The following is a 57,671-nucleotide window of genomic DNA, read 5'->3' as shown; positions in this document are numbered from 1 at the left end:
AATTCCGACAGCTATCGGAACAGCATGACGAAAAATTTGAACAAAGTCATTATTAGCATAAAGACGGAAAATTAGATAGCCTAATAAGCTGAACAAAAATAAATTTGAACACTAATAAATCAAACTGAATCTTTGGTTTTGATTAGAAAATTATAATTATCTAATCATCAAATTTTCTAATATACTTTAACAATGAGCACAGATAACACCTCTTTACACTTAGAAAAAAAAGTCCCACAAGCAGAAGATTTCCTGCCATTATTGGGAACAGATTTCGTTGAGCTTTATGTCGGGAATGCCAAGCAAGCAGCCTATTACTATCAGCATGCGTGGGGCTTTCAGCCAGTAGCATATTCAGGATTGGAAACGGGAAAAAAAGATAGCGTTTCCTATGTGTTGCAGCAAGATAAAATTAGAATAGTACTTACCTCTCCTTTGCAGCCAGAAGGGCCAATAAATGAGCATATCAATAAACATGGCGATGGGGTTAAAGTAGTGGCACTTTGGGTAGATGATGCTAAAAAAAGTTATGAAGAAACCACAAAGCGTGGCGCTAAATCTTACTTAGAACCTTATGTAGTGGAAGATGAAAATGGTTCGGTGGTTTTATCTGGGATTCATACCTATGGGGAAACCGTGCATGTTTTTGTTGAGCGAAAAAATTATTCAGGTCCTTTTTTGCCTGGTTATAAAGTATATGCGCCCAAACTTAAAACAGAACCAACCGGCTTGAAATTCATAGATCATATGGTAGGGAATGTAGGCTGGAACGAAATGAACAAATGGTGTGAATTCTATGCGAAAGTGATGGGCTTTGCACAGTTGGTTTCTTTTGACGACAAAGACATCTCCACAGACTATACGGCTCTAATGAGCAAGGTAATGAGCAACGGAAATGGACGAATAAAATTCCCTATCAACGAGCCGGCAGAAGGAAAGAAAAAATCACAAATAGAAGAATATATAGATTTCTATAATGGGGCAGGGGTGCAACATATTGCCTTGGCAACAGATAATATTATAGACACGGTAACAAAACTTAGAAACAGGGGGGTGGAATTCCTTTATGTTCCAGCATCTTACTACGATACCGTTTTGGACAGGGTAGGGGAAATAGATGAAGACCTTGAGCCACTAAAAGAGCTTGGGGTTTTAATAGATCGGGATGACGAAGGATATCTTTTACAGATCTTCACGAAGCCCGTTTTGGACCGCCCAACGATGTTTTTTGAGATCATTCAACGAAAAGGCGCACAATCTTTTGGAAAAGGAAATTTTAAAGCCTTATTTGAGGCTATAGAGAGGGAGCAGGAATTGCGGGGAACGCTATAAAAACGATAGATAAATTAACAAGTCAATTAAATAAGAAGTATATAATTGCCAACTTGCTAAATTTTGGGTTAAAGTTTATTTTAAGGTTGCAAAACAGGATAAATCTCTGGACTTTTGCACCGCATTTTTGGAGTGGTTACCAAGAATGAATTAATTTTTTTTCATAATTTAAGTTTTAGTTGGTTAATAAGATAAAAACCCCATCATTAATTTGATGGGGTTTTTTAGTTTTATACATTTGGAATAGAAATTGTAATTCTTCATTATCAATATAAATTAAAAAAAGTTCATCCGGTTTTAATTAAAGCCCCAATACATGAAAAATAGATTTACAATTTTTTGCCTACTTGTATTATTGTTGCCGTTAAGTTCATTTTCCCAGAAAGCTTTTCAAGATGGGGAATGGTTCAAGTTCAGGATTCATTATGGCCCTTTTAATGCCAGTTATGCTACCATTAGCGTAAATGAAACCAATCTAAACAATAAAAAAGTATACCATATAGTAGGCAAGGGGAAATCTACTGGCTTGTTACATTTGTTTTTTAAGGTAGATGATAATTATGAATCCTATTTCGATAAGAGAACGGGGTTACCATACAGGTTCATTCGAAAAATAGATGAAGGAGGGCATACTAAAGACATTGAAATTGAGTTTGACCAAGAAAACAACAAGGCTGAAGTATTTGACAAAAAACACGGAGAAAACAATACCTATACTACACAGGAAAATGTGCACGATATGTTATCTGCATTTTATTTTATTCGAAACAACATTAATTCAAACAGCTTAAGAGCAGGGGATGAGATCAATTTAAATATGTTTTTTGATAAGGAAAACCATGATTTTAAATTAAAGTTCCTGGGAAAGGAAGTTTTGATCACAAAATTCGGTAAAATTGCCACTTTAAAATTCCGGCCGTATGTTATGGCAGGAAGAGTTTTTAAAGAGAAAGAAAGCCTTACTTTTTGGATAAGCGATGATAAAAACAAGATTCCGATAAAAATTGAAGCAGATCTTGCGGTGGGCTCACTCGCGGCAGATTTAGATGAATTTAAGGGATTAAAGCATCAATTAAAAATTATAATGAATTAATAGAATGAACGAAATCAAGCCCGGGATTGCTGAGAGAATTTTATTGCTTGAAGAAAAATTCAAGAATTCTGGTCAGGATATGGGTTCTTATCTAGATGGGCTTTTATATGATAATTACCTTACCTACTGGGACTATATCAGCCTAGATACTTTGTTGAGCCTACAAAATCCTAAAACCCATTTCCCAGATGAGGAAATATTTGTCACTTATCACCAAATTACAGAGTTGTATTTTAAGTTGATTTTGCATGAGCAAAAGCAAATAATTGCTGAAGCGAATTTGACCGCTTCCTATTTTATTGAAAAAGTAACCCGCCTTAACAGGTATGTTCGAATCCTTATAAATTCTTTCGATGTAATGATCAAGGGGATGGAACGAGGACAATTCCTTAAATTTAGAATGGCATTATTGCCAGCCAGCGGATTCCAATCGGCACAATTTCGAATGATCGAGATCAATGCAACGCCACTACAGCATTTAATTCCTTTTAAAGAGCGGCATAATTTTTCTTCAGAAAGTAATATCGAAGAGCTTTACAAGAATATTTATTGGAAAAAAGGTGGAATAGATCTTACTACCGGAGAAAAAACCCTCACCCTTAAACAATTTGAACTTCGGTACACCCCAAGATTTTTGAGAATTGCCAAAGATGTAAGAGGAAAAACATTGTACCATCAATATCTGCAACTTCCGGAGGATGAAAAAAACAACCCTGTTTTAATAGAAGGCTTGCGAAATTTCGACACCAATATTAATATTAATTGGTTGTTAATGCACATGGGGGCAGCGCACAGGTATCTCAATAAGGACAATAAAACCATTTCTGCTACGGGGGGAACCAATTGGAAAGAATTTTTACCGCCAAGTTTTCAGAAAAACAGTTTTTTTCCTAATCTTTGGAGTCCAGAAGAATTTGATAATTGGGGCAAAGAATGGGTGGAACACAATTTTAATACACAAAAACAGCATTGAATTTGAAGAATATAAAATACTTGCTATTATTGTCAGTTGCATTATCTGCTTGCAATAATGACGAAGAGGCTAAAAATGAAATAACCGAAGTTAAAGTAGAAGAGGCTGTTCCCGTGATTGAGGAATATGGATTTGTACTTCATGATTTTGAAGTTGTGCGGGACACGATACAATCTGGAGATAGTTTTGGTGAAATATTGGATGCACATGGGGTAAGCAGATCTAAAGTTTTTGAAATTACCGAACAGGTAAGTGAAACCTTTAATCCAAAAAGATTAGTAGTGGGGAAGCCTTATATTATCCTGAAAGCAAAAGACGCTGCTCAAACTCCCGAATATTTTATTTATGAGAACGACAGAATTGACTACACCGTTGTTAATATTGGAAAAAACATAGCGGCATTCAAATCCCAGAAGCCGGTTACCATCAAAAGGAAAACCGTTTCGGGGGTGATTGTTAGCAATCTATCTGAAGCTATGTCCAACCAGGGCTTGAGCGTATTGTTGTCTCATGAGCTAAGCAGTATCTATCAATGGAGCATCGATTTCTGGAAGCTTCAAAAAGGAGATCAGTTTAAAATGGTGTATAATGAACGCTATATAAATGATAGCATATATGCCGGAATAGAAAATATTGAAGGCGCTGTTTTTGTACACCAAGGCAAACCATATTATGCCTTCGATTATATGGCAGATCCGGAAAAAGGCGAATCCGACTTTTATGATGAAGAGGCTAGGCCTTTACAGAGTTTCTTTTTAAAAGCGCCATTGAATTTCAGTAGAATTTCTTCAAGATTTTCGGGAAATAGATACCATCCTGTTCAAAAAAGATGGAAAGCCCATAAAGGAACAGATTATGCCGCCCCACACGGAACACCTATCTGGTCTACCGCCAACGGAACCGTAATTGCGGCCAGTTATACGGGCGGGAATGGAAATTATGTAAAAGTAAAACACAACGATACCTATACCACACAGTATTTACATATGTCCAAACGAAATGTTAGGGTTGGCCAACGGGTAAAACAAGGAGATATTATTGGATATGTGGGAAGTACGGGGCTTGCCACGGGACCTCATGTTTGTTACAGGTTTTGGGTACGAGGGAAACAAGTAGATCCTTTTCGCCAGAACTTACCGGCAGCAGAACCTATAGCAGATAATATAAAAGAAGATTATTTTGCCGCTATTAAACCGGTGAGAACAAAATTAGATAAAATTCCATTCAAAGAAATTTAGCAATGCAAAATATAGATCCTACTACCACCCTCGCTTGGGGGAAACTGCAACAACATTTCGAAGAGATAAAAGAGATTAAAATGCAGCAGCTTTTTTCTGAAGAACCGCAACGTTTCAACGATTTCAGCATCCATTGGGAAGATTTTTTAGTCGATTTCAGCAAAAATAGAATCACTCGAAAAACGCAAGAACTTTTGTTGGAACTTGCAGAAGAATGTGGTTTGGAAGAAGCGATCAATTCATATTTTGGAGGAGAAAGCATCAATAGAACCGAGAACAGACCTGTGCTACATACTGCTCTACGAGCGAAGGACTCAGAGTGCGTACGTGTTGATGGAGAAAACGTGATTCCTGAAGTTTTTGAGGTGAAAGCCAAGATGGAAGCATTTTCCAATGCTATTATCTCCGGAAACACAAAAGGGTATTCTGGCAAGAAATTTACAGATATAGTTAATATTGGAATTGGCGGTTCAGATCTTGGTCCTGCCATGGTTACCGAAGCACTTGGATTTTACAAAAACCATTTGAACATTCATTATATCTCCAATGTAGATGGGGACCATGTTCATGAAATATTAAAGCCACTAAATCCAGAAACCACCCTATTTGTAATTGTTTCCAAAACTTTTACTACTCAGGAAACCTTGAGCAATGCAATCACCTCTAGAAAGTGGTTTTTGGACTCGGCACCTCAAGAAGCTGTTCAAAAGCATTTTGTTGCTGTTTCCTCGAATGTCGAAAAAGTGCAAGATTTTGGAATTTCTAAAGGAAACATATTCCCAATGTGGGAATGGGTTGGAGGGAGGTTTTCGTTGTGGAGTGCTGTAGGTTTATCTGTAAGCCTGGCAGTAGGATTCACTAAATTCAATGAACTTCTGGAAGGTGCACATAAAATGGATGTGCACTTTAAGAAAGAACCTTTTATTAAAAACATCCCTGTTCAGCTGGCTTTGTTGAGTGTTTGGTACAACAATTTCTTTAAGGCAGAGAGCGAAGTGGTCATCCCTTATTCTCAATATTTACAAAAACTGCCGAGTTACCTTCAGCAAGCAATTATGGAGAGCAATGGTAAAAGTATAGATAGAAATGGGAATCCTGTTGGTTATGAAACCGGTAACATCATCTGGGGAGAGCCTGGCACCAATTCCCAACACGCATTTTTTCAACTAATTCATCAAGGCACAAAATTGATCCCAGCCGATTTCATTGGTTTTAAAAAATCCTTATTTGGTGATAAAGGGCATCATGATAAATTAATGGCCAATTATTTTGCGCAAACAGAAGCACTCTTAAAGGGGAAATCCCAAGATGAGGTAAAAAAGGAATTGAGCAAACAAGGCCTGAAATTAGAACAAATTGAAACTTTACTTCCATTTAAAGTCTTTGAAGGGAACAAGCCCACAACGTCGCTTTTGATCGAGAAGTTGACTCCGGGGAGTATAGGAAAATTGATCGCCATGTATGAGCACAAGATATTCGTTCAAGGAGTGATCTGGAATATATTTAGTTACGATCAATGGGGAGTTGAGTTGGGAAAACAATTGGCTTCAAAAATTTTGAAAGAAATTAATGCCTCTGATGTTTCAAACCATGATGATTCTACAAACAATTTGTTAAATTCCTACTTAAAAAAGTAGTGTTTTTTATTGTTAATAAATTCTTAATAGCTTTAATGACTTCAGCGATAATCCTTTGTGTAAAATATGTATGTTTGTTGGGGCGAAATGTTAAAGTCTGAAATCTTTACATTAAGTTAAAGTTTGTTTTTCAGAAAATGACGTTTTTTGCCGTGAATTATAAACAATAACTAATCACTAACAATGAAAAAGATTACAAGTTTATTTGTCGTTATTTTTTTAATGATGACAGCCGTTACTTTTGCTCAAGGAGTTACAACCTCAGCAATTAATGGAAGGGTGCTGGACACCAATGGAGAGCCGCTTCCGGGAGCTAATATCGTGGCAGTACATCAGCCCTCTGGTACTACATATGGTGCTATTTCAGATTTTGATGGTTTCTACCGTATCTCTAATATGAGGGTAGGTGGACCTTACATAATCACTATTAGTTTTGTGGGTTTTGAAAACTTTTCAGCTAACGACATTAATTTAAAATTAGGGGATTCAAGGAATATTAGTGCAGAAATAGGTGAATCTCAAAATGCATTAGATGAAGTGGTAATAACAGGAGAAAGAAATAGTGTTTTCGATTCAGGTAAAACAGGGGCTGAGACAAGCGTAAGCCAAAGACAGGTTAATACCTTGCCTTCTATATCTAGAAATATTGCAGATTTTGCAAGATTAACTCCTCAAGCACAAGTTAGTGGTGATGATGTTATTTCCATTAGTGGTCAAAACAATCGTTACAATGCATTATATATTGATGGTGCTGTGAATAATGACGTTTTCGGACTGGCAGCAAGTGGAACAAATGGAGGTCAAACCGGAGTTAGTCCAATTTCTCTTGATGCAATTGAATCATTTCAGATTAACGTTGCTCCTTTTGATGTTAGACAATCTGGATTTGCTGGGGGTAGTATTAACGCAATCACAAAATCTGGTACCAACCAATTTGAAGGTTCTCTTTACAGTTTCTTGAGAAATGAAGATTTTGCAGGAAAAACTCCAGTAGATTTAATAGGAGATGATGGAAAAAGAGAAAAACTTGAAGAGTTTACCGCAGTTACTTCTGGTATAAGAGTTGGAGGACCAATAGTAAAGGACAAATTATTCTTTTTTGTAAACTATGAGCGTCAAGATAATGAAACTCCTCAACCCTTTGATATTACAACATTTAGAGGTGATGCGACTTTAGCTGATATCAATGGTCTTTCTGATTTTTTGAACAACGAATACGGTTATAATCCAGGTGGATTTGCAAACAATCAATCTTCTCTTGTAAGCGATAAGTTAATTGGAAAAATAGATTGGAACATTAATGAAAATCATAAATTATCGTTGAAACATAGTTATGTTAAAGCGATACAGTTAAATGCTCCAAGATCAAATCAAGGTGCCATAAATTTTTCTAATTCCGCTATTAATTTTGAATCTATAACCAACTCAACAGCCCTGGAATTAAGCTCAAGAATTGGAAATAGCATGGCAAATAATTTAATTATAGGATGGACCACCGTAAATGATGATAGAGATCCTGAAGGTGGAGAATTTCCAAATGTGCAGATTTTTGATGCTGCTGGGAGCTCTATAAATTTTGGATCTGAAGCATTCTCTACAGCAAACCTATTAGAACAAAGTACACTTACCATAACCGATAATTTTGATATTTACGCTGGTAGACACAATATTACTATTGGTACTAACAATGAATTTTCTTCTTCAAAAAACGTGTTTTTCAGACAAAATTTTGGAGATTACAGATATAATAATCTCGACGATTTTATTAACGGTAATTTAGCAAACAGGTATCGTTATGGATATTCACTAATTGGTGGGTTTGGAGATGATTCTCAGGGTGCAGCAGAATTTGATATCTTTCAATTTGGATTGTATGCTCAAGATGTGTTTAGTGTTACAGATAATTTAAAACTTACTTTAGGTGCAAGAATAGATGTTCCATTTTGGGAGGATTATCTAATTAATGATGATTTCAATAATAGAACAATTCCTTTATTGGAAGCTGCAGGAAAAGATCTAAGAGGAGCAAGAACAGGTAAAGGTATTGATGCACAGGTTCATTTTTCTCCTAGATTTGGATTTAATTGGGATGTTAAGGGAGATCGTACTACCCAAATTCGAGGTGGTACAGGGATCTTTACTTCAAGGTTACCATTGGTTTGGCCTGGAGGAGTTTATAACAACAATGGTTTAACTGCAGGTTTTATTCAATTAACTGGAGACGATGTTCCTCAATTTGAGCCAGATCCAAGAAATCAATTTCAAGATCCTCCTCAAGGTTCTGGATCTGTAGGAGGTGAAGTAAATTTATTTGAGAAAAATTTCAAATTGCCACAAGTTTGGAAAACCAATATTGCAGTAGATCAAAAATTACCTGGTAACTGGGTTATTTCTGCAGACTTTATCTACAACGATGATGTAAATGCTGTAGCCTATGAGAATATTAATCTTGAAGGACCTCAATTTATAACTACAGCTGCTGGTTCAAGACCAAATTATGGATTTGAAAATATAGATAATACCTACAGTGCTATTTATATGGGGTATAATACATCTGAAGGAAATTCCTATAATGTTTCTGGAACCTTAGCAAAGAATTTCTATAGCTCTTTTATAGATGTTAATTCTCAAGTATCCTATTCTTACGGAGAGTCCAATGTGCTTTTTGATGCAACTTCTTCTCAAAACAGTTCTCAATGGAGATATCTTGAAACTGTAAGAGGCTCTAACATGCCATCTGTTTCAAGATCTGATTTTGCTCCGGGACATAGGATAATAGCCAATTCAACTATTGAATTAAAATGGACTGAAAATTTAAGGACTAGAATAGGTTTATTCTATGAAGGAGCTCAAGGTCAGCCTTTTAGTTATGTTTATAATGGAAGTGGACTATTAAGTGATACAGGATCATTCTCTGCATTGGCATATATACCTTCAAATGAGGCTGAAGCTAATTTAGTTGATATTGTAGATACTAGAAATCCTCAAAATAATAGAACAGCTGGTGAGCAATGGGATCTTTTAAATGCTGCAATTAATGGAGATGAATATTTAAGTAGCCGAAGAGGTCAATTTGCTGAAAGAAACGGCGATAGAATAGATTGGTCACATATTATTGATCTAAAATTTGCTCAAGAATTTAGGGTTAAGATCAATGAAACAGATCATAAAATTGAATTAACTGCAGATATTTTCAACTTCACAAACTTCTTAAACAAAGAGTGGGGTAAGAGAACATTTGCAAATTTTGGTCAAGTTCAACTTGCTTCCTTCAGAGGATTTGCTGAAAATGGTACAACACCTACATTTACATTTGATCCAAGGTCGCTTGAAACAAAAAATATCGTTGATGATGCAGGTTTACAATCTTCAAGATGGCAAATGCAGGTTGGTTTGAGATATTCTTTCAATTAAACCTAAATTTAAAATTCTTTATAAGCCGCTTCAATTCCTGAAGCGGTTTTTTATTGAAAAAACCTATATTTGCCTAAAACTTAGAAAAAATGTACGAAACTATTCAATTTATACATTCTTATTGGGCATATTTGGTGCTTATTGTTTTAATTGTAGCCGCTGCAAATGCTATCGTAGGTTTTGCCAGCAATAAAGAATATGGCGCCACCAATTTTAGGATTGCATTGTTTACCCTTATAGTTTCGCATTTACAATTGCTAATTGGGATTATCTTGTACTTTACTACTCCTTATTTTAAAATGTTCAGTGAAGTTGGAATGGGTGGGGTTATGAAAGATCCTATTCTAAGGTTATATAACGTGGAGCATCCAATAATCATGATACTTGCCATTGTTTTTATAACAATAGGTTATTCTAAACACAAGAAAAAACTTACTTCCAAGCCAAAATTTAAGACATTGGCAATATTTTATACGCTTGCTTTAATTCTAGTTCTTTCAAGAATTCCGTGGAATGCTTGGTTGTAGATAATTCATGCTTTAAATGAATTGTCAGGTTGAGCCTGAAACCTGGAATTCGAAAGTGAAAAACGTCATTCCAACGGAGGAAGAACCCCTTTACTATCTTGAGATTCTTCACTTCATTTCATTGCGTTCAGAATGACATTAATAATTTATTGTTATAAGAAATAAATTAAAAGACCTTACTGGAAAGCAAGGTTTTTCTATGTTATGCTTTCCCGTGCCATTCTGCATAGAACTGCTCTAAAAACCCTTGCATATACGTATGTCGCTGTTCTGCAATTGCTTTTCCGGTTTCTGTGTTCATTCTGTCTTTCAGCAATAGTAGTTTCTCGTAGAAGTGGTTGATTGTTGGTGCAGTTGATGCTTTGTATTCTTCTTTGCTCATTTTAAGGTTCGGTTGGAGCTCTGGATCAAACAAAGTTCTTCCTTTAAACCCACCATAATTAAAAGCTCTTGCAATACCTATTGCTCCAAGTGCATCCAGCCTGTCGGCATCTTGAACAACCGCTAGTTCTTTAGAGTTAAAAGATTGGTTGGTATTTCCGCCTTTAAAGGAGATGTTTTCAATGATCTTTATCACATGGCCAATTACCTTTTCGCCTACATTTAAATCGCTTAAAAAGGCCTTGGCAACCTTTGGGCCAACAGTTTCATCGCCATTATGGAATTTGGAGTCGGCTATATCATGTAGCAATGCTCCCAATGCCACAATTAAAGGATCTACATCTTCAGAAGAAGCTATCAATCTAGAGTTGTTGTACACTCTTTCTATATGAAACCAATCATGCCCGCCTTCTGCATCTTTCAAGGTTTCTTTAACAAATGAAATGGTGTTTTCTATGATCTTTTCTGAAGTCATATGGTTCAAATATGGATAAATACAATGGGCTTATTTTAAATAATGTCGGCAATAATCGTGCGTTCCACTTTGGCAATCATGCTATTTGCATCGTCTGAATTTGCGAGAATTGGTTGGTGTACCTTCATCTTAATATTATGGCCAATCCCTAAAGGAAAACTCCCATATTCGAACAACTTCCATGAATTATTAATGGTAATTGGAACCACGAGGGCATTGGGCATTTTCTTCAGCATTATTTGCAGACCTGTTTCAGCAAACTTTTTTGGCTTACCGTCCCTGCTTCTAGTGCCTTCAGGAAATATTACTGCCGAGTAATTGTTTTTATTAAGGTAATTTGCAAATTTCGAAATGGTAACAACAGCTTGCTTGGGATCCTTGCGATCTATCAGAGCAGATCCCCCATGTCTAAGGTTGTAGGAGATCCCTGGAATCCCTCTGCCCAATTCTTTTTTACTGATAAACTTAGGATAATGCTTTCTAAGGTACCAAATGATAGGCGGAATGTCATAGAGACCTTGATGATTGGAAACAAAAATACATGGCACATCGGTTGGGATTTTATGAGGATTGTCTACCGTAAAGGTGGTACCCAAAATATTGAGGCATCGCATTAAGGTGAGATTAAAAACATCTACCGAAGTTTTATGAGCTTCTTTTCCAATAAAATTGAAGCAGATCCATTGAATCCCGTGAAAAACCACTAAGGTTAAAAAGAAAAAAAAATATGAAATTATGGAAAGGGGATAGGCAAGTAGTTTCTTCATCTTAAAATGTGCTTGCTGCAAAAATACATTTTTATGGGAAAAATGAGTTTATGAAGTGGTTAATCTACAGCGATACATTTCCCATCGCTACATTTAATACTTTGGGGTGGTGCAGGAATGCTGCAATCGCTTATGATGCCATTTTGCTTGTTGTAAGTAGCTTCGGCTTTAGAATATTTTGCAACCATTACCTTGAGTTGGTCCATATCTACATTGGTTGAAAACACAAGATATCCTTTGGGACCCCCGCAGGCTTTTGTTCCGTAGGCGATATAACTACATTGGGAATTTTGGGTGCAGTTGCTTTGGTCCACGAATGCTTGGAGTGCTTCAAGTTGCTGTTCCAGATCCTGAAGGGATACATTTTGTGCTTCATCTGTATTTTGGCAGCTTGCTGCACTAACAATAAAAAATAGGAAAACGAAGGAAAACGACAAATACTTTCATCAAGTATAATTTGATATTGGAAGAAGAAAGGTACTAATTATTTATTAGGTATATCCGCTTTTTATAGTTCTTTCGTCACCCTGAGACCAGTGATAAAAAAATTATCCAGCATAGGAAATTGACATGTTTTTTATATAAGCTGATGGGATGCTGAAACAAGTTCAGCATGACGACAATTCCCCATCGTCACCCTGAACTGGTTTCAGGGTCTTGGATTCACAAATAAATAAAAATACGTCAATGGTAGACCAGTGATAAAAAAATCTATCTAACGTAGGGAATTGACGTGTTTTACTTAAATATATCAATAACAAATTTTTTTTTTCAGGAATTCAATCCAAAGCGTCACCCTGAATTAATTTCAGGGTCTATTAGAGTTGTAAAGCTCATTCACATGTTAGAACCTGAAACAAGTTCAGCTTGACGTGAAGTCGATACCTGAACTCGTTTCAATTTCTGTTTGTGATAGAAAAAATACCTCAATGTTAATATACCAGCCCGTAGCGGTCGGTCGGGTTTCAGGGTCTCAATATTGCATTGATCTACATTGAAATGAGATTCTGAAACTCCCGAACGGTCGGGAAAGAATGACGTCCTTTTTCAATTTATGATACTTTACGAACAAACAAATTATTTCAACATAAAGCAAAAAAAGCCGATCTTAAATAGATCGGCTTGATATATTTTTAAATCAAGGACCTTGAAGCAAGCCCACAAGGTGTGTCCCGATGCTTCGGGAGGAAAATACTTTAAAAAATTTAATGCATCCCAAGAGCTCTCGGGACGAAAAATTAAGCCCTCAATGAGGGATTAACAAAACTCGTTGTAAGCACTTGTTAAATTATCTGCGATCATCTCTGCGGGACGCCCTTCGATATGATGGCGTTCCAACATATGAACTAATTCCCCATCTTTAAACAATGCCATGCACGGTGAAGAAGGAGGAAAAGGGACCATATAACCACGAGCCTTAGCCGTGGCCTCCGTATCTACTCCTGCAAAAACAGTTACCAGATTATCCGGCGTTTTGTTGTTTTGTAAAGAGATACGAGCTCCCGGGCGTGCATTAGCAGCGGCACATCCACAAACGGAATTCACAACTACCAACGTAGTTCCCTTCTTTTCCATGGCAGCATCTACCTCTGCAACGGTATGTAATTCTTGAAAACCTATATTTGTAAGGTCTTCTCTCATTGGTTTAACTAAATCTGCTGGATACATATATAGAATTTTTATTATAATTTATAAAGGGCAAAGATACAAATTAACTTTTGCTCTTCATATCTCAATTTCCTATATGCTCATAGTTTCAACTTATAGACAGGAAGCACAAGTTTATGGGATAGGGTCTGTTTAATACCTATTCAAAATAGTATATTTGCCTCTTATCAAGTAGAAATTTATGTTTAAGTGGATATTGGCCTTTGCAGGCTATATGTTTTTCAGGTACCCGGGAGCAGTACTGGGGTTTATATTAGGAACTGTTATAGATAATTGGAATCGGTCTTCAGGTGGATTTAATTCGGTTTTTACAAGTCAAAGTCAAACGGTAACACCAGGGGATTTTGAGCTCAATCTACTTTCGTTGGCCTCTTTGGTTATAAAAGCAGATGGGCAAGTATCTCAATCTGAAATGGATTATGTACGATCTTATTTTGTACAGGCCTACGGGAAAGAGCGTGCAAATGCCACTTTTCGCACTTTTAATGAGGTGATAAAGAACAGGGAGATCTCCGCGCAACGAATTGGTTTGTATCTTCAGCAACGCACCAAATATGAAGTGCGATTACAAATCTTGCATTTCTTGTTCAGCATTGCCCAAGCAGATGGAAATATTTCTAATTCTGAATTGTCCCAACTTCAATCTATCGCGGGATTTTTAGCACTGAACAACAGGGATTTTGAAAGTATTAAAGCGATGTTCTTTAAGAGTGCCGATAATTCGTACAAGATCCTGGAGATCGAAAAATCTGCCACAGATGCCGAAGTAAAAAAGGCATTTAGGACCATGGCCAAAAAATACCATCCGGACAAACTGCAACATATGGATGAGGCCTATAGAAAAGGTGCTGAAGATAAATTTAGAATGGTGCAGGAAGCTTACGAAAAAATCCAGAAGGAAAGAGGGATCTAGAGTCCATCTCTCCCTGAGAGATTTATATCTTCTTTAAACCTGTTAGTTCCTAATATCGGGATAGTTCTAGGTCTATAGCTATCGAGACGATAGGACACGATTGTTATCCTGAACATAGTGAAGAATCTCTAAGAAACATTATCCATTGAAATGTAAATAGATCCTTCCTTCGTCAGGATGACAAAAGGGAGTATGAATGTCACTTCGAGATCCGTGATAAAAAAATTATCCAGCGTAGGAAGTTGACGTATGATGGTTCTTAGCATATTTGGAAACACCTACAAAAAAGTGTCCTTTTTTTGGTCCGTTTTTTTGGACGAACAAAAAAATGAACAATCATTAAAATTAATCAAAGCTTTATAGACCAAAGGAAGTGTTTTCCAAATTCTTGAAATTACCGTAATGAGAACAAAAAGCGTATTAAAAATGGCTAAGGCATTAGATACTATAATTATCTATAAATAAGCAACTTATAAAAATACGGCAATGGTAACTGGTTTCAGGGTCTTGGATTCACAAATAAATAAAAACACTTCAATGGTAGCGGAGCCGAGAAGCTTTCTATTGCTTCTCCACCATAACTTGGTATTTAAATCAATGATTATCAAGATCTAATTGTCATACTGAAAGCAGTGTAACGCATTCAAGAATCTTAGGTGAAAGTTTATTAATCATAGATCCCTCCTAGCGTCGGGATGACAATAGAATATGTTTGTCCTTCATAAGAAAACTTAGCACTCGGAAGAGCCTATAGGTAAAAAAAAGATTTCTCGACTACGCTCGAAAAGAAAAAGAATAGAACATGTTCGACATGTTTTCAGTTGAGCTATAAGTATTCTTTAGATTAACCTAAAAAATTGATTTATTTAAATTAAAAATGTAATTTAGCAGCTCTTAAAACAAAATGTATGTTCAGTTTATCCGAAGAGAATTATTTAAAAGCCATTTTTCATCTGGAACGTTCTTTTCCAACAGGCGTGAGCACCAATGCCTTGGCCGAAGAAATGAATACAAAAGCCTCCTCTGTAACAGATATGGTCAAGCGATTGGCTGAAAAGGAATTGGTGGACTATAAGAAATATCAGGGTGTCAAACTCAGTAATTCTGGTAAGGAAACTGCCATTGAAATAGTTAGAAAGCACCGGCTTTGGGAAGTTTTTTTGGTAGATAAACTCAATTTTTCTTGGGATGAAGTTCATGAAGTTGCAGAACAGTTGGAACATATAAAATCTGAAAAACTTATAAGGGAACTAGATAAATTTCTAGGATTTCCTAAAAAAGATCCACATGGAGATCCTATCCCCGATGCTAAGGGAAATATCCTAATTGCAGATAAAGTTTTACTTTCTGAACTGAATATTGGAGAATCTGGTATTTGTGTTGGGGTAAAAGACTCCTCTACAGAATTTCTTCGATATTTGGATAAAAATGACATTGCTTTAGGGGAAGTAATTCACATTTTAGAAAAAGAATCATTCGATCAATCCATACTTATCAAATTAAATGATAAGGAACTTAAGATCTCCAGCTTAATCTCAAGTAATTTATATATTAAAACACCTTAAATTATGATGAACGATATAATTGCCTATCTGGAAGGGATAGATCCCATCTTGGCTGCCCTATATGCTACATTATTTACCTGGGGGGTGACCGCTCTTGGAGCTTCTCTTGTATTTTTCTTTAAGAAAATGAACCGCGCCGTATTCGATGGAATGTTAGGATTTACTGGAGGAGTAATGGTTGCTGCGAGTTTTTGGAGTTTATTGGCACCAGGTATAGAAATGAGCCCAGGAGAAGGATTTGAAAAAGTAATACCAGCAGGGGTAGGTTTTTTTCTAGGAGCCATATTTATCTTCGGACTGGATAAAGTCTTACCTCACCTTCATGTGAATTTTAAAATGGATGAAAAAGAGGGAATAAAAACCCCTTGGCATAAATCTGTGCTTTTAACCCTGGCGATAACCTTGCATAATATTCCGGAAGGTTTGGCGATCGGGGTGCTGTTTGGTGGAGTGGCAGCAGGTTTTGATGGTGCAACTATTGGCGGGGCAGTAGCTTTGGCAATTGGAATAGGATTACAGAATTTTCCTGAAGGTTTTGCGGTAGCAATGCCATTAAGGGGACAAGGCCTAAGTAGATGGAAAAGTTTTAACTATGGGCAGCTTTCTGCTGCGGTAGAACCAATTGCTGCTGTTTTGGGCGCATGGGCCGTTATGACTTTCCAGCCAATCTTGCCATACGCATTGGCTTTTGCTGCAGGAGCTATGATTTTTGTGGTGGTAGAAGAGGTAGTGCCAGAATCGCAGCGAGATAAATATACAGATATTTCCACTATGGGCTTTATAGGAGGATTTATACTTATGATGACCTTAGATGTAGGTTTGGGCTAATAGTTGCAACACCCAATTTTAATTATAGTCTTTAAAGTAAAATTGGTTATGAAAGTTTGTTTAGCTCTTGTTTTTGCCTTATTTATGGGTTCATCTTCTGCTCAAGAAAATGATTCGATAGTTAATTTTAGTGCTGAATTGGACTTTGGAGAGCTGTTTACTTTTGAAAACAAATCCATTCAATTCAAAAAAGTGATCTCAGATTCAAGATGTCCCAAGGATGTTGCTTGTATTTGGCCAGGGGAAGCGAAAGTGTTGGTTGCTGTGAGGGAGGATGGGAAACAAGTGGAGGAAAAGATCATTACGTTAACAAATGGAAAAGATTTTACTTCATTAAAAAACGGAGAGAATTTTATTCTTAATTTTTCAGACTCAAAAGGCGTTTATTCTATGGATGCCCTCAACCTCTATCCCTATCCAGTTTCAACTCATAAAACAGAGATTCAGAATATTGTCTTTTCATTCAGTTGAGTAAAACCAATTAGCTACAACCACATCCAGAAACTCCGCAAGCTTTCTCAGATTCTTTCTTAGACTTTAAAAAATCTGGCTTCCAAATAAATTTCGTGATCACATATGCTACCGCGAGCAAAAAGGTGATAAAAACCAATATGTTTTGTAATACGTCCATGATACTTGTTTAAGGCGGTTTAAATTTATATTATTACACTACTTTAAAACTTGAAAAGCTGTTAATGCTACAAGGTAGGCAAAGCTACTCATAATCACTAATTGCAACATAGGCCATTTCCAGGTGTTCGTTTCTTTTTTTACTATTGCCAAGGTACTCATGCACTGCATTGCAAAAGCATAGAACAACAGTAAACTTATTCCGCTGGCAAATGTGAACAAAGGACCGCCCAATACTGGGTTCACCTCTGCGGCCATTCTATTTTTAATGGTTTCTTCTTCATCACTGCCCACGCTATAAATCGTTGCCAATGTCCCAACAAAAACCTCACGGGCGGCAAAAGAACTTACAATTGCAATTCCAATCTTCCAGTCATAGCCCAAAGGTGTTACAGCCGGTTCGATCCCTCTTCCAATAATTCCTATATAAGAATGCTTCAGTTTATAAGCTGCTATTTCTTCTTCTAGGCTTGAAGTTGAATTCTCTCCATTCCCATATTCCAAAGTTACAATTTCTTCAGCATTATTAAAAGTGTCGCCAGGACCATAACTTGCGAGAACCCATAGAATAATAGAGATAGCAAGTATTATTTTTCCTGCCCCCAACACAAAGGACTTTGTTTTTTCAACTACATTGATCGCTACATTCTTGACCATTGGTAATTTGTAATTGGGCATTTCAATCACGAAATAACTCTTGTTTTTTATTTTCAAGATCCTGTTGAGAAGCCATGCAGATGCAAGTGCGGTCCCAAACCCTAAAAGGTATAAAAGCATTAATGTTAAGCCCTGTAAATTGAAGCCTAAAAAGCTTTGATCTGGTATTACCAATGCTATTATTATAAGGTACACTGGTAATCGTGCTGAACATGTGGTAAATGGCACCACTAAAATAGTGATAAGCCGTTCTTTCCAGTTTTCTATATTTCTTGCGGCCATAACGGCAGGAATGGCACAGGCAGTACCAGAAACCAAGGGCACCACGCTTTTTCCGCTTAGTCCAAACCTTCGCATGATCCTGTCCATCAAGAAAACCACCCTACTCATATAGCCGCTCTCTTCTAAAATGGAGATAAAAAAGAATAAAAATGCGATCTGCGGAATAAAGATTACAATTCCGCCAAGCCCGGGAATAATCCCTTCAGAAATAAGATTGGTGAAAGGACCATCGGGCATCATGTCTTTCATCCATTCGCTTAACGAGGCAAAGGTGGAATCTATAAAATCCATCGGATAGCTGGACCAATTATAGATCGCTTGAAAAATGAGGAGAAGGATCATAAAAAAGATCACATATCCCCAAACACGATGGGTTAAGATCCTGTCGAACCGTATTCTAAGATCTGTGGCCGAGTTCAGGTCTACTTTTAGACCTTCTTTTAACAATCCATTTATGAACTGGTACCTTAAAATAGTTTCTTTTTGCTGAAGTCGTTTAAGGTCACTTTTGCTTTTGGTATGAAAATTAGCTTCGTCCTGAAGTTCGTGCCTGTTCATATTGCCAAAATTTACATCTTGGGTAATAACCAACCATAATTTATAAAGGGACTGATTTGGGAATGCCTTTCTTAACCTCCCAAAATACTCTGGGTCTATGATAGAGGCGTGCAGGCAAGGTTCTGTTGAAATTTGGCGGTAATTAAGGATCATTTCCTTTAATTCTTCAATTCCGGTATTTTTTCGGGCACTTACCAGTGCGATCTTTGTGTTTAATTTGGCTTCTAAAATTTCTATATCCAGGGATATTCCTTTACGCACCATCCTATCTGCCATATTAACAACAAGGATAGTAGGAATTTCAAGGTCTTTTATTTGCGTAAAAAGGAGAAGATTTCTTTTTAGGTTTTCCACATCGCTAACAACCACTGCGACATCTGGGAAGTCCCTGTCGTTTTTATTCAGCAGTAATTCAATTACCACATTTTCATCCAGGGAAGAAGCGTTTAAGCTATAGGTGCCGGGGAGATCTAAAATATGGGCTTTTAGGCCCCGCGACAGTTTACAGATGCCTATCTTTTTTTCTACCGTAATCCCGGGATAATTGCCTACTTGTTGATTGAGGCCGGTAAGCTGATTGAAAACAGAAGTTTTACCGGTATTAGGGTTCCCAATTAACGAAACATTAATCTGTTTCCCCATAGTATTAAATTAATTCTATTTCTATGAGCAATGCCGTCTCTTTGCGAATTGCCAAATGGCTCCCGTTTATATTCAAATACATAGGATCTCTAAAAGGTGCGGTTTGCACCAGCTCTACTAGATTTCCCGGCAAACAGCCCATTTCCAATAGTTTAAGAGGGATTTTATCTGCAATAAATTCTTTGATTATCCCTCGCTGGCCACGCTTTAAATGAGCAACGGTTAGCTTCATTGTTATTTAGATTGATTTTAAACAAGGCAAAAATAGTTTAAAAAAAGGTCTTATAAAAAGTTTAGCAAAGAAAAGTATAATTGCTAGTATTCGGCTTTTAGGATTTGGATGTCCTCCATTAAATCTTCAATGGCTTCGGCATTTGTGCCATCGTAAAACCCTCGAATCCTTTTTTCTTTGTCCACCAAAATAAAATTTTCGGTATGGATCATATCATAAGGCCCGCCATCGCCATCGGTTTTGGTTGCCAGATATGATTTTCGGGCTAGTTCGTAGATCTGTTTTTTGTCCCCGGTAACCAAATTCCATTTTGCATCATTTACCCCTTTTTCCAATGCATATTTTTTAAGCTGCGGAACACTGTCTGCAACAGGAATCACCGTGTGGGAGAGTAGCAGCACTTCTGGATCCTCCTTTAATCGCTCCTGAATTTTCAGCATATGCCCGGTCATTATTGGGCAAATGGTGAGACAGGTGGTAAAGAAAAAATCTGCAACATAGATCTTGTCCTTATAGGTATCTTGCGTGATGGTTTCCCCGTTTTGATTCAATAGCTCAAAATCTGCTATTTTATGATATTTTCTAACATATTGAACAGTGGTGTCCACCAACTCGGCATTCACCATATCTGGTTGAAAAATGGGTAATTTCTCTTTAGGCTTCAGTAGATTATAAATGCTGAAAATTATTATAATAGATAAAATACCAAGTACTATGGCAAGAGGTTTGTATTTAGAAAAAAACCGGAGCATCAATTATGATTTGATGCAAAATTAAAGTCTTCTAACTAATTACAGGCAATGGAAGCCCTAAAATTTCTGAAGGGGAGATTTCCGCGGGAATTTATACTTTTTTAGGAGTTATTAAAAGGTTACTTTTGTGCGATTTAAAATTTGAAGCAGAGAGAATGGATCCATTTTTAATAAAAGCAATACAGCTAATCCTTAGTTTGTCCTTACTAATCGTTTTGCACGAGTTCGGACACTTTATACCGGCCAAGTTATTTAAGACAAGGGTAGAGAAATTCTACTTGTTTTTCGACGTTAAATTCGCCCTTTTCAAGAAAAAAATCGGGGGAACAGAGTATGGTCTTGGATGGTTGCCTTTGGGAGGTTATGTAAAAATAGCCGGGATGATAGATGAGAGTATGGACAAGGAGCAAATGGCGCTTCCTCCAAAACCTTGGGAGTTTAGAAGTAAGCCCGCATGGCAACGTCTTATCATTATGTTGGGAGGGGTGACCGTGAACTTGGTTTTAGGTTTTCTTATCTACATGATGGTGCTGTTTGTTTGGGGAAGTTCTTTTGTGGGACCTGAGGATATGCCTCGTGGATTTGCTGTTGCTGAAGAGTTTAAGGCATTTGGTTTTGAAGATGGCGACAGGATCTTAAAAGTGAACGGGGAGGAATTTGAAAATAGCATAGATGTTAACCGTTTCCTATTTATGAGGGATATAAAAAATATTACGGTGATCCACCAAAATGGAGAAACCGAAACTATTGCGATCCCAGAGGATATTGGTTCAAAAATGTTTGAAGAAGGGGTTATGCAGCCTTTTGTGCCCATCCAGAATGCGGTTATAGATACGGTAGTAGCCGATTTAGCGGCAGGAAAAGCGGGTCTTAAAAAGGGAGATAGTTTGATCTCAATAAACAAACAAGAAATAGGCTATTGGCATGAATTAGCACCAATAACTGCTGAAAACAAAGAAAAAGAAGTAGAAATCGTCTTTAAAAGGGATGGTGAAATTAGGAGCGCTTTGGTTACACCAGATGAAGATGGGATCCTTGGGGTTTCCAGCAAAAGGGATTTTGATGTGCAAACTAGGGAATATGGATTTTCAGAAAGTATCAAAGAAGGTTTTAGTTATGGATACTGGACCTTGCACGATTATGTCGCGCAATTCAAATATATTTTTACCGCGAAAGGCGCAACCCAAGTAGGTGGTTTTGGTGCTATTGGAGGTCTTTTTCCAGATGCATGGGACTGGCAAGGGTTTTGGTTGGCTACAGCTTTAATTTCCATTATCCTAGCATTTATGAATATCCTACCAATTCCAGCATTGGACGGTGGACACGTAATGTTTTTGTTATATGAAATTATTACAGGGAGGACCCCAAATGAAAAAGTCATGGAATTTGCACAATTGATAGGCTTCTTTATTATAATTGCCTTAGTGCTTTTTGCAAATGGAAACGATTTATACCGCTGGTTATTTGACTAATTGGGATGCACTAAAAATGGCTGACCACAATTAACCAGATATTCGAAAAAAAAAGTGGTTTTTTGTTTTGTGGGCGTTCAAAAATTGATTTATATTTGCAACCGCAAAAGAGAAATATTAAGTCTCGAATGCAGGTCCAGATTAAGAATTGGGATCTTTGAAAATGCAACTACGTTCTTAAAGAAGCATAAAAATATAGTTTCCTCCTTAGCTCAGTTGGTTAGAGCATCTGACTGTTAATCAGAGGGTCCTTGGTTCGAGCCCAAGAGGAGGAGCACAAAGCCTGACATAACTGTCGGGCTTTTTTGTTTTATATTCTTTTCTGCTTTAAAAGTTTTAATAAGTATTTCCAGCTATAATTGTTAACCTTATTCACTTTTTTAGTTTTACACCTCACACCTCACACCTCACACCTCACACCTCACACCTCACACCTCACACCTCACACCTCACACCTCACAACTGTCCCCATAATTTCGTAATTTCCCTTCCCTTAAACATAGTATTCCAAAAATGATCAATTTTACCGCTACCTATACCGATCAATATCAACTTGCAATGGCGCAGGTTTATTTTGAAAATGGACAAAAAGAACATTCAGCAGTTTTCGACTACTATTTTAGAAAGTTGCCTTTTGAAGGTGGCTATGCTATCTTTGCCGGATTGGAAGATCTTTTGGAAATCCTTGAGAACCTTAGATTTAGTAAGGAGGATCTGGCTTATTTAAAAAAGCAAAACTATTCCAAGAAATTTCTGGAATACCTTAAAAACTTTAAATTTTCCGGGAATATCATGGCTGCAAAAGAGGGCGATATTTTATTTCCGAATATGCCCATACTGCAGGTAGAAGCCAATATTATAGAAGCACAAATTATAGAAACCATGCTCCTTAACCTTTTAAATTTTCAAACCTTGATCGCCACGAAAGCAAGTAGGGTACGATTGGTAGCAAAAGATAAAACTTTGCTTGAATTCGGTTTGCGCAGGGCACATGGCCCTGGTGGATATTATGCAAGTAGGGCAGCCATTGTGGGCGGATTTGATGGCACAAGCAATGTGGTAGCAGGTAAAAATTTCGATATTCCGGTTTCTGGGACCATGGCACATTCCTTTGTTCAAAGCTATGATGATGAAATAACGGCTTTTAGGGCCTTTTCCCAAGGGAGGCCAAAAGATTGTGTGCTCCTTGTGGATACTTATAATACACTTAAGAGTGGTCTTCCCAATGCTATTAAGATTGGAAAAGAAATGAAAGAGCAGGGAGAACAATTAATGGGTATTAGATTGGACAGTGGGGATTTGGCTTATTTGGCAAGAGAAAGCAGAAAAATACTTGATGAAGCGGGCCTTGAGTATGTGAAAATAGCAGCTTCCAATCAGTTGGATGAATATGTGATTAAGAGTTTACTGGAACAAAAAGCCCCGATAGATATTTTTGGAGTGGGGACCAATTTGGTGACTGGAGATCCTGATGGGGCTCTAGATGGCGTTTATAAACTGGCTGTTTCCAACGGCATTCCCCGGTTGAAGATTTCTGAAAGCCTTTCCAAAGTTACTATTCCGCATAAAAAGCAGGTTTTTAGATTGATGAATGCAAAAGGAGAACTTATAGGAGCCGATGCAATTACGATGAGGGAGGAAGAGGAGGTTTCAAGGATTTATGATCCGCAGGAAATATTGAAATCATTGCCTGTAAAAAATTGTAGGATTGAAGCATTGTTGCATTTAGTGATGAAAAATGGCAAAAAAACGCAAGAGCCTAGAAGCCTAAAAGAAATTGCGGAATATTCCCGTGAACGATTGGAGGGTTTACCAACAGAATACAAACGCTTTGATAACCCTCACAAATATAAAGTTGGGATTAGCAAGATGCTGAAGAAAGAGCGGGAAGCGCTATTAAAAAAATATAAAAGGTAAAATGAAGGCACTGGTAATTATAGACATGCAAAACGATTTTATTCCCGGCGGATCATTGGCTGTGCCCGGGGGGGATGAAATTGTTCCTATCATAAATGAACTTCAAAATAAATTCGATTTGGTGATCGCAACCCAAGATTGGCATCCAAAGGATCATTCCAGTTTTGCTGAAAACCATCCGGAAAAGAAGGAGTTTGAAAGTATCAAGCTGCATGGAATGGATCAGAAACTATGGCCGGTTCACTGCGTTCAGAATTCGAAAGGGGCCGAATTTCATCCTAAATTGCATACGGAAAGAATAGAAGCCATTTTTAGAAAAGGAACCGATAAAAATATAGATAGTTACAGTGGATTTTACGATAATGCGCATTTAAAATCTACAGGGCTTGCAGGGTATTTCAAAGAAAAAGGAGTGACCACTTTATACTTTTGTGGCCTGGCGGCAGATTATTGTGTGTATTTCTCGGTTATGGATGCTCTAAATGAAGGTTTTGAAGCCATCTTGCTGGAGGATGCCACCAGAGCCATTTCCGAAGTAGATTTTGAAAAGGCAAAAAAAGCAATCCTACACGCAGGAGGTAACATAATTGCAACTTCAGAAGTAAAATAAAGAGTTTTTGTACCAGCCTGCCGCGGGTATCTGGGGTTGTTTAGGTTAAAAGACATTTTTAAAAACGGCAATTAATTTTTGTACCTCTTCCAGCGTATTATAATGCACCAAACTCACCCGCACCACCCCTTCATATTGTTCCAGATCCAGATCTTTAATAAGCTGTTTTGCATAAAAATCCCCAAACCGAATCCCAATATGTTTTTTATCTACTAGCTCAACAATTTGAGAACTTTTGAATTCTGGATGAATAAAGGAGATGGTAGGAACCCGAACAGTGGAACCTGCTTTGGAGCTTCCAATAATTTTAACCCTTTCAACAGATTTTAAATAGCTTAAAAGTTCTTGCGCCAATTGAGCTTCGTAATTTGCGATCAATTCAAAACTGGCCTCAAATTTTTCATTGTTACTGAATTTATTGTTGGGAAAATGATGATCATAGAAATTTATCAAATACGCAGGAATAGCCTTTAAACCATAAGTGAGTTCAAAATTATAATTCCCGGGCTGAAATTTATAGGGAACATCTTCAGCTTTAAAAAAGTTATGATTAATGCCGGGCATATTGATCAAAAGTGGCAATTTTCCATACATCACAGCTTGGTGGGGGCCATATACCTTATACCAGCTAAACACATAAAAATCTACATCCAAATCCTGAACATCTACTCGTCTATGGGGTGCAAAAGCAACCCCATCCACACAAATGAGCGCACCGGCTTCATGAACGATCTTCGCTATTTCCTTGATAGGGTTTATAGTTCCCAAAACATTGGAACAATGCGTTAGCGCTACCAGCTTTGTTTTACTGGACAATAAATTAGAAAGATCATTTAGCTCCAGTTCAAAAGATTCTGGGTTCACCTTCCAAACCCTGATTTTTATTCCTTTTTTTTCAAGGTCTTTCCAGCAAGAAATATTTGCTTCATGATCGGTGTTTGTTATAATCACTTCGTCCCCAGCTTGCCAATTATGGCCGATACAAATACTTAAGATCCTTAATAGCATTGTGGAAGACGGTCCAATAATGATCTCTTTGGAGTTAGCTGCATTTAAAAACCCAGAAACTTCTTCGGTCACATTTTTTAGTGCTTTCCCGGCATTGGCAGAAATTTCATAAGAAGCACCTAATTGCACATTATAGTTTAAGAAATATTCAGAAATATAATTAATACTGCTGCCCAATATTTGTGAGCCTCCGGCATTGTCCATAAACGTATAGCCCCTTTTTAGGGACGGAAATTTATCTCTTACAAACTCGATATCCATAAAATTTTCTTTAAGAATCCAATTGCAAGATCGTAACAAAAAGATAGAGTTTATAGAAGGATCTATAATTTTTTTTGGATTTCCAATTATTTGGAAAACACTCCCTCACTAAAACCTTTGGAACGGCATTACAATTTTATTCATATGTCATCCCGACCTTAGGAGGGATCTCTAGTTATATTAATTCTGTTTTATTGAGATTCTTCAGTCCACTACGTTTCCTTCAGAATGACAATTCTGATTTGTAGTTATTCCAAGCTAGATGATTTTTTTATCACTGGCCTTAGCAAGACGAAAAATATGAGTATAGCGAGTAACCAATTTAAATTTTTTTGAGTTGGGAACAAGGGAAACATGTTATGTTAAAAAAAGATTGTTTGTCCGTAAAGTATTCTAAACTGAAAAATGACGTCATTCTGTCCCGACCGTTCGGTAGTTTCAGAATCTCATTTCAATGTACATCAATGCAATATTGAGACCCTGAAAAAAATTCAGGGTGACGAAAGAACTTTAAGAACAGAAAACGGATATACATAAAAAAAGATATATTTGAAGAACATAATTTAACTCAAACCCTTTTTTATGAAAAATAAGTTTTTACTCATCCTCTCACTCTGTTTTTCGGCCGTTCTCTTCGCGCAAGACCAAGGTGTAGTTATTGAAAATATTATAAAAGAAGCATCAGAGAATTCCCAACTAGAAAGACTGGGACATGAACTATTGGATGTGGTTGGGCCACGTTTAGTTGGAACTCCAGAGATGAAACAAGCACACGATTGGGCGGTAAACAAATATAAAACCTGGGGTATCTCTGCGGAAAATCAGCAGTGGGGAGAATGGAAAGGCTGGAAACGCGGAATTACACATATCGATTTAATAGAACCAAGAGTAAGATCCTTATCTGGAATGCAATTGGCGTGGAGCCCAAGTTCTGGTAAAAAACCAATCCTTGCCGAGGTAGTTATTCTTCCAGATGCAAAAGATTCAGCAGAATTTGCAAAAATGTTAGCTGGGGTAAAAGGGAAACTGGTAATGATCTCTATGCCTCAAAAAACTGGGAGACCAGATTATAACTGGGAAGAGTTTGCTACAGATGTATCTTTTGAAAAAATGAAAGAAGATCGAAAAACACAATCTGACGCTTGGGGATTAAGAATGATAAATTCTGGATATACCAATAGAAGTATTGCCGAAGCACTTGAAAATGCTGGTGCAGCAGGAATTATCACATTAAACTGGTCACGAGGTTTTGGAGCAAATAAGATTTTTTCTGCACGAACTAAAAAAATACCAACAGTAGAACTTTCCCTGGAAGACTACGGAATGGTGTACAGATTGGCAGAATATGGAAATAAACCAAAACTGCGAATAGTTGCAGAGTCTGAAGAATTGGGAGCTGTTCCTACTTTTAATACGATAGCAACCATTAAAGGATCTGAAAAGCCAGAAGAATATGTAATTCTTTCGGCCCATTTCGATTCTTGGGATGGGGCAACTGGTGCCACAGATAATGGGACTGGGACCATAGTGATGATGGAAGCGATGAGAATATTAAAGAAAATGTACCCTAATCCAAAGCGAACAATTATTGCAGGACATTGGGGCAGTGAGGAGCAAGGGCTAAACGGGTCCAGAGCCTTTGTGAAGGATCATCCAGAAATTGTAAATAATGTCCAGGCATTATTCAATCAGGATAATGGAACTGGAAGAGTGGTTAAGCTTTCTGGGGGAGGATTTTTAAATTCCTACGATTATTTAGGCAGCTGGCTAGAAGCAGTGCCAGAAGAGATCTCTGGTGAAATTGAAACCACTTTCCCTGGAATTCCAGGTGGAGGAGGATCAGATTATGCTTCTTTCCTCGCAGCGGGCGTTCCTGCATTTAGCTTAAGTTCATTAAGCTGGTCTTATTGGAATTATACATGGCACACTAATTTGGACACTTATGATAAGATTGTTTTTGATGATGTGAGAAGTAATGTAATCCTTACTGCAATAATGGCCTATATGGCAAGTGAAGATCCGGAGAGAACGTCAAGAGAAAAAAGGGTGTTACCAATTAGCAAACGTACCGGAGAACAAATGACTTGGCCAGAGGCAAGGGATGCCACCAGAAAAGGTGGATTGGATTAAGATTTTATTTTTTATTTCATTGAGATCCTTCACGTTGTTCAGGATGACATGGAGTAAATGTGGTCATTCCGAAGTATTGAGGAATCTCCATTCATTCAGTATTTAAATTCATTGAGATTCTTTACTATGTGAAAAATGACAGTTTTGAATATTAACTAAAATTCAACCAAGGTAAACCCAAAGATGCTATGTGGATGTGAAATTTTAAAAATAGCATATAACTTAAGTAAACCAAGTAGGGAACTATTTGTTTTTTAATTGGTTTGCTGCTTTTGTATAACCACCTCCCGCACCATCTACAAAATGGATATGGTCATTTTTCGTCATATCCCGCACATAACAGGACATTACACTTTGTTCACTAACATGAAGCCCATATTTGATCTTTCCTTTTTCTTCCAAGTGATCTAAGTAAGAAGATAAAGATTTTCGTTGTTGTGGGGTGCCGGTAATAACCGTATTTATCCTACCGTCTATGGTAAGCGTATCTGTAAGCTCCACCAATTTCTGAAGATAGTTTTTTCCAGATGCGGTATTTTTTAAATAGTATTTTCCGAAGGTCATTGTAAACCAATTTTTCAACAAATAGAAGCCATCATATTTTCCTAGTTTGGTTCTCATCTCATCATTCATCTTTCGCCCTGTCTTCAGCGTTGCAACACCCTAGAAATTTTTCTCGATGATTTGATATAATTCTGCCTGCTGATCATCCATTTTCAGGAGCTTTGATTTAGTGTGTTTAGAATCAGGAAGGGTATAAGTTATTTGATATATATTATGTGTGAGTTCTGCTGCTTTTCTTAGTGATATAGTAGAGTTTTCTGTGTGCAGCAACCTTTCCAATTCCTTATAGATACTGTAAGCCGTAAATGAGATGCAGATATGGGCTTCGATCCGGTGACGTAATCTGTGGTAAATGGGCCGTATTCGTAAATCGGTCTTTGACATTCTGAAGGCCTTTTCAATATGCCATAAATTTTTGTAATTTTCGACTACGAGTTTATCTGATAGTTCTGTATTGGTTACATAGCCTTTCAATCCATCCCAGGCGTTGTCTTTCCAGAATTTTTCATAATCAATTTCAATGGTCACATCCCCCTGCATTTTTAAATATTTATTGTAACCCTTATTGTTGATGTTGGATTTGGTGAGCTTTCCAGACTTTATCCGCTTTTCCAGGCGCTGCAATCCTCTTTTTCGGTTGTGCTCATCTTTTGCCGCTCGATTGTTGGCATAGGTAACAATCAGACGGGTTTTTTCAGCCTTTGGTATTTTGATCATCTGGCCATCGATAAGCTTTTTTGCCAGTATCTGTTTCTTTATTTTTTCTGGTTCGTTTTTTAACCTTGCCCCAATGATATATTGGTAACCTTTTTCTTCAAGGGCCAAGATGTTGGAATTTGACAATAAGCCAGCATCGGCAACAATCACAGGTTTTTCCAAATTAAATTTTGCTGTTGTTTTTTCTATGAATGGAATCAAAGTATGCCCTTCATAAATATTGCCTTCGAAAATATCATAGCTAATAGCATAGCCTCCAAGCCCCACCAACAAACCAAGAAAGATCTGGGGGTTCTGATGCTTCCCATCCTTACTGAAGCCTGCTTTTCTAAGATCATCCTCATCGCTGGCCTCAAAATAAAGTGTGGTCATATCATAGAAGACAATACTGATCTTACCTCCAAGAACTTTTAAAGTATGTGCAAAAGAAATCTGCTCAACCTGTGTTTTTAAACGGTCATTGAGCTTGTCCAGGAAACGATATACAGCATCTATATCCAGCCTTACACCTTGAAACCGGTACAGGTATTCAATAGTCTTTAATTTGCTCAAAGGAAAGGCCAATCTGGCAATCACCAAATGGCGAAACAGATCTTCATTGATCTCATTAAAACCGATGCCGTCATATATTTTTCCAAAAATAATTTCCGGGCCCGCGGTTTTAATACTGGCATTGCCCAAAGCTTCAAATAACTGCTCAACAACAATGTCATTTTCTGAAACAAACAATTTTCCCTGAGCCTCCAGTCTTTCTATTTCCTGCTTTCCCAGAAAAACAAGTTTTTGGATCTCCTGCTCATTGCTACTGCTGCCAATAGACTTAACAACCTTGTATTTCCCTCTTTCTTTGGAAATAATTTGTACCGATATACTACCAGAACGATTCTTTAATTTTCTTAAAAACATCCTCAAAAATAGGCTTGCAACACCCATTTTCAAAATTCATTCCAGTAAAATCAATGCATCCCAAGCTGATTTTTAAAAAGTGCGGAAGACAGGAAGATAAAGATTTTCGTTGTTGTGGGGTGCCGGTAATAACCGTATTTATCCTACCGTCTATGGTAAGCGTATCTGTAAGCTCCACCAATTTCTGAAGATAGTTTTTTCCAGATGCGGTATTTTTTAAATAGTATTTTCCGAAGGTCATTGTAAACCAATTTTTCAACAAATAGAAGCCATCATATTTTCCTAGTTTGGTTCTCATCTCATCATTCATCTTTCGCAGACTCGCTTTCAGTTTTAATCGTTTTACTGAAATAGGTTTTCTGCTGTCCAGAGAACCATAAATAGTATCGATGTTTTTTAGAACTTTGGAAAATATTTCTGAAGGCTCTTCCCCTTTGCATGCTACTACAATAAGGCTTACCACTTCTTGATGGGTCTCTGGCGGATTTATTTTATCCCATTTACATTCCATGCCCTCTAAATTGAGGAGTTCAGGAATTTTTAAAGTGTTGTTATTTGCGTCGTTGAAATTTGCCTTTATGTGCTTTTCAGCATATTGAAGTCCTTCCCCTAATACAATAGGGATAGTTAAAACATCACTTATTTTAACTTTTGCTATATCTAAAGAAACTTTATTGTCATGGATTTCCTTTAATGAAAGAGAACCTATTTTGAGTTCGAAGCCAAAATTCACTAGCGTATTTATTCTATGCTGATTTAGAGCTGTCATAGCAGCTCCTAGCAATTCTGAGGGTATAAGCATCGTAGCGCCATCGCCTCCAAAGAAAAAAGGGATGCTGATGTTTTTTGAGTAAGCAAGGTTTAAAATAGCAATAACACTTCCGGTTGCTACTAGATTAACCTGATCGTGATTTCCCTTTCCAATTGCTTCCGTAGAATTATTTATATCGGCAACAATAGCATGCCAGTCTTCAGGAACTTTGGAAAAAAGGGATTTATTGCCAACCAGATCGCTAATAGAAATCGTTTGTAGGCTTAGATCAGAAAAAAAGTTGGGATTGGTTGATATCGCCATTTTTAATCCCTCATTGAGGGTTTAATTTCCCGAGGCTTGCCCCGAAGTTCTTGTTTCTACTTTTTATTATGTCCCCCTGAGTCCTTCGACTGCCGCCTAGGATCAACTAAAGCAGGAGGGTTATTAAAACATCTCGACTCCGCTCGATGTGACATTTTAAAACAATACCGGTAAAAAAGCGGATATGCACTTAAAAATTTTAGTCGAGTCTTTGACCGAAAAATTTCCCTCTCATTATTTCTATCGAATCCAATATAAAAATGGCTTTTTTAAACCTTTTCTTCAAATTAATTTAAATCTGCTCCCACAGGTTTAGCACAATCATGTCCAGGTTGCCCATGAGGAGGGTTCTTGGCAGGCGTATCTGCGCCTTGAACCCGCACTGGGGAAACATTGGGATTAAGAGTGGTCGTGTTACTTTGTTGAAGGTTTGTAGTAGCTGCTTGATCTAATGGAGTCCCAACAGGAATATCACAGCGATGTCCCGGCTCACCGTGAACAGGGTTCAATGCTGCAGTGGTTCTAGGGTTTTTGTTAGTTTCCACTTTAGAGTTTGCAGGTGTCGCTTCAGCCTCTTTCTTTTCGTCCTTGCAAGCAACCATTGCACTTAAACTTAGGGCAAGAATTGCAATATTTAAAATTCTGGTTTTCATAATAAATTTTTTTAAATTTCTGGATGATCAATTTAATCCCTCATTGAGGGTGTGTTTCCCCGAGCTTCTTGATGCTTAATTCACAATCTTATCCAATTCGGATTCGGTTAAATTCAGTAGGCCAGAATCAGGTAATCTCAAGGTCATTGTTCTCCAGTTTTCATCTTTTTCAAATATCGACTTAAAAACTGGGATTGCTTCCTCAAATCGTTTACTATTTGCTAGGGCTACCGCTTTCCAATATTTCATCTCCAAATTCTCTGGGAATAATTTTTCAGCACTACCATATAGTCTTAGAGCTTCATCTACATCTCCTGCTTCCATAGCAAGATCTCCTTTATTCATAAATTCATAGGCACGGGCAAGGGTAAGTAACCTGTCCAATTCCTTGAGTGGTGCAGGATTATCATCTACCCTAAGATCTATCTTTTTATCTTCCCAAGAATTCTTGACCTTGTTGGCGCCTACTACAATAAGCGCTGCAGATTGTTTTCCGCGAATATCACCACCCGCATCTTGGGCTGCCTGAAGCACTTTTACAATGCGTTCTGCCAATGGAAAATCTGAATTTTCTAAAAATGCTGCCTTCATGGCAGGAACAACTTTATCATTTAGCATCATATTTGCCTGCACCGAAAAGTTTTTTCCCACATGATGATAAGCAGATTCCACACATTTGTCTCCAGTGTGGGCTGCAGCTCTTCCTTTGGCATCTAAAAATGCAACTTGTCTATAAGCTTCCCCATCATCATCTGCAATTAGTTCCTCTAAAGCTTGCTTGGCAGATTTTCCTTCTTCCATTAATTTCAATCCATTTGGGCCATAAGCAGGGTTCACAAAAGATTGGGTTGCTACCACCCCAACTCCGGATTTTCCCCAAGCCACCAAAGGCCCCACCGAAAACCAATGGCTCTGTACCCCCACGGCCATTTCTCCGGTTACAGAGTCCCGGGCTACTATAGAAAAGGTGTGTGCAAAAGGATCTTTCATAATTGGATGATTTTGGGCGATCATAGTTCCTGAAAACATAAGAGCTATTAAGAATATAATGGGGTATTTATGCTTTGGGATCATAATGCGAATTTTAATTAAAAATAGGAAAAATCTAGCTATCTACCAGTATCTCCAGTTTTGGATTGAAAATTTGGTTCCTTCGAAATTTATGAGAAGAATGTTGTAATAAGTTCATAAATTTACGGCAATTATTAAAAGGCCTCGTAGTTCAACGGATAGAATAGAAGTTTCCTAAACTTTAGATCCAAGTTCGATTCTTGGCGAGGTCACTAAGCCGATTAAATCATTTAATCGGCTATTTTGCTACTTGAACAATACAGAATGTAATTTAAAACTAGGTTAAACTGGATTAAGTTCTCTAAATTTAATTTTTCAGTAAATAAAAATTAGGATGCGATCTAAAATCACTTTAAAAGAACTGGCTAAATTGTTGAATGTTTCCGTGTCTACAGTCTCCAAATCCTTGAACGGAAGCCCAGAGATTAGTGAGAATACTGTAAAAAGGGTTAAAGAATTGGCAGAACTCCATAATTATAGTCCCAATCTTACCGCAATAAATTTAAAACGCCAGAGCACTGGAAACATCGCAGTGATTGTTCCCAATATTTCCAATACTTTTTTCGCAAAAGTGTTGGGCGGAATACAAGCAGAGGCCAGAAAACTCGGATATCAAGTAATTACCTATATTTCCAATGAATCCTTGACTGTAGAAAAACAGATTATGGATCTCGTTTCGAACGGTATAGCCGATGGCATATTGATTTCGCTGTCTGCCGAAACCCAAACCACCAAAAATTACGATCACATTTATAGATTGACCGAATATGAGATCCCAGTGGTTTTATTCGACCGAATTAATGTAGCACTAGTATTGGATAAAGTTGGGGTAGACGATATGCAAAGCATCTATAATGCAGTACAGTATTTGAAATCTAAAGGACTTTCTAAAATTGGGTTGGTTTGTAGCATTGGCGATCTGGGCTTGGCTCAAGCAAGGATAGAGGGGTATAGGGCCGCGATGGGCGATCTCCATGTACCCTTGAAAGAGGAATTTTTAATAGTATCCAAAGATTCCCGGGTTTTAACAAAACAACTCGACCTTCTGCTGGAGAATCATAAGATGGAAGCTTTTGTTACCTTGGATTATTTGAGCACCCTTTTAACATCCAGAGTGGTACAAGAAAAAGACCTCAAAATCCCCCAGGACATCAAAATCATTGGATATGTTAATGAAGATTTCGCACCCTTCCTTTGGCCTTCCATCTCCTATATAGATCAGCATCCCATAAAAATAGGAGAAGAAGCTACGCAATTGCTAATGGAAAGGATAAAAAAACCACAACCTAAAAATGTGGAGGAAAAAGTTTTAAAAACCGAAATCATACATTTGGATTCTACAGATTTTTAGGCCATTCATAACGTTGAGGCTATGGCAAGTAGGGCAGGTGATAAGCACATACCTTTCCGTTTAAGGACTTAGCCAAAGCTTTTCGTTTTGTAATTATTTCTTTTTTCAATTGCCAAATCCTAAAGATTTGGCGGACTTAGTAAATACGCCCAAGCCAATGGGTACGGCACTTACCGCCCTATTTGTTATAGCCATTAGCATTTGTTGTTTCCGCCCGAGTGTGCCGTCTCCGTTGCGTTCCGCTTTATTTTTTTTACTCCGTGCGAGTGAAAATTCCGCACGTTTTTTTCCTACTTCTCTAAAATATCAAAAAAAATAGACCGCACGGCGGTCGATTTTTAATTTCGTCCGAGTTGGTTTTTCCTCCGCAAACCTGCTCAAAAGTCCATTTGCGATTCCATTCCGCCCGAGTAAGAATTCCCGCTCTGATTTTTCAATTCCCGTCAGAGTAAAAATTCCCCTAATTCATTTCATTTTTTCCTCAATTCATTGCATAGCTATTTCAAAAACAGCATTCTCAAAATACTTTTGGAGTATTATTAATTTTAAAATACTATTATTATGAAAACCATAACAACACTTTTAATGGCTTTTATTTGTTCGATCAGTTTCGGACAAGACTTCACAGGAAAAATAATTGATAAACAAAATCTACCTATTTCATTTGCTAACATTATAGCAAAAGACAAAGCGGATAATTCACTGATTACAGGTGTAATTTCTGATGAAAACGGTGATTTTTCTATCGATTTAAACAATGAAAATTTTTATTTAGAAATTAGTTTTGTAGGATTTGCCACAAAAAAAATATATCCTATTGAACCTACTATCGGAAACATCGTTTTAGAGGAAGAAGGACAACAACTACAAGGGGTAATGATTACTGCTCGTAAAAAACTTATTCAACAAAAAGTGGATAGATTGGTTTTTAACGTAGAAAATACAGTTGCAGGCACTGGTGGAACCGCGCTTGATGCACTAAAAGCTACACCAAGTGTAAATGTAGATACTGACAATTTAGCCATTGTAGGGAAAGGAAGTGTACGGGTAATGGTCAATGATAGAATTGTACAATTATCAGGAAATGAATTAAGTGCATATCTGAGTACTATCGCATCCGATGACATTAAAAGTATTGAAGTTATTACAACGCCACCATCAAAATATGATGCTGAGGGCAATAGTGGACTTATTAATATTGTCCTGAAAAAATCAAAGGAAAATAGCTGGAATAACCAATTAAGAACTTCTTACACCCAAGCAACATATCCGTTATTTAATTTTGGAAACACATTTAACTATAATAAAGACAAAGTTAATTTAATTGCTTCGTTGAATGGGACTAAAGGAAACACTGCACGATTTGATCAATATGATATTGTGTATCCATCTGCCTCGACCGAAACAAATCTTGATGTAAAAAATAAAGAGAATATGATCTCAGGTAGGTTGGGTTTAGATTACAATGTGACGGATAATGCTACTGTAGGAATTTTATATACAGGGTCGTTTGAAAATAAAAGTATTAACGATGATGGAAGAACATTAATAAATGATGGTAATGGAACGTTTACAATTAATCAAGGTAACGCCGAGAGAACAAACAAAAACCACTCAATAAATGCGCATTACATTCAAAAATTAGATACACTTGGCAGAAAACTATCTATTGATATTGATTATTTTAATTTTAACAATTCTTTTGATAGAAACTTTAGCAATGAACAATTTATTACAAATCCTAGTTTTTTTGAAGCGGAAAATAACACCAATCAAGATATTAAAAATTACAGTGGTAAAATAGATATGGAACACCCAAGTGAGTGGGCAAATTTTTCTTACGGAGTAAAAACTACACTAACAAAAACAGATAGTGACGTAAATTTTCTCAATATGACAACAGGCATACCAGTTTTTGACCCAACTCAAAGTAATGAGTTTATCTATTCTGAAAACATTAATGCAATATATGCAGATATGTCTAAGCCATTAGGTGAAAAATGGCAAACAAAAATCGGGCTTCGTTTTGAAAATACGCAAACCAAAGGCGTTTCAAAAACAAACGATCAAACCGATACCAACTCATACAATAAACTATTTCCATCGGTATTTGTAGGATATAATCCAAATAGTGAAAATATGTTCAATCTGAGTTATAGCAAAAGAATTCAACGCCCCAGTTTTGAGCGTTTAAATCCGTTTCGTTTTTACATAAGTCCAATTTCGTATCAAGAAGGAAATCCTTTTTTACAGCCACAAATTTCTGATAATTTAGAAGTTACACATACGTATAAAGGAAAACTCATCAGTAAAGCATTTGTAAGTTATGTAGATGATGGATCTTTCAACATTATCGAAGCGGAAGATGGAGACCAACAAAGAATAGTAATAACATTTGACAATTTTTATACAGCTTATAATTACGGGTTAACCGAAACTTTCATATATAACCCAACCAAATGGTGGAATACCATGACCCAGGCAACATTATCAAAAATGGACACACGCTACAAAGATGGATTTGATTTAGACGCCAAATTGTTAAGTGGCTGGAACTTCCAGTTATATAACAGAAACACATTCCATTTGAACAAAGCAAAAACCGTACAAGCGGAAACAACACTTATTTACGCTTCGCCACAAAAATTGATGTATTTTTCAGTATCAGAAATGGTTAGTCTTGATTTAGGTTTAAAGTTTTCGTTACTGGATAAAAAACTAAATTGCACAGTAGCTGTGAACGATATATTAAAGCGCAAAGCAACTAGTGTTAATACCAAGACCAACGGCATAGACCAAACATACCTTAACTATTTTGATACTCAAAATGTAAAAATTAGCTTAAACTATAGCTTTGGTAACAAAAAAATAAAAGTTGAGCAACGTAATTCTGGAAACGAAGAAGAACAAAATAGAGCAAAAAATAACTAATCTAAAATATGTTTTGTTGATCTAAAATTATAAAGAGGTGAAGGTGTTAAATCGAAAAATAAACGTAAAGCAAATTTTAATAGTACTTGTATTATTGTTAACAGGTAACGGGGTTAAAATATATTTTTTTTATAAACTACGCACCGCTGCTAGCACTAGTGATATTGATTTTTACAACTATTTTGATCACCTCTCTATTTTAATATTTTCTCTACTTGCATTACTGTCGGTGTTGGTTTCTTGGAAATTCATTAATAAGATGGATATCACAAACACAATCCTAAAATTCGTGAAGGTTTATATTTTATCTTTTTTTATATTTACTCTTATAGGTCTAATTGTCGATTATGCTGTTTTACGTGTTCTGTTAGGTAATAAACTAGAATATGATATCATAACTAGATTAAGAAATACGCTCTCAGTTGCATTTATACTTGTTGATGTTTTTGCGCTTACTTCAGCATTTTTATATTTCAGGCAATCCCAAAAAACCGCATTAGAATTAGAACAAACCGAAAAAGAAAAAGCGACTTTACAATCGCAAATGCTCCAAAAGAATCTAGAGCCTCATTTTCTATTCAATAATTTGAGTATTTTATCAGGATTGGCAAAAAATAGGCCTGAACAAATTGAAAGCTTTATCGACGATTTTTCGGATGTATATCGGTACTATTTAAAACACGGAAAAAAGCAACTGGCCGAGTTGAAGGATGAACTTTCATTCTTGAAAAATTATATGAATTTGATAGAAAAACGATTTGGAAATACGTATCAAATTGAAAATAGTATCGAAAATACAGATGGTTTTATCATTCCTTGTTCGTTACAATTATGCGTAGAAAATGCAATAAAACACAATAGAGGGAGTAATAAAATTCCGCTGGTGATTTCACTTTCACGAAAGGAGGATACTATTGTGGTCAAGAACAAACTTAACAAAGTGGATTTTACGCTCGGAACAGGAACGGGAAATGATTATTTAAAACGCCAATATCAACTCAATTTTAACAAAGACGTTATTTTTACAGAAACTAATAATGAATTTATTGTTGAAATCCCCTTAGTTTTAGAAATATGAAAGTACTGATCATAGAAGACGAAGCCATAAATATTGAAATCATTTCAGACCTTATTCTTCGATATAACGACAAAATAGAAATTGTAGCTTCGTTACAAAGCAAGGAAGAAGTCGAAAAATGGTATCAAACCAATGAACAAGTAGATGTAGTGTTTTCTGATATTGAACTGTTGGACGGAAATGTATTTTCGCTATTGAAAACCAATATTATAAAATCCCCGATTATATTTACAACTGCCTATAACACTTTTTACCAAGATGCTTTCGATGTAAACGGAATAGCGTATATACTAAAACCCATAAGCTATAACAAGTTTTATAAAGCAATGGAAAAGTTTGAAAGCCTCCAAAATAAAGAGGTTGATTGGAATAAAATAGCGGAAACCATAGACGGATTAAACAACAATTACAAAGAACGCATCATTTTAAAGACCAAGACGGAAATAAAAATTTTAAGCACAAATTATACTGGAGCAATTTTATCCAATTCAGGAAAATGCATCGCGATTGACGAAAATGGAAAAGAGAATGAATTTCGCTACAAGTTATCCGATTTAATAAAAGAGTTAAACCCAAAAGAATTTTTTAAAATTAATCGTGGTGAAATCGTAAATATCAAGTTCATCGAAAAAATTGAGCCTTACTTTGGAGACAGATTGGCAATTTCAATCAAAAACTACAAACAGCATTTAATTACAAGCGCATCTGCAACAAGCGAATTTAGAAAATGGATTGAGTAAAAAATACTTCTTTAATTCCTGCGTATAGTTTTTCAATTCCGTCCGAGCTGCAGTTCCGACTGCAATTTTACCGACTCCTAAAAAGTCCATTTTGCGTAATTTTGAAATCCTGCGGAATGCTTTTTTACAATAAATGCTAACATAGGATATTTCCAGTAACAATAGTTTTATCCAGCAAGGACTTCACGATTTTTCCTTCTAAAACCCTTTTTTAAAAAATTATCCAGTCTTAGTACATTAACGTTCTATAAATATTAATTCCCTGTTCATTACAACTTTGGTTCGACCTAACTTAATTGAAGTTCAAAGACCGTCAGTTCGTAATTTTTCATGTAAAAATTGTATCGAGAAAAGGTTTTGGAACGAAAACCGCTGTCTATATAGAAAAATTCTTTCAGAATTTCACTCGAACTGACGCGATTTTCTTGGGTCGGACCCAAGTTAACTTCTAATTTCAAAAGTATTTTCTTCTCGGTCTTTCCAGGCATATATCTCTTGGTATTGTTCCCGAGATCCTTAAACAGATAGATTTATTTTCTTAATTAATTAACACTAAGGCAAAACGTTTCCTAAAGAAAAGTGAAATAACAAGCGATTAACACTAGTGGTTATTTAGCTTATCTATATTTGATTTATTAACCAAAAAAACAAACATGAAAGTATTAAAAACAAGTTTAGTTGCCTTAATGGTAATTACGATGGCAAGTTGTGGGACTAGTAAGAATACCGCCGCCGATATCATGGCAGATTCTAGAGATGCCAAAGCTAGTGTTTCAGCAAATAATCCTGAAATTGCTGCATTGTTCAACAATTCTGTAGGATATGCAATTTTCCCCAATGTTGGTAAAGGTGCCTATATTATAGGTGCTGCCTCAGGTAATGGAACCGTTTATGAAAAAGGAAATTTAGTAGGATATGCAAGCCTTAAACAAGTAGATATTGGATTACAAGCTGGGGGAAAAGCTTTTATTGAAGTGATTTTTTTCCAAACTCAACAAGCTTTAGATGATTTTAAGAAAGGGAATTATGAGTTATCTGCGAATGCTTCAGCAGTTCTATTAGAAGAGGGAGTATCCAGAGATGTTGAATTTAGAAATGGAGTTGGGATTGTAACCAAAGCAAAAGCAGGTGCCATGGCAGGAATATCTGTTGGTGGACAAAAATTTGATTTTGATCCTATATAATAACAACCTATAATTACAATAGTTGGAACCGATCTCTTAATGGAGGTCGGTTTTTTTAATAACTTATTATTTTTAAAGAAAGGAAGATGACCACAAAACCTAAATTATTGATTTTCGATGTAAATGAAACCTTATTGGATATGTCTCCCTTAGAGCAGTCCATTAACCAAGCTCTCAAAAATGAATGGGCTTTCGATATTTGGTTTCCGACCTTGCTTCACTATTCATTGGTGGAGACCCTCACAGAAAATTATAGGGACTTTTCAGAGATCGCTGCTGCAACCTTAAAAATGGTTGCTCATAAACTAGATGTACAACTTTCAGAAGAGAAAGTAAAGAAGGTGTTAAGTCCGATAACTAAATTATCTGCTTATCCAGAGGTTGCTAAATCCTTGGACATCTTAAGCAACAATGGTTTTAAATTAGTTGCGTTATCCAATGGGAAACCACAGGTAGTACAGGATCAATTAAAATATGCCAAGATTCATCATTTTTTTGATAAAGTATTGAGTGTAGAGGAAGTAAAGAATTACAAACCTCATGTTTCTACCTACCACTGTGCATATTCCTTAATGAATATTTTACCCGAAGACAGTATGCTTATTGCAGCTCACGGATGGGATATAGCTGGAGCGAAGCGGGCAGGGCTAAAGGCGGGATTTATTGAAAGATCCGGAAAATCCCTATACCCACTTGCTATAGAGCCGGAAATTACTGGAGCCTCATTAGCGGAGATCACTAATTTCCTATTGAGTATTTAAAATTTAATTTATAGGTTTTGGATTCTCCAGCATGGTAGGGATCAATTCGCTTACAGTTGGGTGAATATGGACAGCATCCCTAATTACGGTATAAGGGGCATCCGCATACATTAGGTCTATGATGCTATGGATATACTCATCGGCTCCGGTTCCTAGAAAAGTTGCGCCCAATATTTTCTCGGTTTTTTCTTCAATAAAGATCTTCAGCTTTCCTTGAGTTTCACCCATTTCTTTAGCCCGAGCTATTTTAGACATGGCTCTGGTTGCTACTTTAGCTTTTAGACCTTTTTCTTTGATCTCTTTTTCGTTAAGACCAACTCTTGCAATGGGTGGATCTATAAATGCAGCATAGCACATAAACCTATCTGATAACATTCTTTTATTCTCCTGAAAAAGATGAGAATTTACGATTTGAAAATCGTTGTAAGCCGTATGCGTAAAGGCTCCTTGGCCGTTGCAATCTCCAAGAGCCCAAATATGTGGAAGGTTGGATTGAAGTTCATTATTCACTTTAATATAGCCTCTTTTATCCATTTTCACTCCAATCTTCTCGAGATTAAGGCTATCTGTATTTGGAATTCTTCCAGTAGCGATTAATAAATGGGAACCGATAATAGAAGGAGATCCTTCAGTACAATTAATATTAACTTCAATTTGATCTCCTACATTTTTTGCACTTATGCATTCGGCATTTAACCTGATGTCTATATCTTCATTTTTAAAGATCTCGGCAATCCCTTCAGCAATATCATTATCCTCGCGTTTCAGTAATTGATCTCCGCTTTCCAAAATTGTGACTTTACTCCCAAAACGGCGAAACATTTGTCCAAATTCGAGCCCGATATAGCCGCCACCAACAATAATAAGATGTTCGGGAATTTCTTCCAATTCCAGAATACTGGTATTGGTAAGACAGTTCACTTCCTTGAAGCCTTCAGGAATTCTGGCTCTCCCACCAACATTGATATAGAATTTATCTGCAGTAAAGGTTTTGCCATCTACTTCCACTGTATTTGCGTCTTTAAATTTTGCAGTTCCTTTTAATAATGTGATACCCTCAGTTTCTGTCAGCATCTTGTTCAAGCCATCTCTGGAATCTTGAATAATTTTATCTTTCCTAGCCTTGATCGTTTTGAGGTTTACTTCAACTTTCCCTTCAATTTCAATACCTAAATTAGAACTATTTTTTGCGATAAAGGCCCTTCTCGCACTTGCTACATAAGCTTTCGTAGGCGTACACCCTACATTTACACAAGTACCACCAAGATGAGCTTTTTCAATAATCAATGTGCTTAAGCCATTTTTTGCAAGACTGGCAGCCAAAGGAGGCCCGGCTTGTCCTGTTCCTATAATTATTGCATCGAATTTTTTAATGTCCATATTTAGTATTTATAATTTTTTCCTTCATCTTCTTCCAATTCCACTCCAAGTGTTAGTACCATTCTATTCACAAAATTGAAATAAGAAACCACCAAGGTAGCATCTAAAATGGCAGCATCGCTCCAACCAGTATTCCTTAAGTTTTCGGTAAGATCGGTTTTGTTATTGGCTTCTGGGTGTAAAGTAAGAAGGTGTGCAAAATCGCATAACGCCATTTCTTTTTCAGAAATAGCCAGAACCTGATAATTTGTTTTTAGTATTTTTAATTTCTCTTCATCTTTCCAATAATGATATAGTGCATTCCCATGATGAGTTGCACAATAAATGCATTTATTGGCTATAGATACAATTACAGCAATCATTTCTCTTTGCGCTCGCGAAAGTTCAGACCTTGTGAACATGATCTCCATATAAAGATCTACGTGTTTCACAATGCTCTCTGGGCGCAAACTTTGGATTTTTAGAACTTCGGCCAACTGACCACGACTTTCTACAATTCCGTCATAGATCTCTTTCAATTTACCTTCGGCATCTTCATGCTGGATAACTTTAATTCTGCTCATGGATTCTGGTCTAATTTTATCAGAAAAGTGAAGATAAGAAAATATCTAAAAGCTGTTTCAGGCTTATATAGTCGAAATAAAAGGAAGTACTTATCAGAAAAAACGATGCCTGAACTATTGGATCAGGCATCGCTTTAAATTTATAGTTAAAAAGTATGCTCTAAAATTTAAAACCAAAAGTAAATACCACTCTATCATCTTCATCACTGGTATAATATCCAACATTTGCAGTAAAGGCGCTAAACCCGTTTATAAAAATAGAACCTCCATAACTGGTATGCCAGTCTTTGGAATCTTCATTATTTAACCAAACCCTACCGTAATCGAATCCCCCGGTTACCCCAAAACGCAACGGAATAAAGTTTGTCTGGATTTTTCCAAGACCAATTCTCAAATCGGTACTTTGGTAAAAACTGCTTTTCCCATTGAAACGCTGATTTCTATAACCTCTTAGGCTTTCATTTCCGCCCAACATCGCACCGTGATAAAATTCATAGTTATCACTAATAATAACTTCTCCACCAATTTTGGTAGCAAGAACAATTATACCACTATTGTGTAAAGGATAATCTATAGAAATAGAGGGTTTTAAATACCCTAGCTCATTGTCATGATCGTCTATATTCGTTTTATACCCAGCAGTAAGATCTATTTGGGTTCCCAGGGTTGGATACGCAGGGTTTTTTCTTTTATTTAGATATTGATAAATTACCTCTGCTCCAGCGTAAAGCTGATCTTCAAAAATATCGTTGGATGCTTGGAAAGTATCGGCTATAAACCTATCGGTGTCTCTAGAAACCTCTAAAGATTCTATGGTAGGCCCAAATTGAAATCTACTACCCCTGTTATTGGACCAAATTAAGGTAGGGGAGAAACGCCATTGCTCAATATTCACTCGGTTATAATCTAAATCTATATCATTATCGTAAACGGTTTCATTTCCTTTTCCGAAGTAATTCAACGTAAAGTTGGGACTTGTGTAATAAGCATCTATTCCCAAATTCCAGTTATAAAAAACATGTGCGAATTCTCCGAAATAACTTAATTCCAAACCTTCGGTATCAAAATAATAATTTGCTCCTACAGTATGTTGCGTTGTAAAAGGGTTTTTCGCTAATCCATACGTAGTATAAGTATCGGAAATTCCAACATTCACCCCAGCATCTGAACTGTATCCTAAAGCTGGAAAAGCGCTATTTTGGGAGGTCTTTCTTTTTGTGAAATCAAAATTATTGATGTCGTAAGAATCTACCAGCCATTTTTTACCAGCTTTTTCAATTGTATTCTTTTTGCTCTTGTAATCGTACAATTTTGCTCTCCTGGAATTTTCGAAATTGTAAATATCATTTTCCTCGCCCCCTAAAACTTTTAGTTTTATTAGGTTTGTTCCTTTTCCTTCAATTTTAAATTCATCGTCCCCATCCAATCCGTAAACCCAAATTTCTTTGGTGTCTTTTGCATTGTAGTTATTTTGGAAAACAACGGTATCTTTTCTTAAAATTTGAATTTCTGTAACCCCCTCATTTTTTCGGGTTATAAGAAATTTATCATCCTTATCTGTTCCCGTAACAACATGGAACTTATTTAAATATTCATAATAGTCGCGGGTCACTTCCATTAAATTATCCCGCCGGATCTTTAAATTTTTCTGAATATTGGCAATGCTTTCATCTTTTATATCTTCGGGCAAATTAGCGAACGCACGTTCAATTTTAGCGTTGGTAAGATTGGACTGAATGAATTTCACTTGCTTTTCCCAATCTTCCCAAGTAGAATTCTGGATAATCATATTATCCATTGGATAGCCCGCAGTGTTGAACCACTTTACATTCTTGATAGAAGAATTAAAAGATTGCATTGCTCTAAATGGAGGGAATCCTAATTTCAATAAAGAAATAATTGGACCGTCATATTTAGAAAAAGCCTGATCTCTATCTCTTGGGATTACTTTGTAGATTTTTTTATCATCCCCTTCTTTAAATTCTGCCCAACGAAACTGGTCGTCATGTCGATCCCAATCTCCAACAAGCATATCAAAAATTCGTGCTTTTAAATACTCGTCTTCATCTACATTGGCATCTTTTGACTCTAACAGCTCATCCCTAAGATCTGAAGAGCTCAAAATATCATCTGGTGAACCAAAGATCTCCATGTCTTTATTTTCGTCTCCCACATGTTCTTCCAACATATAAAGTTCATCTCCATACTCATCATTAAAAACCCCTAAAGCTTCTTGTTTTGGAACAAAATATATTTTCGGACTTACATGAAGAATGTTTACATCGTCCATTAGGTCATTTAATGCAAAAGGAGCATAAGGATGTGCCGTGGTGTAATAATCCATCACAATTCTTTCAGCAACAGTATTGTCTACAATATCTGCCACATAATGTTCCCTCATATTCTTTTGAATAAAACGGATAGCGCTTTTTCTTAAAGCTCTTAACGTGTATTCATTTTCGTTATCATTTATAAGCCTTAAAGATCTGGATTGATTCCCTCCACCTTCTGTAATTGGCTTTACATTTCCAGGCAGATCATCCAAAAACAATATGGGAGCACTTATTTGTTTGCTATAAATATCACGGTAGTGGTCACCCCAAGCCCATTTATACAATCCGCTTTTATCTGTTTCCTTCATGGTGTATATAGAAGAAACTGCAGTATTGCCATACGTGTCTTTAGGTTTATAGGAAACTTCATCTAAAGAAGTCCTTTTTCTTTGAATCTCCTTTTCGAACAAGAATTTGGAATCGGTAGCCGTGGTTTCGTAAAAACGAACCAATGAGCTTCCATCTTTAAATAGGATAAGTTTTGCATACCCATTTTTATTCGATGCAAAATGTCCTTTCTTCGCTGCGCTAGCTTTTTGAGTTTTAGCCGCCGCCCCACTTATAATTTGTGGTACTTCATGATGATCTAAGTATTGAAGGTTCCTATCGTTCCCGGATACAAAGATCACATCTTCAAATTCACGTGCAGTTGCCTCCAGTATATTATGAAGCCTGCTCTGTTCTGGATTTTGGTAGGTTTGGTCTGAAAACCCAGCTACTTTATCTATAAAGCCATATTTGGTGCTGCTTAAAATTGGATGGTGCACAGCAACAATAACGGTTTTGCCAAAATTGTCTTTTAATTCATCCCGGAACTCTTCAAAGAATTGCGCCCTGGTTTTAATATCACATTTATTGTTGATGTAAGGATATTCATCCCAATCTTCTAGATACCATTGAGAATCTATCATAATTAATGCAACATCCTCATTTATTTCTTCACTTTCAATTGGGCAACCATCATTTGGCCAAAATTTCGCTTTGCTGTTATCCTGTAAAAAAGATTCCAGATCGTCTATACTCTTGTGCCCTTTTTTGTTCCATTCGTTCACGCCTGGAGTGAAGATTACTTTCCCATTGAATTTTTCGATGGGAGCTAAAAGTGAATTTTTTAAATAGGTTTCTGTTTTTCCCTGAGCCTTGCCTTTGGATGGATATCCCTTTTCTTTGGTTATGTTTCCAACAATTAACAAGGTTGCATCTTTGTCTTCTTGCGAAGACTTTACAATTTCGCTTAAAACCTCTTGAGAGATCTTATTGCTTTCATCCAAACCGGTATTAGCGGTAATATAAAAAGTATGGGCAACTTCTTTTCCTTGAGTAGCACTTTTATCTTGTGCAAAACCGGAAGAGCAAATAGTGAAAAATAATAGAAGACTGAAATTCGGGAAGTTAAAAATTCGTCGGTAGTCCAGGGTAGACGTAGATTTGTGCATATTCTAATAGTTATTAAGAGCTTATTTTAGTGTGATTTGTAAGGTAAAAACCTCTAAAAACAGGCAAGATTCAAAAAAAATCACATACCTGTATGAATTTTAACGTACTATAACATTTTTAGATGCTTAAAGAATAAGCCTAACACGGGGGGTATTTCAAATTTTGGGCCAGCTTTTCAGAATTCTCTCACTTATTCATAGAATAAAAATTAAATTAGCTTCAAAACTATTCTCTTGAGATTACTAATTTTCTTTTTAACTGTTTTAAGCACATTTTTAAGTCTTTCACAGGAATTGCCTCCTGTAGTAAATTATGGGCCTAACGAATATGGTGCGGGAAATCAAAACTGGATGATTTCTCAGGGTTCTGAAGGTGATTTTTATTTTGCAAACGGAGCCGGTCTTTTGGAATATAATGGGGAGAAATGGAAGCTATATCCTGTTCCTAATAATTCTATAGTTAGGTCTGTTCGGACAGTGAAAAATAGAATTTATACAGGAGCTTACATGGAAGCGGGTTTTTGGGAGCGTGATGAAAATGGTACTCTCGATTATACCAGTATTATTGATGAATTTCCCGAAGGAATACATGACGGGGAATTGTTCTGGGACATTAGTTTACTAGAAGGGATGGTAATATTTCGAAGTTTTGCTGGAATTTACTTTTATAATCCTGAAAGCGAGAAAGTATTGGAATTGGAATTACCAGAGAATTTACCAGTTTCGGGAATATTCAAACTAAATGATAATCTTTATTTCCAGTTGGTAGGTGGCGGATTGTATTCTATCAAAAAAGGTGAACCACAATTAGAAATACCCTATTCAAATCTTAAAGACGTAACCATTAAATATCTTTATAGGAGTATGGGTGAACTTCGGTTTCTAACTGGAAATTCTGGATTTTTTAGCTGGAATGGGCAAAGGTTGACGGAGTATAATAAGAATCTAAGTAAAAAAATTAAGTATACCAACATTTTTGCAGCTACCGCTTTGAGTGATGGAGGAATGGTTCTGGGCACGGTAGGAAAAGGCATTATCCAAATAGATCATGATGGAAACATAATTTACGATTATAACCAAGAAAATATTTTATTAAATAATACCATACTTTCATTGTTTGTTGATCGTAAAGGTAATATTTGGGCAGGACTGGATTTTGGTATTAGCATGATTAACCCCAATTCATCTTTTCGCTCATTTCAGGATAATAAAGGAAAGATAGGCTCTGTATATACTTCGGTTTTGAAAAGCGAAAATTTATATCTGGGAACAAATCAGGGTTTATATTTAAAAGAAAAGGGCACCAAAGATTTCAGTTTAATTCCCGGCACAAATGGTCAGGTTTGGAGCATTAATGAGATTGACGGAGATCTTTTTTGCGGTCATGATACAGGGACTTTTTTGATTAAAGGAAATACTGCTACAAAAATATGTGATCAATTGGGAACCTGGTTCATCAAAAAAATTAAGGACAATCTATATGCGCAGGGTCATTATTACGGATTCAGTTTTCTGAAGAAAGAAAACGGAAAATTTATTTCATCACCTTTAGTTGAAGGTTTTCCACATTCCTCAAGGTATATAGAGGTAGAAAGCGATAGTGTTCTTTGGATTAATAATGAACATAAAGGCGTTTTCAAGGTAAAGTATAATGAGAGTCTGAATGAGATTGAGAAACTCCAAAATTTTAAATTTTCAGATAGTATTTGGGCCACTTCCAGTATGTTTCTATTTGCAGATTCACTTTACTACAGTACTAAAACAAAAATCTACCAATATAATCCGGAAACGAATAAATTTTCTGATCACAACAAACTTAATTCCAAGGTTTCTGAAGGACATAGAATTTCTGGAAAGATGATTAATAACAACAACGAAAAATTATGGGGTTTTGCGGGCAACTATATTTTTTATATACGTCCTTCTGCAATTTCCGGAGATTATGAAAAAAAAATGTTTTATATAGATGAAACATTTCGAAATATTGCTGACGGGTATGAAAATATCTCGGCTATAGGGGAGGATGAATATTTACTGGGTATTGCGAACGGATATTTAAAATTTAAGGATAAAAGAACTAACCCAAAACAATACAAAGTTCAAATTAGTCAGATAACTAATAGTGCACTGGAATCTCAATCAGAAAAGTCAATTCTTGCAAAACGCGGAAAATTTGATTCCTATCATAACAATTTCTCCTTTCAGTTTACAGCTCCTGTTTATAACAAATATACCAAAGCGCTTTATAGTTATCGTTTGGTAGGGCTTAGTTCCAAATGGTCTGAATGGAATCAATCTTCGGAAGCTATATTTAAAAATCTCGGTTTTGGAGATTATTCCTTTGAAGTAAGGTCGAAAGTCGCTAATGAGATAACTGAACCCGTATCCTATAAATTCAGTATTGGACGACCATTTTATTTGAGCAATCTTGCAATTGGATTGTATATCCTAGTGTTTATTGGAATCATTTTACTTACACATTTTCTCTATAGACGCTATCATAAAAAACAGATTGCTGAAAATGAGAGAGCTTTAAAGCTTCAAAATCTCGAAGCGGAAAAAAAGATTATTAAATTGCAAAATGAACAATTGGAAAAGGATATGACGAATAAAAATAAAGAACTCGCAGTTTCTACAATGAGCTTGATTAAAAAGAACGAATTCCTTACAAATATCAAAGACCAATTAAAAGAATCTGAATCATCCAAAGTTAAATCGGTTATTAAAACTATAGATAAGGATATAAATGAAGAATATAATTGGAACCTGTTTAAAGATGCTTTTAATAATGCAGATAAGGAATTCTTCAAAAAGATAAAATCCAAGCACCCAGATCTTACTTCCAACGATCTTAAGTTATGCGCCTATTTAAGGCTGAATCTTTCATCGAAAGAAATCGCCCCTCTTCTTAATATCTCGGTAAAAAGTGTCGAAATTAAACGATATCGATTGCGAAAAAAGATGGTTTTGGAAAGAAATACGAATCTAGCAGATTATATTTTAGAAATCTAAACTTAACAAAGGTTTAAATTAACTCTACATCACCTTTACATTAACTAATTTCGCTGGTCTTGCGAGATTTTTTATTTATTATCGATTCTCTTCTCAGCCCATTGTTTAATTGTGATTATGATAATTTATATCATATGTTTTTATGATTTTCCTCATTGTATGCTTTTTGTAAAGGTGTATTTATCAGGTTCTTAACATTCTATTAATACATTGCTTGTATAATTTTAACAATTAATCAAATGAAGAGATTTACTATTATTTTTATTTTTTTCTTGGGCGGTATCTTTTCGGCATTGGCTCAAAACTATTCTGTGCAGGGTACTGTTACAGGTACAGATGGAATTCCATTATTGGGAGTTAATGTTCTAGTGAAAAACGCAAGTATAGGAACCACCACAGATTTCGATGGAAATTATAATATCGAAGTTTCTGCAGATGATATACTAACTTTTTCTTATGTGGGTTTTTTAACTAAAGAATTTACAATTACTAGTGCTCAAACCCTAGATGTTACATTGGAATTAGATCAAAACAATCTGGATGAGGTTGTTGTGATAGGGTATGGTACACAAAAGAAAAGCGTGGTAACAGGTGCTATTTCCAGTATAAAGGCTTCAGACTTGGAAAGTCTCCCCCTAACACGAGTAGAAGAATCTCTACAGGGTAGAGCTTCAGGCTTAACGATTGCAGCAAATTCTGGACAACCAGGATCTTCATCAACTATCAGGGTAAGGGGAATTACCAGTTTCGGCAATAATGAACCCCTCTGGGTCGTGGATGGGGTAATTGTAGATTCTGGGGGTATAGGTTACCTTAATCAATCAGATATTGAATCCATCGAAGTTTTAAAAGATGCAGCATCCCAAGCTATTTATGGCGCAAGAGCTGCTGCCGGGGTAATTCTTGTGACAACTAAAACGGGTAAATCTGGAAAGCTAGTCGTAAATTATAATGGGTATTCTGGATTTTCGGGCGCGGCTAAAAAGCTTGATTTGTTAAATGCTACAGAATATGCTGCAATTTCCAACGAAAAATATGCAAATGATTACTCAGGGTCCGCAGGTGATTTTTCCCTTCCTTTTCCTAATCTCTCAAGTCTTGGAGCTGGAACAGATTGGCAGGATATCATTTTTAATGATAATGCTAAACGTGAAAATCATGAGATAAGTTTAAGCGGAGGTAATGAAACATCTACTTTTTACCTTTCTTTTGGTTTATTAGACCAGGAAGGGATTGTAACAAGCGATATTTCCCATTATACCAGAAAAAATATTCGTATAAATTCGACACATAAAATAAATCCCGTAATTACCGTAGGAGAAACTATTGGTTATTCAAATGAAAAAAGTACAGGTCTTGGAAATACAAATAGTGAATATGGTGGGCCTTTAAGTTCTGCTATTAACCTTGACCCTATAACTCAGGCAGTTATTACAGATCCTGCCGTGGCCAAAGCCGCTCCGTATTCTACAAATGAGGGTATAATTAGGGACGAAAACGGGAATCCGTATGGAATATCCAGCCTTGTTCTTCAGGAAATGTCTAACCCTTTAGCATATATTCAAACTCGATTGGGAAATTATGGATGGTCAGATAATTTTGTAGGCAATGTATATGTAAATTTAGAACTTATACCAGGTCTTAACCTAAAAAGCACCTTAGGTGGTAAGCTTGCTTATTGGGGCAACGAAAGCTTTACTCCGGTTTCTTATTTAAACAGCTCCACAGTTACTTCCCAAAACAATATTTCTCGTGGTACTAATAAAGGTTTTGGATGGAATATCGAGAATACCATTTCTTATGCCAAACAATTAAACAATCATAGTTTTAGTGTGCTTTTGGGACAGGGTACTTATATAGACAATATTACCAAAGGGGAGACTGTTACATATAACAATATTCCGGTTACAAGTCGGGAAGATGCGGCCTTTTTCGCGGTTCCGGATGACCAAATAATTGCTAACGCATATATCGGAACAGAACACCGGGTAACTTCATTATTTTCTAGACTTACTTATAATTATGGTGAAAAATATTTATTTACGGGTATTATAAGAAGAGATGGGTCATCACGCTTTGGTTCCAACAATAAATTTGGTTGGTTTCCATCTTTTTCCTTAGGATGGGTTCCTAGTAAGGAAAATTTCTGGAAAGAGAATGATATAGTAAATCAATTAAAATTCCGCGGAGGCTATGGAGTAGTTGGTAGTGACGCTATTGGGGATTTTAAATATCTATCAACTATAGGTGATGGTAGAAATTATACTTTTGGCAATGTTGCTGCGGTTGTAATAGGAAACAGTCCAAATGCACCAGCGAACCCGGATTTGAGGTGGGAGGAAACTACACAAACAAACATAGGATTTGATACGAGGTTATTTGATAACTTAACCTTGTCTTTTGATTATTATAATAAAAAGACAGAAGGGATTTTACAAGATCTTCGTCTTCCGGGTTATGTGGGAACTACAGGAAATCCTGCTGCCAATATAGCCGATATGGTTAACAGAGGTTTTGACTTTGAACTAGGATATAATAAACAGATAAATGATTTTAATATTTCTGCAAATGGAAACTTCTCATATCTAGAAAATGAAGTTACTTACCTTGGAGAGGATATAGATTTTCTATCTGGAGGAGAAACTATCCAGTCAGGAAATTATCCCATAACAAGAACTGCTGTTGGGGAGTCATTTAATTCTTTTTATGGTTTTAAAACAAATGGGATCTTTCAAAACCAGGAGGATATTAACAACTATGTTAACTCTGAAGGTCAAGTAATTCAACCAAATGCGGTCCCTGGCGATTTTAGATGGGAGGATATTGATGATAATGGGCGTATTGATGACAAGGACAGAAAATTTCTTGGAAGCTCTATTCCAAAATACACTTTTGGTCTTACTTTAAATTTAGCCTATAAGAATTTTGATTTTTTGGCCTTTGCACAAGGAGCTGCGGGGAACAAAATATTTCAGGGTTTAAGAAGACTTGATATTACAAATGCGAACTATCAAACAGAAGCACTTCAGCGTTGGACCGGCGAAGGGACATCCAATAATTTTCCACGACTTTCCAATATCGACAGTAACAACAATTTTTCAAACCCATCAGATTTTTACCTGGAAAAAGGGGATTATGTTAGGTTGAAAACAGTTCAAATAGGGTATTCCTTTCCTCTAGATATTATTCAACAAGTGAGATTAACGAAATTACGAATTTATTTAACTGGTGAAAATCTGGTGACATTAACAGGTTATACAGGTTTTGACCCTGAAATAGGGGGTGGAGTATTTGGAATTGACCGTGGTTTTTATCCTCAGGCAATATCGGGTCTATTAGGTGTTAATTTACAATTTTAAAAAATAAAGAATTATGAAACTAAAATCAATTTCTTATTTAGGGGCAGTATTGGTGGGCATCACCTTTATGTTGTCATGCTCAAAAGAGTATCTTGAAATAAAGCCTCAAGGGTTTTTCTTGGAAGACAATTATTATGGGAATGCAGATCAGGCTTATACGGGGGTGGTAGCTGTTTATGATATATTAGGGAAACAGGCCAAGACCTTTGATAATATGATCACGTTTATGAACGCAGGTTCAGATGATTTTAATGCTGGGGGTGGAGGTCCTTCAGATGGGGCTGGAATTCAATCATTTAATAATTTCACCATAGATGCATCCACCGTTCCTCCCAGTTTTTGGAATGATTATTTTCAAGGGGTATTTAGGGCAAATGTTTTGTTACAGAAACTTCCCGAGGTTTCTATGGATGAAAACTTGAAAGCACGGTTTGCAGCAGAAGCGAAAGCTTTAAGGGCCTTTTATAATTTTCAGTTAATAAAGTTATTTAAAAATATACCATTGTTTACAGAACCCGTTTCAGCAAATGATATTTATAATGTTGAGCAAGTTGAGCCAGAAGTAGTCTATGCACAAATAGAAACGGACCTATTGGAAGCAATAGCAGATTTGCCCAATACTATAGCAGATTTAGATATTGATGGAGGGAGGCTTACTAAAGGGGCTGTACAGGCTATTCTTGGGAAAGTATATTTATATCAGGGTAAAAATACTTTAGCGGCAGAACAGTTGGCTGATGTAAATGGAACCCCTGGAGGAACCAGTATGTATGGATATAAACTATTGGATAATTATGGTGACTTGTTTGGAGGGGATGTGGGATTTAATTCTGAAGCCATTCTTGAAGTTGCTGCCACAAATGAGGCAAATGTTCATTGGGGGAACTGGGGAGGTGGTCAAAACGAAGGCAACACTGTAAATCAGATGGTTGGTCCCAGAGGTTATTCCAGAACTGAAGGTTCTACCGCTCCAGATTATGCCGGGGGATGGAGTTTCAATACCGTTACCCAGGATTTGTATGATGCCATGCAGGGAGATCCCCGTTTTGATACAACAATTGCAGATTTGGCAGCATTGGAAGCAGCGGGAGAGATAACTTACACACCTGCCAATCAAGACACAGGTTATTTTCTTAAAAAATTCATGCCATTAAAATCAGACATCACTACAGGTGGAGGAGAACCAGTTTTAAATTATGCACAAAATGTATATATCATCCGTTTGGCCGATACCTATCTTCTGGAAGCTGAAGTATTAGGGGGAACTGGAGCAAGAGCACAAGCTCTATTAGATGCAGTTCGTGCAAGGGTAGATTTACCTTCTATCCCGGTTTCTTTAGATGCCATTGCCAGAGAACGAAGATTAGAGTTAGCAGGTGAAGGGCACAGGTTTTTTGATCTTGTACGCACAGGACGTGCTGCCACTGTTTTACAAAGTAGAGGTTTTACCGCTGGTAAGAACGAAATACTTCCTATTCCATTAAACGAATTGGAAAACACGTTAATAGTTCAAAATCCAGGATATTAATATAAATAGATATGAAAAACATTAAAATAATAATAGGTATTGCTTTAATATTGCTGGTGAGCGTTCAGTGTAGTACGTCAGATGATGGAACGACTTCAGTGGAAACACCATTATCAGAAAATTTGAATGCTGTACTTAATGTAAGCAACAATAATTCAGGAAATGTTACCATAACTCCTACAGCAGAAGGAGCGGTTTCTTTTGAAGTTAATTTTGGAGATGGTTCGGGATCGGAAGCACCCGCTGTATTAAAACCTGGAGAAAGAGTAACTCATTCATATGCTGAAGGGGAATATACAATGTCAATTAATGCCATTAATATTGCCGGAGAAAAAACTACTTATACATATCCACTAAGTGTGGTTTACAGAGCACCGGAAAATTTGGCTGTATCTCCAAATGTAGATGGTTATAATTTGACGATTTCTGCAGAAGCAGATTATGCCAATTCCTTTACGGTATACTACGGAGATATAGAGGGTGAAGAAGGAACTCCAATGGCAGTTGGAGAAACCCTTCCTCCTCATACCTATGCTGAGTCTGGTATTTATGATGTTAGAGTGGTGGCAAACAGCGGTGGTGCTGCAACTTCTGAAACAGTTGTTCCGGTAGGGATTTATGATCCGTTTATCCTGCCTGTTACCTTCGAAGACTTTTACTTCTTTGGTACTTTTGGGGACGGAACTCCTCAGGAATTCTCAACTGTAGATAATCCAGATCCTTCAGGTATTAATACTTCAGCTAAAGCAGGATTGTTTACCAATGGACAATCTTCATGGAGTGGAACATACAGTCCTTTAGCGGAACCTATTGACTTCAGCCAGGGACAGGTAATTACCATGATGGTTTACACTGCGGATCCTGCAGATATTGGGAAAAAAGTAAATATGGAATTGGAATGGCCTGATGGCGCTTCAGAAGGTCAGCCTTATGGAGCCATTGTAAAAGCCCCAATAACCAAGTCTGGAGAATGGGAATTACTAACATTTGATTTTAGTGGAATTGAGAGTATTCCGGATGGCGCCAAATTTAATCAGCTCGTTTTTAGGTTTAACGATTCTGCTGAAGGGACAGAGGAGAAAATATACTTTGACGATATAACCTTAAATAATTAGAATTATGAAAAATAAATTAACCTATGGGTTAGCAACAGTGCTATTTATGCTAATGGTATTAGTAGGCTGTTCTGATGAGGAATACAGCCTAGGAGAGCTTACTCCGCCATCAAATATTGTAATTAATACTGAACTAGTTGGTCAGGATGCGGATAACCCAAATGGGGATGGTTCCGGGGAGGTTATAATATCCGCTTCCGCAGATAATGCTATGAGTTATAAAATAGATTTTGGGACTTCAAGTGATGTAAATCTAATCAAGTTAAACGGGGCTGTAACGAAAAAATACACTTCTCCCGGTGATAATGATTATACAATTACTGTAGTAGCTTATGGTGCAGGAGGAACTTCTTCCAATACCACTAAACAAATTACGGTAAATAGTTTATTTAATCCAGATCCAAAGATCGTTTCAGATTTAACCGGAAATAGTTCTAAAACATGGGTGATTCAAAAAGAAGTACAAGGTCACTTTGGAGTTGGTCCCTATGATGGCTCTGGATCACCAGATTGGTATACTGCAGGACCAAATGAGAAAGCAGATTGCTGTGGATGTTTTTATTCCGCTACTTTTACTTTTTCTCAAACAGATTCCGGTTTCACTTTAAATACATCAACCCCTAATGGGGCATTTACAAAAACAGGGGATTTAACAACATTACCAGGTATCCCGGGATCCGGGGATGAAGGCTGTTATGAGTATGCAGATGCTTCTTCATCATTTTCATTTTTGCAGGCAAGTTCTGGTTTGCCAACATCAACTCCTTCAACTCAAACGAGTATTGAATTAGCCGGAAATGCAACTTTTATAGGGTATGGAGCTGTTCTTAAAGAGTATGAAATTCTTGAAATAACAGAAGATATTTTGTACTTACGGGTACAGGGTACAGAAACCGGAAATGCCTGGTATTTAAGATTGGTACTGGCGCCTTAATGTTCATTTAAAAGCTTAAAATACCCGGGAACTATTTTCTTCCGGGTTTTTTAAGCATCAACATTTCTAATTTTATTTATTATGTATTTTAATCGGTTAAATTTTCGGCGGGAAATATCGTATTTCCTTATTATAACGCTATTTTTTATAAGCTGCAGCAGTACTTCACAGGATGAAGATGTTTCAAACGCGCCCACAAATTTGAAGGTAGAAATGATATTACAGGGTAAAGATTCCTCTAATCCTAATGGCGACGGTAGTGGAAAGCTAATTCTCAATTTTTCTGCAGAGAATGCCAACTCCTATAAAATCAATTTTGGTAATGGAGAAACGGTACAAACATCAAATCAAACATATACGTACACTTATACAGGAAGTGGAACAACCACTTATGAAGTTTATGTTTCAGCATATAATGCCGAAAAATTTATTTCTCAAACCAATTCTATTTTGGTTTATGTTGCTCCGGGTTTAATTTGGGCCGATGAATTTAATGAGGATGGTGGCCCAAAAAACTCGAATTGGGCTTATGATACCGGAGCTGGTGGCTGGGGTAATAATGAAGCTGAATATTATACCACCAGAACAGATAATGTAATAGTTGAAAACGGATTCTTAAAGATTATAGCTAAAAAAGAGGATTACGAGGGAGCAAATTACACATCAGCCCGACTTAAAACACAGGGAAAGTTTGATTTTAAATATGGAAAAGTTGAGGTAAGGGCAAAGTTGCCATCGGGTGGGGGAACTTGGCCCGCCATCTGGATGCTTGGCTCGAATATTACTACTGTAGGCTGGCCAGCTTGTGGGGAAATTGATATTATGGAACATGTGGGTAACAACGTTGGGAGAGTTAGCAGTGCGATCCATACACCCTCTAGTTTTGGGAATACTCAAAATGTAGGTGCTACAAATGTATCATCTGTCACTTCAGAGTTTCATGTGTATGGAGTGGAATGGACAGCTCAGAAAATCGCATTTTCTATAGATGGAAATGTTTTTTACACATACAGTCCAT

At 36.6% G+C, this 57,671-nt stretch carries 44 protein-coding genes and 2 tRNA genes (1 of these 46 cut by a window edge); 29 read left to right on the top strand and 17 right to left on the bottom strand.

What is annotated here, in order from left to right:
- Positions 1 to 192 precede the first annotated feature (192 nt).
- The 7 genes from hppD to JM83_RS05500 all read left to right on the top strand — a co-directional run bounded on the left by hppD (position 193) and on the right by JM83_RS05500 (position 10,214).
- Positions 193 to 1,332, top strand: a complete 1,140-nt coding sequence (gene hppD / locus JM83_RS05530) for a 4-hydroxyphenylpyruvate dioxygenase (RefSeq protein ID WP_144960138.1) — start codon at positions 193 to 195, stop codon at positions 1,330 to 1,332.
- A gap of 316 nt (positions 1,333 to 1,648) precedes the next feature.
- Complete coding sequence (locus JM83_RS05525) at positions 1,649 to 2,425, top strand: DUF3108 domain-containing protein (protein ID WP_144960136.1); 777 nt, start codon at positions 1,649 to 1,651, stop codon at positions 2,423 to 2,425.
- Between the two features lie 4 nt (positions 2,426 to 2,429).
- Entirely contained in the window at positions 2,430 to 3,398 is a 969-nt protein-coding gene (locus JM83_RS05520) for a tryptophan 2,3-dioxygenase family protein (RefSeq protein ID WP_144960134.1), read from the top strand.
- A gap of 2 nt (positions 3,399 to 3,400) precedes the next feature.
- Positions 3,401 to 4,636: a M23 family metallopeptidase gene (locus JM83_RS05515; protein WP_144960132.1), complete on the top strand. Its 1,236-nt coding sequence runs from the start codon at positions 3,401 to 3,403 to the stop codon at positions 4,634 to 4,636.
- 2 nt (positions 4,637 to 4,638) lie between these two features.
- Positions 4,639 to 6,273, top strand: coding sequence for a glucose-6-phosphate isomerase (gene pgi / locus JM83_RS05510; RefSeq protein WP_144960130.1), 1,635 nt, complete (start codon positions 4,639 to 4,641; stop codon positions 6,271 to 6,273).
- A 183-nt stretch (positions 6,274 to 6,456) separates the two neighbouring features.
- Positions 6,457 to 9,687, top strand: coding sequence for a carboxypeptidase regulatory-like domain-containing protein (locus tag JM83_RS05505; protein ID WP_144960128.1), 3,231 nt, complete (start codon positions 6,457 to 6,459; stop codon positions 9,685 to 9,687).
- A gap of 89 nt (positions 9,688 to 9,776) precedes the next feature.
- Positions 9,777 to 10,214 (top strand): hypothetical protein, encoded by a 438-nt coding sequence (locus tag JM83_RS05500; RefSeq protein WP_144960126.1) that lies wholly within the window; start codon positions 9,777 to 9,779, stop codon positions 10,212 to 10,214.
- Positions 10,215 to 10,416: 202 nt separating this feature from the next.
- Here JM83_RS05500 and JM83_RS05495 read toward each other — a convergent pair whose 3' ends face one another.
- From JM83_RS05495 to JM83_RS05480, 4 genes are all read right to left on the bottom strand, one after another.
- Complete coding sequence (locus JM83_RS05495; protein WP_144960124.1) at positions 10,417 to 11,070, bottom strand: HD domain-containing protein; 654 nt, start codon at positions 11,068 to 11,070, stop codon at positions 10,417 to 10,419.
- A 35-nt stretch (positions 11,071 to 11,105) separates the two neighbouring features.
- Positions 11,106 to 11,837, bottom strand: coding sequence for a lysophospholipid acyltransferase family protein (locus JM83_RS05490; RefSeq protein ID WP_144963690.1), 732 nt, complete (start codon positions 11,835 to 11,837; stop codon positions 11,106 to 11,108).
- Between the two features lie 59 nt (positions 11,838 to 11,896).
- Positions 11,897 to 12,274 carry a hypothetical protein gene (locus JM83_RS05485; RefSeq protein ID WP_144960122.1) on the bottom strand — a complete coding sequence of 126 codons (378 nt, stop codon included), beginning with the start codon at positions 12,272 to 12,274 and terminating at the stop codon, positions 11,897 to 11,899.
- Positions 12,275 to 13,094: 820 nt separating this feature from the next.
- Positions 13,095 to 13,505 carry a BrxA/BrxB family bacilliredoxin gene (locus JM83_RS05480; RefSeq protein ID WP_144960120.1) on the bottom strand — a complete coding sequence of 137 codons (411 nt, stop codon included), beginning with the start codon at positions 13,503 to 13,505 and terminating at the stop codon, positions 13,095 to 13,097.
- A 181-nt stretch (positions 13,506 to 13,686) separates the two neighbouring features.
- On the opposite strand from JM83_RS05480, the gene JM83_RS05475 reads away from it, so the two are divergent.
- The 4 genes from JM83_RS05475 to JM83_RS05460 all read left to right on the top strand — a co-directional run bounded on the left by JM83_RS05475 (position 13,687) and on the right by JM83_RS05460 (position 17,282).
- The gene (locus tag JM83_RS05475) at positions 13,687 to 14,418 is read left to right on the top strand and encodes a TerB family tellurite resistance protein (protein ID WP_144960118.1); all 732 of its coding nucleotides are present in this window, start codon (positions 13,687 to 13,689) and stop codon (positions 14,416 to 14,418) included.
- Between the two features lie 908 nt (positions 14,419 to 15,326).
- On the top strand, positions 15,327 to 15,983 hold the full coding sequence (locus JM83_RS05470) for a metal-dependent transcriptional regulator (RefSeq protein WP_144960116.1): 657 nt from the start codon (positions 15,327 to 15,329) through the stop codon (positions 15,981 to 15,983).
- Between the two features lie 6 nt (positions 15,984 to 15,989).
- Positions 15,990 to 16,811, top strand: coding sequence for a ZIP family metal transporter (locus tag JM83_RS05465; protein WP_144963689.1), 822 nt, complete (start codon positions 15,990 to 15,992; stop codon positions 16,809 to 16,811).
- A gap of 48 nt (positions 16,812 to 16,859) precedes the next feature.
- Positions 16,860 to 17,282 (top strand): hypothetical protein, encoded by a 423-nt coding sequence (locus tag JM83_RS05460; RefSeq protein ID WP_144960114.1) that lies wholly within the window; start codon positions 16,860 to 16,862, stop codon positions 17,280 to 17,282.
- Positions 17,283 to 17,292: 10 nt separating this feature from the next.
- On the opposite strand, the gene JM83_RS19090 is transcribed toward JM83_RS05460, so the two are convergent.
- From JM83_RS19090 to JM83_RS05445, 4 genes are all read right to left on the bottom strand, one after another.
- A complete protein-coding gene (locus JM83_RS19090; protein WP_186434952.1) occupies positions 17,293 to 17,442 on the bottom strand; it encodes a hypothetical protein in 150 nt (49 codons plus the stop codon).
- A gap of 38 nt (positions 17,443 to 17,480) precedes the next feature.
- Positions 17,481 to 19,580: a ferrous iron transport protein B gene (gene feoB, locus JM83_RS05455; RefSeq protein WP_144960112.1), complete on the bottom strand. Its 2,100-nt coding sequence runs from the start codon at positions 19,578 to 19,580 to the stop codon at positions 17,481 to 17,483.
- Positions 19,581 to 19,584: 4 nt separating this feature from the next.
- Complete coding sequence (locus JM83_RS05450; RefSeq protein ID WP_144960110.1) at positions 19,585 to 19,812, bottom strand: ferrous iron transport protein A; 228 nt, start codon at positions 19,810 to 19,812, stop codon at positions 19,585 to 19,587.
- 83 nt (positions 19,813 to 19,895) lie between these two features.
- Entirely contained in the window at positions 19,896 to 20,564 is a 669-nt protein-coding gene (locus JM83_RS05445; RefSeq protein ID WP_144960108.1) for an SCO family protein, read from the bottom strand.
- Between the two features lie 155 nt (positions 20,565 to 20,719).
- Between JM83_RS05445 and rseP the strand changes: the two genes are divergently transcribed.
- The 4 genes from rseP to pncA all read left to right on the top strand — a co-directional run bounded on the left by rseP (position 20,720) and on the right by pncA (position 24,563).
- Positions 20,720 to 22,036, top strand: coding sequence for an RIP metalloprotease RseP (gene rseP, locus JM83_RS05440; protein WP_144960106.1), 1,317 nt, complete (start codon positions 20,720 to 20,722; stop codon positions 22,034 to 22,036).
- Between the two features lie 201 nt (positions 22,037 to 22,237).
- Positions 22,238 to 22,311: transfer RNA gene (locus tag JM83_RS05435), tRNA-Asn, on the top strand.
- 238 nt (positions 22,312 to 22,549) lie between these two features.
- Positions 22,550 to 23,953 carry a nicotinate phosphoribosyltransferase gene (locus tag JM83_RS05430; RefSeq protein ID WP_144960104.1) on the top strand — a complete coding sequence of 468 codons (1,404 nt, stop codon included), beginning with the start codon at positions 22,550 to 22,552 and terminating at the stop codon, positions 23,951 to 23,953.
- A 1-nt stretch (position 23,954) separates the two neighbouring features.
- Positions 23,955 to 24,563: a bifunctional nicotinamidase/pyrazinamidase gene (gene pncA / locus JM83_RS05425; RefSeq protein WP_144960102.1), complete on the top strand. Its 609-nt coding sequence runs from the start codon at positions 23,955 to 23,957 to the stop codon at positions 24,561 to 24,563.
- A gap of 45 nt (positions 24,564 to 24,608) precedes the next feature.
- Here the strand turns inward: pncA and JM83_RS05420 are convergent, their stop codons facing one another.
- Positions 24,609 to 25,832 (bottom strand): cysteine desulfurase-like protein, encoded by a 1,224-nt coding sequence (locus JM83_RS05420; protein ID WP_144960100.1) that lies wholly within the window; start codon positions 25,830 to 25,832, stop codon positions 24,609 to 24,611.
- Between the two features lie 582 nt (positions 25,833 to 26,414).
- Between JM83_RS05420 and JM83_RS05415 the strand changes: the two genes are divergently transcribed.
- A complete protein-coding gene (locus JM83_RS05415; protein ID WP_144960098.1) occupies positions 26,415 to 27,962 on the top strand; it encodes a M20/M25/M40 family metallo-hydrolase in 1,548 nt (515 codons plus the stop codon).
- Positions 27,963 to 28,205: 243 nt separating this feature from the next.
- Here JM83_RS05415 and JM83_RS05410 read toward each other — a convergent pair whose 3' ends face one another.
- From JM83_RS05410 to JM83_RS05390, 5 genes are all read right to left on the bottom strand, one after another.
- The gene (locus tag JM83_RS05410) at positions 28,206 to 28,595 is read right to left on the bottom strand and encodes a DUF3095 domain-containing protein (RefSeq protein ID WP_261376363.1); all 390 of its coding nucleotides are present in this window, start codon (positions 28,593 to 28,595) and stop codon (positions 28,206 to 28,208) included.
- Between the two features lie 30 nt (positions 28,596 to 28,625).
- Positions 28,626 to 30,149 (bottom strand): IS1634 family transposase, encoded by a 1,524-nt coding sequence (locus JM83_RS05405; protein WP_144963685.1) that lies wholly within the window; start codon positions 30,147 to 30,149, stop codon positions 28,626 to 28,628.
- Positions 30,115 to 31,224: a DUF3095 family protein gene (locus tag JM83_RS05400; protein ID WP_144960096.1), complete on the bottom strand. Its 1,110-nt coding sequence runs from the start codon at positions 31,222 to 31,224 to the stop codon at positions 30,115 to 30,117. The genes JM83_RS05405 and JM83_RS05400 overlap by 35 nt, the downstream gene beginning before the upstream one ends.
- A 287-nt stretch (positions 31,225 to 31,511) precedes the next feature.
- The gene (locus JM83_RS05395; protein WP_144960094.1) at positions 31,512 to 31,877 is read right to left on the bottom strand and encodes a hypothetical protein; all 366 of its coding nucleotides are present in this window, start codon (positions 31,875 to 31,877) and stop codon (positions 31,512 to 31,514) included.
- A 75-nt stretch (positions 31,878 to 31,952) separates the two neighbouring features.
- Entirely contained in the window at positions 31,953 to 32,951 is a 999-nt protein-coding gene (locus JM83_RS05390; protein WP_222430215.1) for a DUF1028 domain-containing protein, read from the bottom strand.
- A gap of 137 nt (positions 32,952 to 33,088) precedes the next feature.
- Between JM83_RS05390 and JM83_RS05385 the strand changes: the two genes are divergently transcribed.
- The 7 genes from JM83_RS05385 (at position 33,089) to JM83_RS05355 (ending at position 40,993) form a co-directional block, all read left to right on the top strand.
- Positions 33,089 to 33,160: transfer RNA gene (locus JM83_RS05385), tRNA-Arg, on the top strand.
- 122 nt (positions 33,161 to 33,282) lie between these two features.
- Complete coding sequence (locus tag JM83_RS05380) at positions 33,283 to 34,299, top strand: LacI family DNA-binding transcriptional regulator (protein ID WP_144960092.1); 1,017 nt, start codon at positions 33,283 to 33,285, stop codon at positions 34,297 to 34,299.
- A gap of 561 nt (positions 34,300 to 34,860) precedes the next feature.
- The gene (locus JM83_RS05375; RefSeq protein ID WP_144960090.1) at positions 34,861 to 37,230 is read left to right on the top strand and encodes a TonB-dependent receptor domain-containing protein; all 2,370 of its coding nucleotides are present in this window, start codon (positions 34,861 to 34,863) and stop codon (positions 37,228 to 37,230) included.
- Positions 37,231 to 37,489: 259 nt separating this feature from the next.
- Positions 37,490 to 38,308, top strand: coding sequence for a sensor histidine kinase (locus tag JM83_RS05370; RefSeq protein ID WP_144960088.1), 819 nt, complete (start codon positions 37,490 to 37,492; stop codon positions 38,306 to 38,308).
- Entirely contained in the window at positions 38,305 to 39,048 is a 744-nt protein-coding gene (locus tag JM83_RS05365; protein ID WP_144960086.1) for a LytR/AlgR family response regulator transcription factor, read from the top strand. Before JM83_RS05370 ends, JM83_RS05365 begins: the two co-directional genes overlap by 4 nt.
- 653 nt (positions 39,049 to 39,701) lie before the next feature.
- Positions 39,702 to 40,232, top strand: a complete 531-nt coding sequence (locus JM83_RS05360; protein ID WP_144960084.1) for a YSC84-related protein — start codon at positions 39,702 to 39,704, stop codon at positions 40,230 to 40,232.
- 86 nt (positions 40,233 to 40,318) lie between these two features.
- Positions 40,319 to 40,993: a haloacid dehalogenase type II gene (locus tag JM83_RS05355; RefSeq protein WP_144960082.1), complete on the top strand. Its 675-nt coding sequence runs from the start codon at positions 40,319 to 40,321 to the stop codon at positions 40,991 to 40,993.
- Positions 40,994 to 40,996: 3 nt separating this feature from the next.
- Here JM83_RS05355 and JM83_RS05350 read toward each other — a convergent pair whose 3' ends face one another.
- The 3 genes from JM83_RS05350 to JM83_RS05340 form a co-directional block, all read right to left on the bottom strand.
- Positions 40,997 to 42,373: an FAD-containing oxidoreductase gene (locus tag JM83_RS05350; RefSeq protein ID WP_144960080.1), complete on the bottom strand. Its 1,377-nt coding sequence runs from the start codon at positions 42,371 to 42,373 to the stop codon at positions 40,997 to 40,999.
- A gap of 2 nt (positions 42,374 to 42,375) precedes the next feature.
- Complete coding sequence (locus tag JM83_RS05345; RefSeq protein ID WP_144960078.1) at positions 42,376 to 42,936, bottom strand: peroxidase-related enzyme; 561 nt, start codon at positions 42,934 to 42,936, stop codon at positions 42,376 to 42,378.
- A gap of 160 nt (positions 42,937 to 43,096) precedes the next feature.
- Entirely contained in the window at positions 43,097 to 46,705 is a 3,609-nt protein-coding gene (locus tag JM83_RS05340; protein WP_144960076.1) for a metallophosphatase, read from the bottom strand.
- A 234-nt stretch (positions 46,706 to 46,939) separates the two neighbouring features.
- On the opposite strand from JM83_RS05340, the gene JM83_RS05335 reads away from it, so the two are divergent.
- From JM83_RS05335 to JM83_RS05310, 6 genes are all read left to right on the top strand, one after another.
- Entirely contained in the window at positions 46,940 to 49,717 is a 2,778-nt protein-coding gene (locus tag JM83_RS05335; protein WP_144960074.1) for a triple tyrosine motif-containing protein, read from the top strand.
- Positions 49,718 to 49,956: 239 nt separating this feature from the next.
- The gene (locus tag JM83_RS05330) at positions 49,957 to 53,076 is read left to right on the top strand and encodes a SusC/RagA family TonB-linked outer membrane protein (RefSeq protein ID WP_144960072.1); all 3,120 of its coding nucleotides are present in this window, start codon (positions 49,957 to 49,959) and stop codon (positions 53,074 to 53,076) included.
- A 13-nt stretch (positions 53,077 to 53,089) separates the two neighbouring features.
- Positions 53,090 to 54,604, top strand: a complete 1,515-nt coding sequence (locus tag JM83_RS05325) for a RagB/SusD family nutrient uptake outer membrane protein (protein ID WP_144960070.1) — start codon at positions 53,090 to 53,092, stop codon at positions 54,602 to 54,604.
- A gap of 11 nt (positions 54,605 to 54,615) precedes the next feature.
- Positions 54,616 to 55,719 carry a hypothetical protein gene (locus tag JM83_RS05320; RefSeq protein WP_144960068.1) on the top strand — a complete coding sequence of 368 codons (1,104 nt, stop codon included), beginning with the start codon at positions 54,616 to 54,618 and terminating at the stop codon, positions 55,717 to 55,719.
- Positions 55,720 to 55,723: 4 nt separating this feature from the next.
- Positions 55,724 to 56,653, top strand: coding sequence for a PKD domain-containing protein (locus JM83_RS05315; protein ID WP_144960066.1), 930 nt, complete (start codon positions 55,724 to 55,726; stop codon positions 56,651 to 56,653).
- A 213-nt stretch (positions 56,654 to 56,866) separates the two neighbouring features.
- A protein-coding gene (locus tag JM83_RS05310) for a glycoside hydrolase family 16 protein (RefSeq protein ID WP_261376360.1) crosses the window boundary here: on the top strand, positions 56,867 to 57,671 show its 5' portion. 146 nt of this gene lie beyond the right edge of the window; only the first 805 of its 951 coding nucleotides appear in the window; its start codon is at positions 56,867 to 56,869; its stop codon lies beyond the right edge, outside the window.

The sequence above is a fragment of the Gillisia sp. Hel_I_86 genome, from assembly GCF_007827275.1.
Classification (GTDB): Bacteria; Bacteroidota; Bacteroidia; order Flavobacteriales; family Flavobacteriaceae; genus Gillisia.
Note: the sequence above shows the minus strand (reverse complement) of the source record. Positions and strands in the feature narration are given on the sequence as shown.

Bases quoted from the DNA above. Each gene is read 5' to 3' on its own strand.
- hppD (WP_144960138.1), top strand. From the start codon at position 193: ATGAGCACAGATAACACCTCTTTACACTTAGAAAAAAAAGTCCCACAA.
- JM83_RS05525 (WP_144960136.1), top strand. From the start codon at position 1,649: ATGAAAAATAGATTTACAATTTTTTGCCTACTTGTATTATTGTTGCCG.
- JM83_RS05520 (WP_144960134.1), top strand. From the start codon at position 2,430: ATGAACGAAATCAAGCCCGGGATTGCTGAGAGAATTTTATTGCTTGAA.
- pgi (WP_144960130.1), top strand. From the start codon at position 4,639: ATGCAAAATATAGATCCTACTACCACCCTCGCTTGGGGGAAACTGCAA.
- JM83_RS05505 (WP_144960128.1), top strand. From the start codon at position 6,457: ATGAAAAAGATTACAAGTTTATTTGTCGTTATTTTTTTAATGATGACA.
- JM83_RS05500 (WP_144960126.1), top strand. From the start codon at position 9,777: ATGTACGAAACTATTCAATTTATACATTCTTATTGGGCATATTTGGTG.
- JM83_RS05495 (WP_144960124.1), bottom strand. From the start codon at position 11,070: ATGACTTCAGAAAAGATCATAGAAAACACCATTTCATTTGTTAAAGAA.
- JM83_RS05490 (WP_144963690.1), bottom strand. From the start codon at position 11,837: ATGAAGAAACTACTTGCCTATCCCCTTTCCATAATTTCATATTTTTTT.
- JM83_RS05480 (WP_144960120.1), bottom strand. From the start codon at position 13,505: ATGTATCCAGCAGATTTAGTTAAACCAATGAGAGAAGACCTTACAAAT.
- JM83_RS05475 (WP_144960118.1), top strand. From the start codon at position 13,687: ATGTTTAAGTGGATATTGGCCTTTGCAGGCTATATGTTTTTCAGGTAC.
- JM83_RS05470 (WP_144960116.1), top strand. From the start codon at position 15,327: ATGTTCAGTTTATCCGAAGAGAATTATTTAAAAGCCATTTTTCATCTG.
- JM83_RS05465 (WP_144963689.1), top strand. From the start codon at position 15,990: ATGAACGATATAATTGCCTATCTGGAAGGGATAGATCCCATCTTGGCT.
- JM83_RS05460 (WP_144960114.1), top strand. From the start codon at position 16,860: ATGAAAGTTTGTTTAGCTCTTGTTTTTGCCTTATTTATGGGTTCATCT.
- JM83_RS19090 (WP_186434952.1), bottom strand. From the start codon at position 17,442: ATGGACGTATTACAAAACATATTGGTTTTTATCACCTTTTTGCTCGCG.
- feoB (WP_144960112.1), bottom strand. From the start codon at position 19,580: ATGGGGAAACAGATTAATGTTTCGTTAATTGGGAACCCTAATACCGGT.
- JM83_RS05450 (WP_144960110.1), bottom strand. From the start codon at position 19,812: ATGAAGCTAACCGTTGCTCATTTAAAGCGTGGCCAGCGAGGGATAATC.
- JM83_RS05445 (WP_144960108.1), bottom strand. From the start codon at position 20,564: ATGCTCCGGTTTTTTTCTAAATACAAACCTCTTGCCATAGTACTTGGT.
- rseP (WP_144960106.1), top strand. From the start codon at position 20,720: ATGGATCCATTTTTAATAAAAGCAATACAGCTAATCCTTAGTTTGTCC.
- JM83_RS05430 (WP_144960104.1), top strand. From the start codon at position 22,550: ATGATCAATTTTACCGCTACCTATACCGATCAATATCAACTTGCAATG.
- pncA (WP_144960102.1), top strand. From the start codon at position 23,955: ATGAAGGCACTGGTAATTATAGACATGCAAAACGATTTTATTCCCGGC.
- JM83_RS05420 (WP_144960100.1), bottom strand. From the start codon at position 25,832: ATGGATATCGAGTTTGTAAGAGATAAATTTCCGTCCCTAAAAAGGGGC.
- JM83_RS05415 (WP_144960098.1), top strand. From the start codon at position 26,415: ATGAAAAATAAGTTTTTACTCATCCTCTCACTCTGTTTTTCGGCCGTT.
- JM83_RS05410 (WP_261376363.1), bottom strand. From the start codon at position 28,595: ATGAATGATGAGATGAGAACCAAACTAGGAAAATATGATGGCTTCTAT.
- JM83_RS05405 (WP_144963685.1), bottom strand. From the start codon at position 30,149: ATGTTTTTAAGAAAATTAAAGAATCGTTCTGGTAGTATATCGGTACAA.
- JM83_RS05400 (WP_144960096.1), bottom strand. From the start codon at position 31,224: ATGGCGATATCAACCAATCCCAACTTTTTTTCTGATCTAAGCCTACAA.
- JM83_RS05395 (WP_144960094.1), bottom strand. From the start codon at position 31,877: ATGAAAACCAGAATTTTAAATATTGCAATTCTTGCCCTAAGTTTAAGT.
- JM83_RS05390 (WP_222430215.1), bottom strand. From the start codon at position 32,951: ATGATCCCAAAGCATAAATACCCCATTATATTCTTAATAGCTCTTATG.
- JM83_RS05380 (WP_144960092.1), top strand. From the start codon at position 33,283: ATGCGATCTAAAATCACTTTAAAAGAACTGGCTAAATTGTTGAATGTT.
- JM83_RS05375 (WP_144960090.1), top strand. From the start codon at position 34,861: ATGAAAACCATAACAACACTTTTAATGGCTTTTATTTGTTCGATCAGT.
- JM83_RS05370 (WP_144960088.1), top strand. From the start codon at position 37,490: ATGGATATCACAAACACAATCCTAAAATTCGTGAAGGTTTATATTTTA.
- JM83_RS05365 (WP_144960086.1), top strand. From the start codon at position 38,305: ATGAAAGTACTGATCATAGAAGACGAAGCCATAAATATTGAAATCATT.
- JM83_RS05360 (WP_144960084.1), top strand. From the start codon at position 39,702: ATGAAAGTATTAAAAACAAGTTTAGTTGCCTTAATGGTAATTACGATG.
- JM83_RS05355 (WP_144960082.1), top strand. From the start codon at position 40,319: ATGACCACAAAACCTAAATTATTGATTTTCGATGTAAATGAAACCTTA.
- JM83_RS05350 (WP_144960080.1), bottom strand. From the start codon at position 42,373: ATGGACATTAAAAAATTCGATGCAATAATTATAGGAACAGGACAAGCC.
- JM83_RS05345 (WP_144960078.1), bottom strand. From the start codon at position 42,936: ATGAGCAGAATTAAAGTTATCCAGCATGAAGATGCCGAAGGTAAATTG.
- JM83_RS05340 (WP_144960076.1), bottom strand. From the start codon at position 46,705: ATGCACAAATCTACGTCTACCCTGGACTACCGACGAATTTTTAACTTC.
- JM83_RS05330 (WP_144960072.1), top strand. From the start codon at position 49,957: ATGAAGAGATTTACTATTATTTTTATTTTTTTCTTGGGCGGTATCTTT.
- JM83_RS05325 (WP_144960070.1), top strand. From the start codon at position 53,090: ATGAAACTAAAATCAATTTCTTATTTAGGGGCAGTATTGGTGGGCATC.
- JM83_RS05320 (WP_144960068.1), top strand. From the start codon at position 54,616: ATGAAAAACATTAAAATAATAATAGGTATTGCTTTAATATTGCTGGTG.
- JM83_RS05315 (WP_144960066.1), top strand. From the start codon at position 55,724: ATGAAAAATAAATTAACCTATGGGTTAGCAACAGTGCTATTTATGCTA.